This is a genomic window from Labrys sp. 22185 (assembly GCF_052045555.1).
GTDB lineage: Bacteria > Pseudomonadota > Alphaproteobacteria > Rhizobiales > Labraceae > Labrys > Labrys neptuniae.
Genome location: NZ_JBQEPH010000004.1, coordinates 1 through 54825, shown reverse-complemented (window position 1 = coordinate 54825; position 54825 = coordinate 1). Strand labels below are relative to the sequence as shown.

Genomic DNA, 54825 nt, shown 5'->3' with positions numbered 1-54825 from the left:
CGGGACGAAGCCGTTCGGACCCTCGATATAACCATCCAGACTCGTGAACATCGCCAGGACCAGCTTGGCCATCGTCATTCCTCCCATGCATACCAGTTGCAATAAGCAAGCAGTTGCCTTCTAGCTCAACTGATCCTATTTTGCAAGCGGTATAGCGTTTGTGATTTTGAGGCGGCGCAAGGATACTCCGGCCCATGCGTGGCATTGGCTTGGAAACCACGAGCCGGAGCGGACGAGCCTTGCTCCAGGCTGCCCATCTCGACGAGGGTCATTCGCGGGCCTCATCGAGATGGGTTGCCCCTGTTTGATATCTTGCAGGCCTTTCTCGATCGCGCCCCGCCGGCCGATCAAGAGGGATCTGCCTGGGAGTGCGACGATGAACATGGCCTATCGGTCGGGCTGTCCGATCAACCTGACCCTGGAAATGCTGGGCGACCGCTGGAGCCTGATCGTCATCCGTGACGTGATGTTCGGCAACCGCCGGCACTATCGCGAGCTCCTGACCCATTCGGAGGAGAAGATCGCTTCCAACATCCTGGCCGACCGGCTGAAGCGGCTGGTCGAGGTCGGCCTGCTCAGCCGGCGCGACGATCCCAGCCATAAGCAGAAGGCGATCTACAGCCTGACGGAGCCATCCATCCAGCTGGTGCCGCTGCTGGCGCATATGGGTGCCTGGGGCCGCCGATACACGCCGGTCTCGCGCCCCTTGTCCATCCGCGCGCAATTGCTGGAGGAGGGCGGCCCGCCGCTGTGGGAGGCTTTCATGGAAGAATTGCGGGCCTTGCATCTGGGCACGCCTGCGCCCGCCCGCTCGGTCCTGGCCGAATTGCAGGCAGCCTATCTGGCCGTGATGGCGCAGGAGGAAGGCGCAGCCGACACCCTCAAGGCTTGATCGGATCGACGTCCCGCTCGGGATCGGCAAAGCCGATCAGATCCTGCGGCTTCAGCCTGTACTGGCGGGAATACCGGGCGGGCGCGTCGAGGATTTCGGGCGCATGCCCCTCCTCGACCTCGGCGATCCAGGCGAGCAGGCGGGCCTTCAAATCGTCCGATATGGCGCGGAAAGCCGTCATGCCGACGAGGTTCACCATCTCGTAGGGGTCGTTCTCGATGTCGTAGAGATAGCTTTCGCGGTAGACATCCGAGCGGGGGGCTTCCTGGTCGTATTCGGAGGTCACCCCATATTTCCAGCGATGCGTGCGCAGCGCCCGCCCGGTCTCCGTCTCGCTGATCTGGATGAGGACGTCCTGCCGCCAGGGCTGCCGGGCGTCGCGGATGACCGGCATGATCGAGCGCCCCTCCATCGTGGCGGGTATGTCGAGGCCGGCGGCATCGAGCAGGGTGGGGGCGACGTCGATGGTGCTGAACAGGGCCCGTACCTGGCCGCCCGACATGAAACCCGGCCCGGTGATCATGCTCGGTACGCGGATCGCACTCTCATGGCAGGAGCGCTTATATTCGCTGTTGCGCGTCTTGAAATGGCAGGCATGGTCGGAGGTGAACATCACGATGGTATCATCGAGCAGGTCCAGGCTCTTCAGGGCATCGACGAGCCGGCCGAAGGCCTCGTCGAGACGTTTCACCATGCCGTAATAGCCGCTCAGGTGCCAGGCACTGCTCCCTTGCAGGCCGACGAGATCCGGCGGCGTCCACTGGCTGGCGGCCATGGCCTCCCGGTAGCCGTCGGGCGGGGGATAGTCGTCGACGTGGTTCTGGTGATGCGGCTCCAGGAAGGAAACGAACAGGAAGAAGGGCTTGTCCTGGTGCTCGTCGCAATAGCGGATGGCGGCATCGGTCAGCGCGTCAATCCGGTATCCCGGCAGTTTGCGGCGCTTGTCTTCGGTATCGAACAGCACCGCATCATAGGCGTCGGACACGAATTCCAGCAGGTTGGCCGCAAGCCAGTTCTGATAGCCGCCGCGCTCATGCTTGGGCACGGGATCGGTGTCGCCCAGATGCCATTTGCCGATATAGCCGGTGTCATAGCCGTTGCGGGCGAATTCCCTGGCGATGGTGACGGCGTCATCGGGCAAGGGAATTCCGTTCCGGAATACGCCGGTCTGCGTGGCAAAGCGCCCTGTCTGCATCGAGGAGCGCGCCGGCCCGCAAAGAGGCTGGCTGGTGAAGGAATTGTAGAGATGCGTCCCTGCCCGGGCGAGCCGGTCGAAATGGGGGGTCAGACCCATCGGATTGCCATGCACACCCGTGGTGTCGTGGCGCTGCTGGTCCGTGAAGAAGACCACGACATTCGGCTTTCTCATCAGGTCTCGCTCCCATCCGCCCACTTTTTGGCTCGCCGTCCTGGCAGGAGGCGAAGGCCGTAGGGATGGTTTAGCGGCTCGATTCAGGCCCGAAAAATGATATTAACTTACCCCCACCATAACTTGATGGAATATCGCAACGGCCCGAAAGCCGGGAGCGTCTGCGGTTTGGCGGAATCGCCAAGGATCGCAAAGACGCGCCGAACTCATGAGCCAGAGCAAAGCAGCGTTTCCGTTTAAGCGCGCTTTGGTCTGACTCATACCGGCGTTCCCTGCTCGTCCACCAACTGCGAAAGCAGGTCGAGCGAGCGGGCGAGGATCGGAAACTCGCTGGTCGAGCGGCGAAAGCAGGCACCTGAGGGAAAACGCCAGAACGGGTCTTCGAACAGGAGCTTCTTCAGGCCGGCGGCCTTGGCCATAGCCTCGACCTGCACCGGCGCCAGGGTGAAATAGGAGGTCCCGCTGATGATCCGGAAGCTTGCCGCCAGCGTCTCCACTTCCATGACGATCTCGGGCGAGCGCAGCCGCCTGTCGCGGAAATAGGTCTTCAGGCGTTCGACCACGGTGCCGTCGCGCTTGTAGACGATCCAGCGGTGATCGCTGAGGTCGCGGGCGGCGATGCTGTCCGATTGCGCCAGCGGATCGTCGCTGCAGCAATAGACGCACATCTCGACATTGAACAATTGTCGGGTCTCGATGCCCTCCGGCGGTTCGCCGCGCAGGATGCCGAGCAGCAGGTCCACCCGTCCCTCCAGCAGTTGCGGAAAGGTCGTATCGGCCAAGTTGTAGTCGAGGGTGAAGCGCGTCTGCGGGAATTCGAGACTCAGCCTTTTTACGAGGTCCGGGGCGATCGCCATCTGGTAGGACATGCCCGCCGCGATGGTGAACATCTCGACGCTGCCCTTGCCGAGCGCCCGGATCTCCTCGCGGGCGTGCCGATGATGGGTTTCGATCGCCCGCGCGCGTTCGAGCAATTTCCGGCCGGCAACCGTGAGCTCCATGCCGCGCGTGGTGCGATGGAAGATCTGGCTGCCGAATTCGAGTTCCAGCCGGCGAATGGTCTTGGTGAGCGCGGGCTGCGACAGGCCGATCTTTTCGGCTGCCGCCGTGAGATTGCCCTCCCTCGCCACCGCCAGGAAAGCCTTGAGATTGCGGTCCATGCCATTCCCGAAAGTTATGGATAGGTGCACTCAATATCATTTTCCAAGCTCAACGGCAGTACCTATCGTGCAGTCCGAAGCGGGGCCGGTTCCGATCACGGGCAGAGCCTTGCGGCAGGCTCCCGGCGGAGCGCTGACAAGGGAGAACTCCAATGAGCCATCGGCATGCCAAACACGCCATCCTCGCCGTGCTGTGCCTGTCGATGTCAGCCACAAGCGCGGCAAAGGCCGAGGCCCCCTTCGTGGACGTCGGCAAGCAGGCGCCGATCACGGTCCTGATCAATGCCTCGCCCTGGTACAAGGGCTTTGAAAAGGTCGTCGAGCTCTATGAGGACCAGACCGGCAACGTGGTCAATCTCGAGGTGACGCCCTTTGACGGCATGCTCGAAAAAGCCCGATCGGCTGTGCGCAATGGCGGCACCAGCCCGCTCGATCTGGTGAACATGAACGGCCTGTCGGCGGTAGAATTCTATGAAGGCGGCTTCCTGACGCCATTCACGGATATAGACCCCGATTTCAAATGGCCGAAGGAAGTCTATACCTATGGCGACAGCAATTGCTGGGACGCCGGGAAACGATATCCCGATTGCAGCACGGGCAAGGTGATGGGCTTTTCGCCCAACGGCAACGTCCAGCTCTATTATTATCGCAGCGACATCTTCAAGGAGAAGGGCCTCAAGCCGCCGGCGACCTTCGACGAGGTGCTCGCCGACTGCAAGCTGTTGCACAATCCACCGGCCACCTATGGCTATCTGCAGCGCGGCGAGAAGGGCAACGGCATCTTCTATGACTGGATGGCCTATATGCTCAGCTATGGCGCCAAGGCCGAGGCCGATCCTGCCCATGGCGACTACACCGTGACGATCAACAGCCCGCAGGCCAAGGCGGCGCTCGACAAGTTCATCGAGGTGAGCCGGAATTGCGGCCCCGCCAATTACGCGAGCCTGGGCCAGGGCGACGTCATCCAGCTCATGCAGACCGGCAAGGGCATGCAGGGGCATGCCGTGGTCGCGGCCTTCCCGAATTTCGACGATCCCCGAAAGTCCGCCGTGGTCGGTCAGATCGATGCGGCCATCCTGCCCAAGGCGAGCGCCGAGGCGGAACCCGGCATCGCCATCGGCAACCTGATCCTGGCGGTGCCCGCCAATGCCTCGGAAGCCGGCAAGAAAGGGGCGGTGGCCTTCGCCAAATGGTTCCTGACCTATGGCGCGCAATATGCCTATGCCGAGGCCGGCGGCATTCCGGTGCGCGGCGACGTGCTCTCCTCCGACCTCAGGAACCGGCCCGAGTTTCGCTGGATGGCAGCCTATCAGGACTCGCTGAAACATGGTCGCCAAGTCTTCTTCTATGCGGAAGGCACCACCATCAGCAACAATGTCGGCCTGCGCATCAACCAGGCCCTGGTCGGGGAGATGAGTTCGGCCGCCGCCCTCAACCAGATCGCCCGGGACATGAAGGCCCTCTTCGAGAAGAACGGCCGCAAGACCGGCATGCTGCCACCCTTGCCGGAATGAGCCTGGCAATCGCACAGGGGACGGGAGGAGGCGGCTTGCCGTGAGAAAGGCGCCGCCATTCTGGAAAGGGGAAAGCGTGCCCGATTTCGTCGACCGCCACCTCGCCTGGTTCATGCTGGGGCCGGCCATGCTGGTCCTGCTCGCCTTGACGATCTATCCCGTGCTCAACCTGATGGCGATGGCGTTCGCCGACATCCGCTTCGAACAGGCGCGGGAAATCTGGACCTTCCGGCCCCTGGATAATCTGCGCCAGCTCGCTGGAGACGAGGTCTTCCGGCGAGCCTTGCTCAACACCATCGTCTTCGCCGTGGCGGCCGTCTGCCTGGAAATGCTGATCGGGCTGGCATTGGCCATTCTGGTCTCTTCACTGAGCGGCCTGAAGGGACTGGTGCGGACCACCCTCATCCTGCCCGTCCTGATGCCCCCCGTGGCCATCGGCTCGATGTGGAAGCTGATGTACAATCTCGATTTCGGCGTGCTGAATCAAGCCGTGACCGCCCTTGGCCTGCAGCCGATCAACTGGCTCGGTTCGAGCTCCCTCGCCTTGATATCGGTGATCATCGTCGACGTCTGGCATTGGACGCCCTTCGTCTTCCTCATCCTGTTCGCCTCGGTCGAGGGCATCTCGAAGGAGATCGTCGATGCCGCCAGGCTGGATGGCGCAGGCAATTGGGGCATCGTCACCCGTATCATCGTGCCCTTGATCTGGCCGCCGCTGCTGGTGGCCGCGCTGTTTCGCATCATCATGGCCTTCAAGGTGTTCGACCAGGTGTTCCTGCTCACCTCCGGCGGCCCCGGCAATGCCACCGAGGTCGTCAGCCTTCATCTCTACAAGGTCTATTTCCAGGAGAACCAGCTCGGCTACGGCTCGATGCTGTCGCTGGCGATCATCCTGGCGCTGCTCTGCTTCATCTGGATCAGCCGGCGTGCCGGAAAAGCCATGGAGCCACGCTGATGCTGGAGCTTCGCGGCCACTCCCGCGCCATCGGCTACGGCCTGATCGCCCTCGGCGTTTTCATCACCATCGCCCCCTTCCTGTGGATCGCCCTGCAATCGCTGAAGAACGAGATCGATATCCTGCGCGGAAGCTGGCTGTTCGCGCCGAACGGCTTCAACTATGCCGACGTGCTCTATTCCAGGCGCTCGGACTTTCCCGTCAATATCCTCAACAGCCTCATCGTCGCCTCGAGCTCCACGATCTCGGTGCTGGTGATCGGCACGCTTGCCGCCTATGCGCTGACCCGGTTGCAGGTGAAGCCCTGGGTCTCCCGGCTGTTCCTGGGCTGGACGCTGATCTTCAACATGCTGCCGACCCTGACCCTGGTCGGCCCCTGGTACCTGATCTTCCGCCAGATCGGCCTGGCAAGCTCGCTGACGGCCCTGGTGCTGACCCATATCGCCCTCAACCTGCCGATGACGATCTGGATGATGATGGCCTATTTCCGCGAGCTGCCGCAGGAGCTCGAGGATGCGGCCCGCGTGGATGGCTGCCGCCAGATCGATGCCTTCTGGAGGATCCTGCTGCCCTTGACCACGCCCGGCCTGATTGCAGCGGGCGTGCTGGCCTTCGTGTTCTCGTGGAACGAATTCTCGGTCGCGCTGACATTGACGGACCGCGCGACCGCAACGGTGCCGGTGGCCGTCGCCCGCTTTGCCCAGCAGTTCGAGGTGCAATATGGCCAGATGGCTGCCGCCTCGGTGCTCTCCACCATCCCCGCTTTGGTGCTGATGTTCTTCGGCCAGCGCTTCGTGGTACAGGGGCTGACCATGGGCGCGGTGAAGTGACGGCACCTGCCGAAGACTGACAGGTGCTGGAGAGAAGACGGCCCGATCGCCGTCCGCTTCATGCAAAGGCTGGGCTCAGCCCTTGTTGTTGGCCTTGTAGCGCTCGATCGCCTCGAGGATCATCGCCTCGGCTTCCTTGGCGTCGCCCCACCCCTCGACCTTGACCCACTTGTTCTTCTCGAGGTCCTTGTAGTGCTCGAAGAAGTGCTCGATCTGCTTGAGGGTGATCTCGGGCAGATCGGTGTAGTTGTGCACCTTCTCGTAGCGGCGGGTCAGGCGCGGCACGGGCACGGCGATGATCTTCTCGTCGCCGCCGGACTCGTCACGCATCTTCAGGACACCGACCGGGCGCACGGCGATCACGGCACCGGGAATGATGCCGCGCTGATTGGCGATCAAGACGTCGATGGGATCGCCGTCATCCGACAGCGTGTGGGGTACGAAGCCGTAATTGCCGGGGTAGCGCATCGGCGTGTAGAGGAAGCGATCGACCACGAGCGCGCCGGAATCCTTGTCCATCTCATATTTGATGGGCTCGCCACCGACGGGAACTTCGACAATGACATTCACCTCGTGCGGCGGATTGCGTCCGGTCGAGATCGCTTCGATACGCATCGTAGATCACATCCTGGTTGGGCCGGCTCTGGCGCAGGATGCCTCCAGACCCCGATCAGACTGCAGCCTTAGGCGGAACACGCATGGGTTTCAACCCGAAGATCACAAGAATATGATGCTGGTTTCACGAGAAACACAGTAAACGGCTCATCCCGTCATGGCAGCGTCACAACGGAAGCCGGCGCGGCAACACCGATCTATGCTTCGAAGACATGGGCCGGTCCGGCCACGCTCAAACGTACGCGCGTGCCGGTCGGCGGCAGATCGAGGCCGGTTCCGCTGATGCGGAGCCGATTGCCATCGGCCAGCTGCACCGTCACGGCCCGCAGGGCACCACCGAATTCGACGTCCACCACGCTGGCAAAGCAGCCCTGCGCGGCCTCGTCCGCACTCGGGGTGAACTTGACCTGCTCGGGGCGCAGCATCAGTTCGATGTCTCCCCGCTGGCCATGCGTCCCAGCCGCGAGGCGCCCGAGCACGCAATCGACCCAGCCGACCCCGGCCTGCCCCTTGAGCAGGATGGCCTCGCCCAGGAAGAGCGCCGTCTCGCGGTCCCGCGGCCGGCGGTAGAGATCGTGCGGTGCGCCGGCCTGTACCAGCCGGCCCTCGCGCAGCACGGCGACTTGGTCGGCAAAGGACAGCGCTTCGGTCTGATCGTGGGTGACCAGGATGGTGGTGACGCCGGCTTCCTGCAGTAGCGCCGCCACCGCCTTGCGGGTTGCCTCGCGCAGGCCGGTATCGAGGGCCGAGAAAGGCTCGTCCAGCAGCATGAGCTTGGGCTGGCGTGCCAGCGCCCGCGCCAGCGCCACGCGTTGCTGCTGCCCGCCGGAAAGTTGGTGCGGCCGGCGCTCCAGCAAGCGCGGATCGAGATCGACGGTACGCATCAGTGCGCGAATGCGGTCGTCCCGGCCCGTCGCACCCCGCTCCAGGCCGAAGCCGATATTGTCGGCGATGGTGAGGTGGGGAAAGAGCGCCCCGTCCTGTGTGACGAAGCCGATGCCGCGCCGATGGGCGGGCACGATGGCGGGACCATCCGCCAGGACGGTACCGTTCAGGGCGATGCGGCCAGCATCCGGTCCCTCGAAACCGGCGATCAGCCGGAGCAGCGTTGTCTTGCCGGATCCGGAGGGGCCGACGATGGCGGTGCGGCTGCCCGAGGCGACCTCCAGGCTGACATCATCGAGCGCCACCATGGCGCCATAGCGCTTGCCGGCCTTGTCTATGCTCAGGAAACTCATTGGCCGATCGATCGCCTGGACTGGTAGTGGAGCAGGAGGGTGAGAGGCAGCGACAGCAGCACCATCAGGAGTGCGAAGGGCGCCGCCGCCACATAGTCGATGTCGTTGGTCAGTGACCAGAACCGCGTCGACAGGGTGACCGTGCCGTTGGGCGCCAGCATCAGGGTCGCGGTCAGCTCCGTGGTAATGCCGAGGGCGACCAGCGCCATGCTCGCCGCGACGCCGGGGGCCGACAGGCGCATGGTCACCTGCCAGATCGCCTTCAGCGGCGGGCGCCCCAGCGCCATCGCGGCCCGTTCGAGCTCGACCGGAGCCTGCGCCAGGCTGGCCCGCAGCCCGACCACTGCCCGCGGCAGGAACATCAGGCCGTAGGCCAGCAGCAAGGTCGTCATGGTCTGGTAGAGCGGCAGGGCGACGCGCACCGTGATCGTCACCAGCGCCAGCGCCACCACCACGCCCGGCAGCGAGCCGACATAATAATGGCAGGCTTCCAGCACCTTCTGCAGGCGGCCCGGCGCGCGCACCGACAGCCAGGCCATCGGCAGGGCGGCCAATGTGGTGGCGGCGCCGCCGAGCAAGGCCAGGCCGAGCGTCTGGCCGAGCGCGGAGCCGATGTCATCGGAGGACCAGGCGGCCGCGCCACCGAGATAAAGCCAGCGCGCCAGCGTCAGCAGCGGCACGCCGAGCGACAGGAGCGCGAGACCGAGCGGCAGTGCCAGCCAGACCAGGGTGCCACGGCCGAGCCGGGCGCGGGCCGCCGGACGCGCGGCGCCGGAACCGACGCGGGCATAGCGCTCCTGGCCGCGCAGCCGGTTCTCGAGCCCCAGCAGCACGAGGCAGGCGAGTACCAGCACGCCGGCCAACATGTTGGCGGCCGGGCCGTTATAGGCCGACTGGAACTGGTCGACGATCGCCGTCGAGAAAGTGTCGAACTCGATCATGGCATAGAGGCCGTATTCGGCGAGCAGGTGCAGGCCGACCAGCAGCGAGCCACCGCAGATCGCCAGCCGCAATTGCGGCAGGATCACCCGGAAGAACACGCGCGAGGGCGGCTGGCCCAGGCTTGCCGCCACGTCCTCGAGCGCCGGGTCGAGCCGCCGCATCTGGGCCGCCACCGGCAGATAGAGGAAGGGCAGATAGGCCATGATCGAGACGAGCACACCGCTCCACAGGCCGCGCATGCCCGGAACGAGGCTGATCCAGGCATAGGAATGTACGAAGGCCGGTACGCCGAGCGGCGCCACCGCCAGCCACGACCAGAGGCGTGCGCCCGGCAGGTCGCTGCGCTCGGTAAGCCAGGCCAGCGCCACCGCCAGCACGATGGCGATGGGAATGGTGACGGCCTCGAGCAGGACGGTATTGACCAGCAATTCGCCGACGCGCGGGCGCACCACCAGTTCATAGACGGTCTGCCATCCCGTCTGGGCGGTGATGAAGACCACGAAGCCGAGCGGCAGCAGGGCGACCAGGGACACCAGCACCGCAGCCAAGGCAACGGCGTCACGCCCGGTGAAGCCGGGGGATGATACGCGCAGACTGCCGATTTCGGGCTGGGATGACGACGATGACACGAGGTGTCCTGAAATGCGAAGGCCTCCGGCGCAGAGCCGGAGGCGCGATGATGTCAGGTTTGCGACGGCCGCGCCATATCGGGGCGGCGCGGTGTTCCGTCGCTCAAAGCAGGCCGGCCGCCGTCATCAGGTCGGAGACCTTCTTGGAGTTGAGCTGGGCCGGATCGAGCTTGGGCGCATTGAGGTCGGCCAGGGGCACCAGCTTGGGGTTGGAAGCGGCATCCTTGCCGACAGCATATTCGAAGGACGTACCGGTCTTGAGGATCTCCTGGCCCCCCTTGCCGGCGATCCACTTCACGAAGGCCTCGGCTTCCTTCTTGTGCTTGCTGGAAGCGAGCACGCCACCGCCCGAGATGCTGACGAAAGCGCCCGGATCCTGGTTGCGGAAATAATGCAGCGCGACGTTCTTGGAATTCTCGCCGGTCTTGGCCTGGTCGCCGAACCAGTAATACTGGTAGATGATCGCGCCCTCGACCTCGCCGTCATTCACGCCCTTCATGGCGATGCCATTCTTCTTGAACGGCTTGACGTTGGCCTTCATGCCCTTGAGCCAGGCCGTCGTGGCTTCTTCGCCCTTCAGGGCCAGCAAGGCGCTGACGATGGCCTGGAAATCGGCACCGGCCGGTGCTGCGCCCCAGCGCCCCTTCCAGGCCGGATCGGCCAGATCCAGCAGGGACTTCGGCAGCTTGTCCTCGGTCAGCTTGGTCTTGTTGTAGGCAAACACGGTGGTGCGGGCTGCGATGCCGATCCAGCGGCCATGCGAGGGCTTGTAGGCCTCCGGCACCTCGGCCAGCGTCTCGGCCGAGAGCGGTGCGAACAGCTTGGCATTGTCGACCAGCACCATGGCCGGCGAATTCTCGGTGAGGAAGACGTCGGCGGGCGACTTGTCGCCCTCCTGCACCAGCTGGTTGCCGAGTTCGGTGTCACCGCCATTGCGCAGCGTCACCTTGATACCGGTCTCCTTGGTGAAAGCCTCGGCCCAGGCCTTGGTCAGGCTTTCATGCTGCGCATTATAGACCGTGATGCCCGCATCCTCGGCCTGGGCGGCCAGGGGAGCAGCGATCAGGGCGGCGGCAAGGGCGACGGCCCCGGCCAGCGCTGCACGGCGATGCGGCAGGAAAACTTTCATCAGAACCTCTATCGGTTGGCTTCAGCCAAGGGATGATTGAACACCCGTTCTCTAGGCTCACCGAGAAGTTCCCGTCAAACACTTTAGATTAGAATTAGAATTATTAAAAACTATAAAGAGGATCTGTTTATTTCGGGAATGACATCAGGCTTCTCTGAAATGGCGAGAGAAAAACTTTCACCTTGCCGGCGGACATCGAATTAGACATCGGATTTTCTATTGGCCAGCACCGCCAGATCCAGGATTACAAATACGTAACAGGCGGCGACTGACCTGACGCTCCGCTCGCGCCAGGATTCGCCACCCGGCCTGCTTGCCAAAGGAGGGACAACCAAGGCGCCATTCATCGCTGGCCGCCGGGCTCGCATGACGGAAATTGAACGGATTGCGCCATGGCGAGGAAGCGAGGCAGAAAGTCCAGGCTTGGTTCAGGCGCCCCAGGCGAAAGCGATCTTCTGCAGCTTCACCTCGCCGAAGCGCTCCACCATGCTGTCGACGGATTGGCCGCCGAGGCGCCGGTAGAAATCGCAGGCCCGCACATTGTCGGCCAGCGCCCAAACCACCATGCCCTTGACGTCGTGGCCGCTGAGGTCGCGGCGAACCGCGTTGAACAGCCGCTTGCCCAGGCCGATGCCCTGATATTCGGGCCGCAGATAGAGCTCGAAGATTTCGCCTTGATAAGGCAAGCCGACGGCCCGGTTGCGGCCATAGGTGGCATAGCCGGCGATCACGCCGCCAAAGGACATCACCACGATGCGGGTCTTGCGGTCGATGGCATAGCGCCACCATTTGGCACCGCGCCGCTCAACCAGGCGTTCAAGCTCCCGGCCGGGAATCACGCCGCGATAGGCATAACGCCAAGCGGCGTCATGCACATCGGCGATGGCGTGGGCGTCGTCCGGGCGAGCCAAACGGATTTCGATGGCGTCGGTGCTCATGAGGGGAGGATAAGCGGGGCTGGCCGGTTCCTGCAAGTGAATTGCTCGTAGGAATGCGCTTCGCAAAGCAACGCGCGTCGCGACGGCCCTACTGTTTTCCTTCAGAACCCTGTTTACACACGCCTTTCGATTCTGGCGATCCCCCGATCGCAAAGCGCCATGGGGTCGCGCCGACCCGCCGCAGCGCACAAATCTGTTGCAAGCCGGACGCCCAGCCTGTTGAAAGGCCTGGAAAGGACCCGGCATGACTTCTCACCTCGCAAGCGCCCTTCCCGTTCCGGCGGATCATCCCGTGGCGGCCAGCGGAAGAATCGGCGTTCTCCTGGTCAATTTGGGCACACCGGACGCGCCGACCTACTGGCCGATGCGGCGCTATCTCAAGGAATTCCTGTCCGACCGGCGGGTCATCGAGGTCTCGCGCCTGCTGTGGTGGCCGCTGCTCAACGGCATCATCCTGACGACGCGGCCCGGCAAGAGCGGCGCCAAATATGCCTCGATCTGGGACAAGGCCGAGAATGCGTCGCCCCTCCTCGTCATCACCCGGCGCCAGACCGAAAAGCTGGCGCAGACCTTCGCCGCCGATTCTCGCGTCGTGGTGGATTTTGCCATGCGCTACGGCAATCCCTCCATCGCCTCGCGAATCGACGCCCTGCGCGCCAAGGGTTGCGACCGCATCCTGATCGTGCCGCTCTATCCCCAATATGCGGCAGCGACCAGCGCCACGGTCTGCGACAAGGCCTTCGAGCACCTGATGACCCTGCGCTGGCAGCCGGCCGTGCGCATCGCGCCGCAATGGCATGACGACCCCGTCTATATCGAAGCCCTTGCCGGCTCCGTGCGCCAATCCCTCGCCAAGCTCGACTTCGAGCCGGAGGTTCTGCTGGCCTCCTTCCACGGTGTGCCCAAGAACTACCTGATCCAGGGCGACCCCTATTACTGTTTTGCCATGAAGACGGGACGGCTCCTGCGCGAGGCGCTCGGCTTCAGCGAGGACCGCTTCAAGATCACCTTCCAGTCCCGTTTCGGCAAGGAGGAATGGCTCAAGCCCTATACGGACGAAACCGTAGAAGGGTTGGCCAAATCGGGCGTGAAGCGCCTCGCCATCGTGGCGCCCGGCTTCGTGGCCGACTGCCTGGAAACGCTGGAAGAACTCGGCGAGGAGAACAAGGAGATCTTCCAGCACAATGGCGGCGAGCATTTCGCCTATCTGCCCTGTCTGAACGACAGCCCCGCGGGCCAGCGCGTGCTCGAGCACGTGGTCGGGCGCGAATTGCAGGGCTGGGTCTGACGGGCGGCTCGCGACTTGGTGTCATACCAACGGTATTGACGCTGACCGCTCAAGTACCGTCATTGCGAGCGTAGCGAAGCAAGCCAGAGCTGGAAACCGTGGCGGTCATGCCTCCTGGATTGCTTCGCCATGCCAATCCTGCGGATTGGCAGAGCTCGCAATGACGCGGGGGTCAAACATCGCGGCCGTCGATATTATCTCACTTCAGGATGGCGGCCGCCCGGTCGAGGGCCGGGCCGAAGCCCTTGAGCGAGACCGTGAAAACGAGCGGCTTCACACTGTCGTCGACCGACTTGGCCGTGAGCTTGAGCTGCTTGCCGGCCTTAAGCGCCGTGATGGTGTTGGCATCGAGCGCCAGCGGCACCAGGCAGCCGGCCGGGATGCAGGTCTTGTAGTTCAGCGGCTTGCCACTGGTCCCGGCATCCAAGGCGAGGGACACGCCAGCATCGAATTGCAGGCCGAACGGCATCACGAGATTGCCACTGGTGCCGCCATCGGCCGTGGGGTTCAGCTCGACCGCCAGCACGCGCTGGCCGGTCTTGGTGTCGCTCTGCACCTGCTGGACCGCACATTGCTTGGCATTGTTGACGACATTGCAGAGCACCCGCCAGTCCTCATAGCTCTCCTGGATGGAGGAAGCCCCGCCGGGCAGCGGCGATTTGGCAGGCGCGGGGTCCTGGGCCTGAGTCTGGGCCTGGGCGGCGCTCACCAGAAGGGCAAAAGCGAGACTAAGGCTGGACTTCAGCATCGATTCCTCACGGCAGAAAGGCCTCATGCCCGATAGGGGCAACGGCCGCAGCCATGACACGAATATCGGCGTCTGGCGATAGGCTCCTGCTGAAAAACCCGACGCTTTCGACACTCGATATGCCGCTGCGGTAGCATGGCACGCCCCAGCCTCCCAAAGCCAGCCCTTTCTCCTTGACTTGCCACGCCTTCGCGATCCAACTGGCTAGGGGAAAGATCCGGCGCAGCTTGCACGAGGTGACGACCATGGACGTCGACAAGGCCATTGCACTGGTTTCCGCGGCCGGTATCGAACTCACCGATCGACGCCGCAACGGCAGCGATGACGGCTGGTCCCTCAGCTTCTCCAACGGCGCGGGACTGGAGGTCCGGGACAATGGCGAGGTTTCCGCCACCGGCAAGGGCGCCGAGGCCGTCGCGAGCCTGCTCGGGCTGCCGGCGAAGTCGGCCGGTAGCTGACGCAAACGAACCGGGAACCGGCCTGCCAGTTCGGCTCAAGCCTTCATTTTGCCGGCTCGTAGCCGTCGGTCAGCGTACCGAGAAAGACCACGACATCGTCGATCTCCGCCGGCGTCAGGGCGGGTTCGTCGCCGGCCTTGCGGTCGAAGGGCGGATCGGTGTTGATGTTCGCCTTCGTTGCCTCGGGCAGGTCGTCATATTTGTCGATGCTGCCATCGGCCTTGCGTGGATACCAGCGTTCGGGATGGGTCTCGCGCTCGACATAGAAGCGCACGGCATCGCGCAGGGAATGCATGGCGCCATTGTGGAAGAAGGTCTTGCGCAGGGCGACGTTGCGCAGGGTCGGCGTGCGGAACAGGCCGCAATAATCCTCGCGTTTCAGGTAGTCGGTGCGCAGCGGCCCGCACAGGCCGAGATCGTGATAGGCCGGATCCTTGTTGGCGGGAATGTCGGGGTTGCGCGGCACCGCGAGCGCGATCTGGCCGTAATCGGTGAATTGGGGCGGCGTGCCGTCATTGCCGCGCTGGCTGATGTGGCAGGAGGCGCAATTGCCCTTGTCGGCCGCGTTGAACAGATCGAAACCCCGTGCCTCCTGGGGCGTGAGCTCGGCCTTGCCGGCGAGCACCGCGTCATATTTGCTCGAATAGGGATAGAAGGTCCGATAGTCCTGCTGGAACACTTCGAGCGCCTTCAGGGCCGTCTTGTAGACGAGGTCCGGGTCGCCGGCCGCCTTCGGCCCGGCAATGGCGGCGATGGCCTTGCCATGACCGGCGGCGAGCACGCGGCGAGCCACTTCCGCCCCATCCCGATTGCCCATCTCGAAATCCGAAAGCAGCGGAATCCTGGCCTGATCCGCACCGCGATCGACCCGCCCATCCCAGGTCAAGCCGCCCGTGGGACCATTGTCGATACTTTCGTCGGCCTCGTCCTCGGAATCGTAGAAATGCTCGGTGAAGGGCGGCACCACCTGCAGATATTTCAGCGAAGGTACGGCGCGCATGCCCGGCTGATGCATGTCGCCGCCCCCGAGCTGTACCGCGTGGTCGTTCACCGGCCCGAAGGCATGGGCGGGATCGTGACAGGAGGAACAGGCCAACTTGCCCGAGCCCGACAGGGACTGGTCAAAGAAGAGGGTGCGGCCGAGGGCACCGAGCGCCTGCGCCTGCTGGCGCACCTGCGCACGTGACATCTCCTGCCCGGCCTGGACCGAGGTCATCGCCAGCACCGGCAGGGCGAGCCCCATGACGACGCCCCATTGCCTCACACGTCTGTTGCAAAGAAAGCTTATGGCTACATTCCTTCATTGCGATCGGGGGTGGCGTCTTCAGCCGGCCCGGCTAAGATGAGGGGCTGTGGGGGACGATAGCAACAAGCAAATCGAGGCAGGAGACCCAGATGCGCATGAAATCGGCGGCGGTCGTGTATGCGTTGAGCCTTTCCATCGGTGCCTTCGGATCGGCGCTGGCGGCCGAAAGCGCTTCGGGCCAGAAGGCCAAGCCTGCACCTGGAGCGTCCGAGGACCTGAAGCTGATCGACACCGTGGTGGTGATCTATGCCGAGAACCGCAGCTTCGACAATCTCTATGGCAGCTTCCCGGGTGCCAATGGCGTGGCGAAGGCACCGGCGACCGCGCGCATCCAGCGTGACCGCGACGGCAAGCCCTTCCGCGAATTGCCGCCGATCTGGGAGGGCCTGACCGCCAAGGGCGTGACGCCGCCGGTGACCCAGGCCGAGACCGAGCATTTGCCCAACCACCCCTTCCACGCCGACGATCCCAAGGGCTTCAACCTCGGCTACGGCACCATCACGCGTGACCTCTGGCATCGCTATTACCAGAACCAGATGCAGATCAATGGCGGGCGCAACGACAAATTCGTTGCCTATGCCGATTCAGGGGCGCTGTCGGTCAGCCTGTGGGACGGCTCGAAAACCGCCATGTGGAAGGTGGCCCAGAAATATGTCCTGGCCGACAATTTCTTCATGGGCGGCTTCGGCGGTTCCTTCTTCAACCATCAGTGGCTGGTGTGCGCCTGCGCCCCCTACTACCCCAATGCCGACACCAATCCGGCCAAGCCGTCGATCGCCGTGGTCGAGCCCGACGGGGTGACGCTCAAACCGGCCGCCAATTCACCGAAATCGGCGATGGACGGCATCCCGAAATTTGCCGGCGACGGCAACCTCACGCCTGATTTCTATGCCGTGAACACCATGCAGCCGCCCTATCAGCCGAGCGGCAACGAGCCGGCGAAGGACGGCGACAAGGCATTCGCCGATCCTTCCAAGCCGACGACGCTGCCGCCGCAGACCGAGCCGACCATCGGCGACCTGCTCAGCCTGAAGCATGTGACCTGGGCCTGGTATGGCGGTGCCTGGCAGGACGTGCTCGACCATGGCAACAAGACACCGATCCCGAACTTCCAATATCACCACCAGCCGCTGAACTATTATGCCAGCTTCGCACCGGGTACGCCGGCCCGGGCCGAGCATCTGCGCGACGGCGGCCTGGCGGGCGTGGAATTCATCAAGGCGATCGACGCCGGCAAGCTGCCGCAGGTCTCCTTCTACAAGCCGCAGGGCGACCTCAACGAGCATTCGGGCTATGCCGACATCCAGGCCGGCGATGCGCATATCGCTGATGTGATCAGCCATCTCGAGAAGAGCCCGCAATGGCCGCATATGCTCGTCGTCGTCACCTATGACGAGAATGGTGGCCTGTGGGACCACGTCGCCCCGCCCAAGGGCGACCGCTGGGGCCCCGGCTCGCGTATCCCGGCGATCATCGTCTCGCCCTATGCCCGCCGCGGCTTCGTCGACCATGCGCCGATGGACACCACCTCGATCCTGCGCTTCATCACGCGCCGCTTCGAGCTGCCGACCCTGCACGGCATCACCGTGCGCGACACCGCAATGGCCGCCCGCAAGCAGAAGCCCCTCGGCGACCTGACCAGCGCGCTGGTGTTGAAGGACAAGTGACGGCAGCGGCCTATCGCGGCTGTACCGAATGAGACGCGAGAATCCCTTCCCGGTTTCGGGAAGGACGCACACAGCTTGTACGTGCTGGCACGACTGGAGCGAGATCGGGTGGGAAGAGTAGCGCGAGTTCGCTTTTACCGGCCTGATCCGCGCCCCTCTTTCCCAAAGTCGGGGCGGCAATTGATCATGCGCCATAGAGCGGGATATTCGACGACGAGGCCGAACTCGCTCACGCTCAACTCCGCCCGATATTTGTGCAGTGGCGAGTTGTAGTCATAGGTATTGGCATGCAGCCGGCGATAGACCTGTGGCAATGCCTTTACGCTCCAGTCTTCCGTGTCCAGCCACACGGCTACGGATTCGGCCTGCAGACCCTTTTCCAAATTCATTCGGCGGATCGCATTGGTATTGCTTGCCGGGGTGAAGCCGAGGTCTATGTCCACCAGCCCGCGAAAACCCACGTTCTTTTCGCCATTGACATACCAGTCCCCATCCGCTGCCCGCTCGATCAGAATGTTAATGTCCCGCGACCCTATCCAGCCACCGATAGTTGCTTTCCGGCTCACCCATGATCGATCGCAATTCAGATGATAGGTCAGATTCGCAGCGTCTCCTTGATGGTCGAAGACCGCGTTGCCCTCGATATCCCAGCCATCGTCGCACTCGACAATTCGACAGGCGTCATGCCCTTCAAGGTCCAGGCGCTTCCAGAGGATTGAAGGCATAGGATCTCCTTCCTCGACCTCACCGCTTTTCTACCCCGCCGCCGCCAGGAAGCTCTTCACCTCCTCGTCCTTCGTCGCGAAGGAGGTGACCAGGCGCACCAGGTCCGCATCGTCGGCGGGCCGGCGGTCGGCGGCCAAGCCGTGTACGGGCCATTCATAGAAGCGGGCGCCGGCCTGCCTCAATTGGGCGATCACGGCTTTCGGCAGGATGGCGAAGACTTCGTTGGCCTGCGTCTCATAGCCGAGCCGATGACCTGCCGCGACGAGGCCCTGCGACAAAGCCGTCGCCATCGCATTGGCGTGGCGGGCAAGATCGAGCCAGTGGTCGTTCTCCAGCATGGCCAGGAACTGGGCGGCGATCGGCCAGGCCTTGGAAACGACGTGGCCGCTGCGCTTGCGCAGCCATTCGAGCTCGGCGGCCTTCTCCGGCTCGAACAGCAGGACGGCCTCGGCCATCAGGGCACCGTTCTTGGTGAGGCCGAAGGCGAGGGCATCGACGCCGGCCTTCCAGGTGATGTCGGCCGGGCTGATGCCATCGGCCTTTGCGAGGAAGGCGAAGGCATTGGCGAAGCGCGCGCCATCCATATGCACCTTGAGGCCGCGTGCCCGGGCGATCTCGGTCAGGGCCGTGATCTCGCCGCGGCGATAGACGGTGCCGCTTTCCGTCGCCTGGGTGATCGACAGCACGGCAGGCCTTGGAATGGCAGAGCCCGAACCGGAGCCACGCGCCAGCGTAGCCTCCAGCCCGGCCGGCGTCAGCTTGCCCCCGGCGCCGGCGATCGGCACCAGGCGCGCACCCTGGGTGAAGAACTCCGGCGCGCCGGCCTCATCGCCGACGATATGCGCCTCCTCATAGGCATAGACAGCGCCATAAGGCGGGCTGAGGGCGCTCAGAGCCAGGGAATTGGCGGCACTGCCGGTGGCGGCGAAGAGCACGCCGACCTCGCGGCCGAACAGATCGGCCAGGCGTGCCTTCAATTCACGGGTGAGATCATCCTGCCCATAGGCAGGGGCGATACCATCGGCGCCGCGGGCAAGCGCCTCGATGATCCTGGGGCTGGCTCCAGCCCAATTGTCGCTGGCAAAATTCATGCCTTGAAGTAGAGCGCTCCGACCCTGATGCGCAAGGGGGAAGAGGCAAGCGCTCCGGTGCGACGCGTCAGCGCTCCCAGCCCTTGCCGCGCGGCCAGGGCAGCAGGACGAAGCTGGCAATGCCGGCGGCCAACAGCACGATGATCACCGCAAACACGGGCAGGTAGGGATCGGCATCCCGGGCCGCAGCGAAGGATCCCACCAGCCCCGTCAGCCATTGCATCACGGCGACGCCGAGGAAAATGGCGGTGTTGAACACGGCGAAGGCCCGGCCGGCGACCGCCTCGGCATAGGCGGCGCGGACATCGGCATATTGCAGGATGAAATAGCCGGTCATGAAGCCGAGCATGACCACCGCGGCGATATCGACGAGGCTCGACGACTGTCCCGCCAGGGCCGCAAAGGCGGCCATGTAAAGGGCCGCGCTAGCGACGATCCAATAGCGCCGACCGCGATTGCGGGGCTTGAGCAGGCCGAAAACGGGCGGGCCAAGCAGGGCTGCGAGCGAGGTCGCCAGCATGATGTGGCCACTGACGACGAGGCCGAAGCCGTGCCGGTCCATCAGCATCGGCACGGCCCACAGGCCGCGCAAGGTGAGGAAGGCCGCATAGGAGACACCGCCGAGCAGCAGGATGCCAAGCGTATGCCTCTGCGCGAGAAGCGGCCCGATCTCAGCGAAGGCGACGGACAGGTTTGGGCGGCCACGTCCTGGCGCAGGCGCTTCGTCGCGGACGAGCAGGACATTGGCGGCCAGGGCGAGGATCGAAAGCGCGGCCAGCGCCAGGAAGCCGGCCCGCCACGACCAGGTTTCCACCACCAAGGCGAGCGGCGTGCCGGTCATCAACATGCCGATGCCGCTGAAGCTCAGCACCAGACCGGAGAGCCGCGCAAATTGCCTGGCCGGATAGCGGTTGGCGACGAAGACGATGGCACCAAGGAAGGCCGGCGCGCAACCGACGCCGATCAGAACCTGGCTGGCAATCAGTACTGGCAGATTGGGCGCGAGGGCGGAGACCAGCGCACCGAGGCAGGCGAGCAGGAAGGCGGCACAGACGGTACGGCGCGGTCCGAACAGGTCGAGGGCCACGCCGATGGGGATCTGCGCCAGCGCGAAGGACAAATGAAAGGCACCGGCGAACAGGCCAATCTCCTGGGTGGAGGCCCCAAATTCCAGCTTGAGTTCGCCGGCGAACAGAGTTGCGACGGTGCGGAACGCCTGGCTCATGGCCGCCACCGCCGAGAGAGCCGCCAGCATCGCCCAGAGCGGGACGCCAGCCCCGGCACTCGCGGTCTCCGCCTGCCGGGGAGGCGTCCCCCCCAAAGCGCGGCCGTTTCCTGTCAGTGCGGCGCTGGTGTCGCGGTCCATGGCGCCCTCCTCGCGGTGGGTTCGGTGTCTATATAACCATCATGATGGTTAGTATTGTCGAGCCGGCCGCGTTGACTGTCAACCCCCAAGGCGGTTAGAACTCCTTCAGGCTTGCCGTTCCCGTGTTCCGGCCAGCCGGAACCGACCTGGGCTCGCAGGGATGCCATGACGTTGATTTCACCGGTACGCGATGACCTGTGCATCGCCTTCGCGAATACCCGTTCCTGGCGAGGACGGGAGACGCCGGTCGAGCGGCTGCACGGCGTGGCGGATCTGCTCGCCTGGACGAAGCGGACCGGTGGAGAGGCGGGCGAACGCATCGAACAGGCCGGCCGCTGGGCCGGTGAACATCCTGATGATGCCGACCGCCTCTTCGACGAGGCGATCCGGCTGCGCGAAGCCCTTTATCGTGCACTGGCCGCAATCGCCGAGAAACAAGCCGTCGAGGAGCGCGACTTCGCCGCTCTCGCCCAGGCCATCGCCCAGGCTCCCACCCGCAGCCGCCTGGTGCGCACGAAGGACGGCTATGCCTGGCATGTCGGGCCTTTCGCAGCTTCGCCGGCACATCTGCTCGCCCCGGTGCTGTGGTCGGCCGGCGATCTCATTCCCGCCACCGCGCGTTACCGCATCCGGCGCTGTGCCAATCCCGAATGCCGTTTCCTCTTTCTCGACGAGAGCAAGAGCGGGACCCGGCGCTGGTGCGATATGGCCACCTGCGGCAATCGCGCCAAGGCCAGCCGGCACTATGCCAAGGTCAGGCAGGATGCAGGCTGATTCGGGTGTTTCCGACAGCTGACCGGTGATTGCTCATCCCCGCCCACGACGGTTGCGCAGCCCCTCACCGTACCTCTCCCCGCAAGAACGGGGCGAGGAGACCTCGGTCGGTCACGCCTTACCGAAAACGTGCTGTCTCGTCCAACCGTCGGGCGAGATGCATGGTCTGAGCATCGATCGCAACGCCTGCGTCCCCTCGCCCCGCTCTTGCGGGGAGAGGTACGGTGAGGGGGCAGCGCGGCACCAACGAGACCACGGTCCCCCGGCAGCCATCAGCAGGCCCCCGCCTCAGGCGAACGAGACTTTCCGGCCGGTCCAGCGGGCGATCAGGGCGTCCAGGGAAAGGAAGCCGCCGCCGAATTTGGCGAGATAGAGGGCGCAGACCATCCAGGGCAGATGCTCGTTGTAATGGTCGGGATAGACGAAGAGCTGGATCACTAGCGCCATGCCGAACAGGCCGAGGCCGCCGAGCCGCGTCGCCAACCCGAAGATGACCAGGATGGAGAACACGCTTTCGCCCAGCAGGGCCAGATGGGCGGCGAGCTCAGGCGGCAGCAGCGGCAGCTTGTATTCCTCCTGGAAGAGATAGACGGCGCTGTCCGACAGGGAAAACAGCGTGCCGTCGGCCACCTTGGTGCGCGCCGACCACCAGAACACCCGGAACAAGGCGATGCGGGCGATCAGGGCGATCAGCCAATGCGGGATCAGCGTGAAAAGATGGATCAGCCGATCCGCCAATCCCGGCGCTGCCGGGTCGGGAGATGCGAATGTCGTGCGGGTCATGGCAACACTCTCCGGCAGGTTCAGATCTCGAAGCGGCAGGCGATACCGGCCGCAACCAGCCCCGCAATGGCGGCGGCCAGATTGAAATCGGGGGTTTCGGCGAAAGCGGCCTCCGCCGCCGCCTCCAAGGGGTGCCCGGTGCGCAGGGCGGCCAGGAAGGCATAGCCCCCCGGCGGCAGGAGCTGCACCTCGACGTCGAGCCTGGGGCGGGTCACCAGCACGTCCTCGCCGGACCAATCCACGATCTCCCGTGCCTCGCCGCCGGCATTCATCTGCCAGATCGTCGCCACCGGAAAGGCCGAGCGCAGGAGGCGCACCGCCGGATGGATCTCGACCCGCACCTCGTGCAGACGAGCAGGATCGAGGCCCTTGAGCGCTGCCGGCGAGGCCGGCTCGGCATCGGCGGCGTGATAGGCCTGCGCCCTGGCAATCTCCAGGCGCATCACATCCGGCAGGTAGGCGACCTCCCGCGCCGGCTCGAAGGCTTCGGTGAAGGCCGGCAGTTGATCGCCATAATCGAGCAGCAGCGGCGAGCGCGGCGGATGCTCGCGCGCAAAGCGGATGGCCAGGGCCCGGAAGAAGTCGGCACCGACGATGGCGATCGAAGCCGGAAAGCGGCTCTCCAGCGCCGCAGCGAGGCCGAGCGCGACATTGTCGCGATAGATGGCGAAGCGCCGGTTGGGCGTCACGCCATTATGGGCGGCCAGCCCCTGCGGCAGCGCGGCGGCCGGGTCGAGCACCGCCTGCCGGAATGCGGATTGCGTGTTCGCGAGCATCAGGCGGCCCTCGCTCGCATGACCCGCGCCATCGCGGCCTCGGCAAGCGCCGCCTCGCGGGCCAGCACCGGCCAGTTCGGCACGTCATTGTCCCATTCGATCAGGGTCGGCAGCCGCCCGGCTTGGGCGATGACGCGTTCATAGAGGACCCAGACCGGATCGGCGACCGGCCGGTCATGGGCATCGATCAGCAGCGGCGCACCGGCATCGTCCACTGTCTCGGCATGGCCGGCGAGATGGATCTCGCCGACGAGGCCGAGAGGGAAGCGGTCGAGATAGGTCTCGGGCGAAGTCGCATGATTGGTGGCGGAGACGAAGACATTGTTGATGTCGAGTAGCAGGCCGCAGCCGGTACGCTGGGCGATCTCGGCGAGGAAATCGGTCTCCTCGATGGTGCTCTCCTCGAACAGGAGATAGGTCGAGGGGTTCTCCAGCAGCATGCGCTGGCCCAGCGTCTCCTGCACCTCGTCGATATGGTCGCAGACGCGCCGCAGGGTCTCGGGCGTATAGGGCACCGGCAGAAGATCGTTGAGGAAGACTTCCTCATGGCTCGACCAGGCCAGATGCTCGGAAAAGCTTGCCGGGCGATAGCGCTGTTCGAGCGCCTTCAGCCGGGCGAGATGCTCCTTGTCGAGGGGCCGGGCCGCGCCGATCGACAGGCCGACGCCATGCAGCGACAGCGCGTAGTTTTCGCAGATGGCCCCGAGCTGGGCATGCGGCGGGCCACCGGCGCCCATGTAATTCTCGGCGTGGACCTCGAAGAAGCCGATGTCGGGCCGGGTGGCGAGAATGGTCTCGACATGCTCCGGCTTGAGCCCGGCGCCGGCGCGCAATGGCAGGGTCGTGCTGGCGGGATGGGTCATGGCGTTCTCCGAAGGGGCAGAGGGAAGGCGGGAGCCGCCGCGCCGTAGCGGGCGGCCCTCGCATGTCTCGTGCGAGCTATCAGCTCTTGACGGGCGTCAGCGAGCCCATACCCGTCGGCGTCTTCATGGTGACGCAGCTTCCCTTGGGCACCAGCTTGAAGGACTGGCCGTCATAGTCGATCGTCGAGGTACCCGCACAGGAATGGGCACCGGCCGCACAGTCGTTCTGGCCCTTGAGGGCGACGCCGTAGCATTTCTCCTTGGAGTCGTCGGCCTTGGCGGGAGCCGACAGCAAAGCGGCGGCGCTGGCGACGGCGCCGGCAAGAGCGAAAGCAGTGCTGGCCTTGGTGAACACGGACATGGGAGTTTCCTTCTGTTGCAGGATATGGCGGAAACGGCCGGTTGCCGCTCCGCATGGCCTTGACTATGACCCGCTCCGGCATCGGAGCCAAATCAAGTGAGCGTGCCGAAAACCACACTTTTTGCGCTAAAACATGTGATTCCAGCCGCTGTAACGATATTCGTCACTACGGCGTAGGTTGTTACCCGCCGGATTTGAAAGTGATGGCAGCGCCGCGATTTCGGGACGCCCGTTCTTCCCTCCCGGGAAGCACGGCGATTCCAAGAGCGGGCGAGCCCCCCGCGCACCCGGAATGCGCTCCAGCATTGACAGTGACACCTCTTGCTCCGATATAGCCAGCGTTCCCGACAGACCGCCTCTCCTCAAGGAGGACCAGACATGGCCGCCCTCTCCGATCTCGCCGAAAAGCCGCACCAGGCCGGCGCCGTGCGTTCCGTCTTCATCGACGGCGAAGCCGGCACCACGGGCCTCGGCATCCGCGAGCGATTGGCGTCGGTGGCGGGCGTTGCCCTGCGCAGCATCGCGCCCGAACTGCGCAAGGACGTCGCGGCGAAGAAGGCGCTGCTGGCCGAGGTCGACCTCGTGGTGCTCTGCCTGCCCGACGCGGCCGCCAAGGAAACGGTGGCGCTGATCGGCGAGCTCGACGGCCGCAAGCCCAAGGTTCTGGACGCCTCGACCGCCCATCGGGTCGCCCCCGGCTGGGTCTATGGCTTTGCCGAACTGGCGCCGGGCCAGGCCGAGGCCATTGCCAAGGCGAGCCACGTCGCCAATCCCGGCTGCTATCCCACCGGCGCGATCGCCCTTCTGCGTCCCCTGGTCGATGCCGGCGTGATCCCCCAGGACTATCCCGTCACCGTCAATGCGGTCAGCGGCTATTCCGGCGGTGGCAAGTCGATGATCGAGGCCTACGAGGCCGGCACCGCCCCCTCCTTCGAACTTTACGGCCTGACGCTGGAGCACAAGCACGTGCCGGAACTGCAGGCCTATACCGGCCTGACTCGCCGGCCGATCTTCGTGCCGTCCGTCGGCAATTTCCGCCAGGGCATGCTGGTCTCCGTGCCGTTGCATCTCGACACGCTGCCGGCCAAGCCGAAGGCTGATGACCTCCACGCCATCCTCGCCGACTATTATGCCGGCGCCAGGCTGGTCAGCGTGGAGCCGCTGGACGGTGCTGCCAAGATCGAAGCGGAAGCGCTCAACGACACCGACCGGCTGGAGCTTCGCGTGTTCCCGCACGAGGCCCATCGCCAGGCCGTGCTGGTGGCAAGGCTGGACAATCTCGGCAAGGGCGCCTCCGGTGCCGCGGTGCAGAACATCCAGCTGATGCTGGGCGTCTGAGCCGGCGGTAGCGACTGCTCCTTCTCTACGCTCGGTGGGCGTGCATCGCGACGTGGCAGGAAACGGCAATCTCGTGCCCTGGGACGGCAACGAGCGCCTGACCCGGTCTCAGCTACTCAGAGAGCAGCCGGCAATAGGCGTCCAGCGCCTCCTCGTCAGTGGCATCGAGCACCGTGTCGGTCCAATAGTCGACCAGACAGAGCGGCTCAATGGCATTCAGCCGTGAGAGAGCCTCTCGGAAAAACCCGAGCCGTACCTCGTCCGGCGAAGACAGTTCGAAGAAGATTTCCCGAATGACGCCGGCATCATGGATACATATCAGATAGAAATCCGCATCGTGACCGAAACATAGGGCATCCGAATTGTAATAGCCCCATTCGTCATGTTTCTCGAAACCGGCCGATGCGGTGGCGTTGAACTGCATCACCCGGGGAAGAAAAGCCAGAGCTGCGCCGAAAGCCTCCGGCGTCAAGATGGCGAATTGCGCCTGCTCCTCGGGAGCATTGGCAATGACATGCACGTCCGTCCAGCCCGTGCCGCCAGGCGCAGCATGATCAACGGCGTGTTGGGCGGCCTTGTCCAGGTCGGTCCGGTAATGGGCAAGGGCCAGCAAGGGATGAAGGGAGCGCATCCCCCAATCGTCCTCGTGGATATGGATCTTGCCGGGGGTCAACTTCTCTCCCCAATGCAGCCCGCGAGCGTTGGGGCAATGCCTGTGCCGCTCTATTTCACATATTCCCGCGCGGCCTGCTCGAGTTGGCCATGCAGGTAATCGGTGAAGGAACGCCAGACCTCGACGTGGAAGTCGTTCGCGCCCTTGCGCCACAGCACGATTTCCGCCTTGGCGTAGAGCGTTCGGGTGGCAGTGCCGACGGGAAAGGCCTTGGGGTCGAGGTCCAGCATGACGCCGGCATTGAGCACGTCGGCAGCCAGCGAACCCGAGACCAGGATGCCGATATTGCGGTGGCTGACATCCACCAGCGAATGCGGCTCCTGCACGGCCGCCTCGATGGCGGCGTAGGCCTCGGCCTCGGTATTTTCCGGCGCTAGCAGCAGCCACTCGTCGGGGCCGAGCTTGAAGGCGGTGCGGGTGCCATCGGTAGTGGCCGTATTGAGAGCCGTCGGCAGCGCCAGCCCGAAGGCCTGGCCGGCCGCGACGGCAGCGCTGTCAGGCCCGCGCAACACCAGGCGGGCGCCCCGCGGCGCCGCCTCGATGGTGAGGCGGCTGCGGGCGGTGATCGGCGCGATGCCGTCGAGCGGATCGCGGCGGGTTGCGATATCAGCCATTGAGCCGCGCTCCTTCCTTGTCGATGAAGATAGGATCGACCACCTTTACGGCGATCGAGCCGCCGGGCATCGGCACATAGACCGTCTCGCCATAGCGCGAGCGGCCACGCTCCAGATTGCACAAAGCGATGGAACGGCCGAGATTGGCGCTCCAATAGGCCGAGGTGACGTGGCCGAGAGCATGCTCGCCGAGGGCGGGCTGCGCCACCTCGGTGATCTGCGCGCCCTCCTCCAGCACCACGCCGGGATCGATGGTGAGGAGCCCGACGAACTGCTTGCGGTTGGGATCCTGCAGGTCCGGCCGCATCAGGCCACGCTTGCCGACGAAATCGGCCTTGGCCTTGCCCACGGCCCAGCCGACGCCCGCCTCGTCCGGGGTCAGCGTACCGTCGGTGTCCTGGCCGACGATGATGTAGCCCTTCTCGGCGCGCAGCACATGCATCGCCTCGGTGCCATAGGCGCAGCCGTCATATTTGACGACCTCGGCATGGATGGCTTGCCAGACGGCCCGGCCATAGGCGGCCGGCACATTCACCTCGAAGCCGGCCTCACCGGTGAAGCTCATGCGGAAGAGGCGGGTGGGAACGCCGCAGATGCGGCCTTCCTTGACCGACATATGCGGCATGCCGTCCTTGGAGATGTCGATGCCTTCCACCAGGGGCGCCAGCACGTCGCGGGCATGGGGGCCCTGCACGGCGATGACGGCCCATTGCTCGGTGGTGGAGGTGAACCAGACCTTGAGGTCGGACCACTCGGTCTGGAGGTAGTCCTCCATATGCGAGAGCACGCGGGGCGCCCCGCCGGTGGTGGTGGTGACGTGGAAGCGGTCTGGCGCCATGCGGCCGACCACGCCGTCGTCATAGACGAAGCCGTCGTCGCGGGTCATGATACCGTAGCGCAGGCGGCCCGGCTCCAGCTTCATGAACGGGTTGACATAGATGCGGTGCATGAACTCCGCCGCATCCGGGCCGACCACCTCGATCTTGCCGAGGGTGGAGGCGTCGAACATGCCGACCTTGTCGCGCACCGTCTTGCATTCGCGGTTGACCGCGTCATGCATGCTCTCGCCGGCGCGCGGATAATACCAGGCGCGCTTCCACAGGCCGACATCCTCGAACACCGCGCCCATCTCGACCTCGGCCTCGTGCATCGCGGTCTTGCGCACGGGATCGAACAGGTCGCCGCGCGCGGTGCCGGCGAACAGGCCGAAGGTTGTCGGCGTATAGGGCGGGCGGAAGGTGGTCAGGCCGACCTGCGGCACCTTCTTGTCAACGGCCTGGGCAGCGATGGCCAGCGCATTGATGTTGGAAGTCTTGCCCTGGTCAGTCGCCATGCCGGTGGTGGTGTAGCGCTTGACATGCTCGATCGAGCGGAAGCCCTCGCGCGTCGCCAGCTTGATGTCCTTGGCGGTGACGTCATGCTGGAAATCGACGAAGGCCTTGACCCGGCTGGCATTGCGGTCATGCGGCAGCGCCCCGGTGTAGAACCCGTCCTGAGAGGTCTCGCCAGCGACGTCGAAGGTCTTGAGGGCGCCCTTATCGAAGCCGGCGTCACGGCCGGCCTCGTGGCCGGCGGCAAAGCCGTCATTGATCACCGCGCCGAAATCGAACACGCCGCGACAGGCGCCGGCGGAACGCTCCTCGTCGCGGGCAAAGCCCGGCACGAAGATCTGCTTGGCCTCGTCGTAGCGCAGCTTGCCGCGCGACTGCGAGAACAGATGCACGGTCGGCGTCCAGCCGCCCGACATCAGCACGAGGTCGCAGGAGACCGTCTCCCGGTCCCTGACGGTGCCATCGGTACCGACTCGGCCGAGCCTGACGGCATTGACGCGCAGCCGCCCGCTGGTGCCCATCATCGTCGCGCCGAGGCTGACGCGAATGCCGGCCTCCCTGGCAGCGCCGACCAGGGCGCCGCCATCGGGCCTGATGTCGGCGATCACGGCGATGTCGACGCCGGCGGCCTTGAGGTCGAGCGCGGCCTGATAGGCGCTGTCGCAGGCGGTGAACACCACCGCCCGGTTGCCCGGCTTGACGCCGTAGCGGTTGACATAGGTACGGGCCGAGTCGGCCAGCATGATGCCCGGCCGGTCGTTCTCCGGGAACACCAGCGGACGCTCGATCGCGCCGGCGGCGATGACGACCTGCTTGGCGCGCACCTGCCAGAGCCGCTCACGGGGCGTGCGGGCCTCGGGCTGGGCGACATGGTCGGTCAACCTTTCAGCCAAGGCGACGAAATTGTCGGAATACCAGCCGAAGGCGGTGGTGCGCGGCATCAGGCGGACGCGATCGTTGAGGGCCAGTGACATGATGATGTCGGTGGCCCAGTCGCGTGCCGCCCGCCCTTCGATGGTCGCCGTGGTCTCCGAGAGCAGGGAGCCGCCGAGCTCTGCCTGCTCGTCGACCAGGATCACCGAGGCGCCGGTCTCGGCCGCCGCGATGGTAGCCGCCAGGCCCGCGGGTCCGGAGCCGACCACCAGCACGTCGCAATGGGCGTAGCGGTTGAGGTAGCGATCGGGGTCGGCCACCTTGGGTGCCTCGCCGAAGCCGGCGGCAGCACGGATCCGGGGCTCGTAGACGTTCTTCCAGAAGCTCTGCGGCCACATGAAAGTCTTGTAGTAGAAACCCGAGGCTAGGAAGGGCGACATCGCGTCATTGACGGCACCGGCATCGAATTTCAGCGAAGGCCAGCGGTTCTGGCTGGTAGCGACGAGGCCCTCATAGAGCTCGACCTGCGTGGCGCGCAGATTGGGCGTGGTGCGGCCGGCGTCCCGGACCACCGTCACCATCGCGTTCGCCTCTTCCGAGCCCGCGGACATGATGCCGCGCGGCCGGTGATATTTGAACGAGCGCCCGATCAGGTGCACGCCGTTGGCAAGCAGGGCGGAAGCCAGCGTATCACCGCGCACGCCCTGATAGGCGATGCCGTCGAAGGTGAAGTTGATCGGCTTGGCGCGATCGATGCGGCCGCCGGCCGCTGTCCGGAGGGAGGCGGTCACGCGCGCGCCTCCGTGTTGGAGGGCGTAGCGGCGGCAAGTTCGGCGGCCAGGGCCGCCAGATCGGGCTTGGGTTCGCCCTGCTTATAGGTCTTCACGAACTTATCGGTCACGGTATGGCGCACGGCGTTGAAAAAGCGCGCGCAGCCATGCACATGGCGCCAGCGCTCGGCGATCAGCCCCTTGGGATTGGAGCGGGTGTAGAGGAAACCTTCCCAGACCTCGTCCGTCGGATTGTCGGCGAAGGCCGGGCGGGCAATATGGGCCTCGCCCATGTTGCGGAATTCCAGTTCCGGGCGATCCTGTTCGCAATAAGGGCAGCGGATGAGCAGCATGACGGTCCTCAGTGCGCGACGGCGGCAGCGGCCGCTTCGTCGATCAGGCGTCCGGTGCGGAAGCGATCGAGGGTGAAGGGAGCGGCGATCGGATGGGGTTCGCCCGTCGCCACCGTGTGGGCGAAGACGTGGCCCGAGCCCGGCGTCGCCTTGAAGCCGCCCGTGCCCCAGCCGCAATTGACGAACAGGCCTGATACCGGGGTCTTGGACAGGATGGGCGAGCGGTCGGGCGTGACGTCGACGATGCCGCCCCAGTTGCGCATCATGCGGGTGCGGCGCACCACCGGGAAGAGCTCGCAGATCGCATCCAGCGTGTGGGCCGCAATGTGCAGGCCGCCTGTCTGCGAATAGGAGACATACTGGTCGGTGCCGGCGCCGATGACGAGGTCGCCCTTGTCCGATTGCGACATATAGGCGTGCACGGTGTTGGACATCACCACGCAGGGCATGATCGGCTTGAGCGGTTCGGACACCAGCGCCTGCAGGGGATAGCTTTCCAGCGGCATACGCACGCCGGCCATGTCCATCACCACCGAGGTGTGGCCGGCGGCGACCACGCCGAGCTTCTTGGTGCGGATCGTACCCCTGGAGGTCTCCACCCCGGCGATGGCGCCGGAGGGATCGCGCAGGATGCCGGTGACCTCGCAGTTCTGGATGATGTCGACGCCCAGCGCGTCGGCAGCGCGGGCATAGCCCCAGGCCACCGCGTCGTGGCGGGCGACACCGCCGCGCCGCTGCAGAGCGGCGCCCATGATCGGGTAGCGGATGTCCTTGGAGATGTTGAGGATCGGGCAGAATTCCTTCGCCTCTTCCGGCGTCAGCCATTCATTGTCGATGCCCGCCAGGCGGTTGGCATGGATATGGCGCTTGAAGACCTGGATGTCGTGCACATTGTGCGCCAGCATCATCACGCCGCGGGCCGAATACATCACGTTGTAGTTCAGCACCTGGGACAGGTTCTGCCACAGCTTCATCGCGTGGTCGTAGAGCTTGCCGCTCTCCTCCCACAGATAGTTGGAGCGGATGATGGTGGTGTTGCGGCCGGTGTTGCCGCCACCCAGCCAGCCCTTTTCGAGCACGGCGATGTTGGTCATGCCGTGCTCGGCGGCCATGTAATAGGCAGTGGCGAGGCCATGCCCGCCGGCGCCGATGATGATGGCGTCGTAGCTGGCCTTCGGTTCGGGCGAGCGCCATTGCTCGGGCCAGTCCTGATGACCACGCAGCGCGTTGCGCGCCAGGGAAAAGACAGAAAACCGCACGTGTTGCCGCCCGTTGGATGGAGTCTTGAATGGCGCGACTATCATCATCCCGCCGATGACCAGTCTAGCACGGAAGCGACGCGCCTTTTGTCGCATTGGAAGAAATTGCACAAAAGGCCCTGTTCGCTAAGTCCTCAATAGGACGCATTTGGGATAGTATTTGACCATTGGGTCGCATCCCAATATCTCACATTTGTCAAATTACGACATTAAATGCGACATATGGTCGGGCCCACATCAGAATTCTTCAAAAAATGTCGCAATATCGTCCTGCCTCGTCGTTTCGGACAATGCGGTACAAACCGCCCCGCAACCGTCGCTTTTGACCATAATGGGCGCACAGATGCCCGATGCCATCACGAGGGCAAGCGCCCCATCCGGTGCGCTTTCCCGCCTCCGTCACGCTTCGTACCGCCGGCCCCCCGGCGGAGGTTCTAGGGAGAATCGCGTATGAATATCCGGCCGGATATCGGCGCCACGCATACCGTCGGCTTTCTGCTCACCCCGAATTTCTCGATGATCGCCTTCGCAGCGGCCGTGGAGGTTCTGCGCCTGACGAACTACGTCACCGGCGCAAAGGCCTTCGCCTGGCGGCTCTATTCACCGGACGGCCAGCCGATCGAGGCCTCGAACGGCGTGGCATTGGCGGTCGACGGTTCCTATGGCGATGTCGGGCCGATGCCGGAGATCATCGTGTGTTCCGGCATGGACGTGCAGAAATACGATCACGGCCCGCTGATCGCCAAGCTGCGCAAGCTCGCCTTCTACGGAGTCTCGATCGGTGCGGTGTGCACGGGCACCTATATCCTGGCCCGGGCCGGCCTGCTCGACGGCCATCGCTGCGCCATCCACTGGGAGAACTACGACAGCTTCCGCGAGGAATTCCCTGAGATCGACGCGACGCAGGAACTGTTCGAGATCGACCGCAACCGCTTCACCTGCGCAGGCGGCACCGCCTCGATCGACATGATGCTGGCGCTGATCACGGCCAAGAAGGGCGCCGTGATCGCTGCGCTCGTCACCGACGAGCTCATCCACCACCGCATGCGCGATTCCCATGAGCGCCAGCGCATGGAGCTGCGCGCACGTCTCGGCGTCTCCCATCCCAAGCTCCTCGCCGTGATCGGCGAGATGGACAAACGCCTCGAACGCCCGGTCTCCTGCGCCCAGCTCGCGCGCACGGTACGCCTGTCGCCGCGCCAGCTCGAGCGGCTGTTCCAGCGTTATCTCGACACTACGCCGACCCGCTATTATCTCGAAATGCGCCTCAACCGCGCCCGCCAGCTGCTGCGCCAGACCTCGATGCCGATCCTGTCGGTGGGCCTGGCCTGCGGCTTCGTCTCGGCCTCGCATTTCTCCAAATGCTATTCGGAGCATTTCGACCGCACGCCGTCCGAGGAACGCAAGGGCATGCGGGTCGAGCGCAACGTGGCGACAGCCATCGCCTGAGCCGCGGCTTCACAGCCAGATGGTCGGTCTCTCCGGCCGTGCGGCCACCGCTGCGATGCCGGTTGCTGTGTCGACTGCTGCCCACAGCATTGGCGGCAACCGACCGTTCCTGGCATGCGGCTGCCTGCCGATCCCGTCAATTCCCGCCCAGCAGCCCGGCGGCGATGTTGATCGCCAGGGCCAGGATGGTGGCGTTGAAGAAGAACGAGAACACCGCATGCGCGGCGACGATGCGGCGCATCAGCCGTGAGCGCAGATTGGTGTCGGATGTCGCCGAAGAAGCGCCGATCGCCACTGAGAAATAGACGAAGTCCCAATAATCCGGCGGCTCGGGATCACCACCGAAATCGAGGCTCGGCTTACCGGGCCGGCCACCGTCATTATAGTAGATATGGGCATAGTGGATGGCGAAGATGGTGTGGATGAAGAACCAGGAACAGACGATGGTCGCCACCATCAGCGGCAAGGACAGGCCGTCACCACCGGCGTGGTCCTTGGTCGCATGAAGCTCCATGATCACCCCGGCAAAGCTGAGAGCCGCGGCCAGCATCGACACGACCAGGATGATCACCGCCCCCTCGTCGAGGGAATCGGCCTTATGGGCGAAGCGCCCCGGCGGCAGGCGCGACAGCCTGTAGCTGACGATGACGACGAACAGCACGGTGGTCAGGCACCACCCGGCCAGCAGGCTTTCGAGCCAAGGCAGGCCCGGGATCGCCAGACCGAGCCCCATGCCGGCGACGAGACTCCAGAGCAGGACCGGCCTGGCGGTCAGCGGACGCAGGAAATGCCTCACCCCGGAAGCCTCGCTTGACGCCTCACTTGCGTCTGTCCGCGGTGAAGCGGGCGGCGGCACGCAGAACGTCCGCCTCCGCCCCGAAGCCGGCGAGCGCGGCGAGGGCGTCGCCAGTGAGACGCTCGAGTTCGGCCCGCGCCTTCTCCACGCCCCATAGGCCGACCAAGGTCGCCTTGCCGCGGCCGGCATCCTTGCCGGTGGCCTTGCCGAGTTCAGCCCTGGAGGCCTCGATGTCGAGAATGTCGTCGGCGATCTGGAAAGCCGCGCCCAGAGCGCGTCCATAGGACAGCAGGGTTTGATAGGTGGGCGCATCGGCGCGCCCGATTACGGCACCCATCTCCACCGCGCACGACAGGATCGCGCCCGTTTTCATCGCCTGGAGCTGGGCGATAGCCTGCGCCGAGAGCTCGGATGCTCCCTCGAAACGCCCTTCCGCTTCCAAGTCCAGCATCTGGCCGCCGGCCATGCCCGCGCCACCGGCGGCCTTGGCCAGCAGGCGGACCAATTCGGCCCGCATGGCTGCATCGGTGCCGGTGGCGGCATCCGCCAGGGTCTCGAAGGCCAGGGTCTGCAGGGCATCGCCCGCCAGGATGGCGGTGGCCTCGTCATAGGCCAGATGCAGCGTCGGCTTGCCGCGCCGCAATTCGTCGTCATCCATCGCCGGCAGATCGTCATGGGCGAGGCTGTAGACGTGCACCAGTTCGATCGCCGCACCGGCGCGCAGGGCCGTGGTTAGATCGCCCTTGAGGAGCCGCGCCGCCTCGACCACCAGGAAAGGGCGCAGCCGCTTGCCGCCGCCCAGCACCGCATAGCGCATCGCGCCCAGCAACCGCGCCGGCACCGGGGGCGTGGTGGCGACATCGAAGATCGTCACCAGCACATCTTCGATCTCACTGGCGACGGAAGCGAGGCGGTGATGGAAATCGACGGTCATGAACTGCTCATAAAAACTTTCCTCTCCCGGGGCCGGGAGAGGATGACGCAAGATTGTCGGGAAGCAGCCTATGCCGGCTGCGATGATGGAACGCGGAACGGGCCGCCGTGTTCCATCGATCGTCTCAACTGCCGCTGACGGGCTGGGCAGCGCGGCTCAGGCCAGATACTGCCCGCCATTGATGCTCAGCGTCGAGCCGGTGATATAGCCCGAATCGTCGGAACTCAGGAACACCACGGCGCGAGCGATTTCCTCGGGCTGGCCCAGGCGGCCGGTCGGGATCAGCGGCAGGATACGGGTTTCCAGCACCTTAGGGTCGATCGCCTGCACCATCTCCGTGCCGATATAGCCGGGAGCGATCACATTGGCCGTGATGCCCTTGGCCGCCCCTTCCAGGGCCAGAGCCTTGACGAAGCCGATATCGCCGGCCTTGGCGGCGGAATAATTGACCTGTCCGGCCTGTCCCTTCTGGCCGTTGATCGAGGAGATCACGATCACGCGGCCGAAACCGCGGTTGCGCATGCCCTCGATGACCGGGCGGGTCATGTTGAACAGGCTGTCGAGATTGGTACGGATGACGGCGGACCATTGGTCCTTGCTCATCTTGTGAAAGAAGCCGTCACGGGTGATGCCGGCATTGTTGACCAGGATGTCGACGGGGCCGAGATCCTTTTCCACCTGCGCCACCCCGGCGGCACAGGCATCGAAATCGCCGACGTCCCATTTATAGGTTGCAATGCCTGTTTCGGCCTTGAACTTGGCCGCTGCCTCGTCATTACCGGCATAGCTGGCGGCAACCGTGTGGCCGGCCGCCTTGAGCGCCTTGGAGATGGCTGCGCCGATGCCGCGCGTTCCGCCGGTGACGATTGCAACTCTGGTCATGGTGCCTCCTTGGTAACGATGGTGTTCTTCATTGGACTACAGCGTTTTGCGATTTGAGGGAGTGACCCGGAAGCGCAAAGACGCCCTGGCCAATCCGTTGGATCGGCCAGGAAACAAAGAGCTGGAGCAAATGAGCGTTCAGTCGTGAACGCGCTGTGCTCCAGGAAGTCACGAACCGGTATTCGCCCCTGAGGACCGGTCCGATACGTACCGCCCCTCCCCTGTGTGGAAAGGGGCCGAGACCGAGGACGTCCCCTGTTCCTCCGATGGAGGAACCGCCTTTCCACAAGCCTCCCGCGGTGCCTGGCATTCACCAGGCCGCGAGACGCTTGCGCATCGCCGTGAGCCGATCAGCGCTCGACGGTCAAAGCGATGCCCATGCCGCCGCCGATGCACAGCGTGGCAATGCCCTTCTTGCCGCCGCGGCGGGCGAGCTCATGCAGCAACGTCACCAGCACGCGGGCGCCGGAGGCACCGATCGGATGGCCGATGGCGATGGCGCCGCCATTGACGTTGACGATGGACGGATCCCAGCCCATGTCCTTGTTGACGGCGAGGGCCTGCGCCGCAAAGGCCTCGTTGGCCTCGACCAGATCGAGGTCCTTGACGCTCCAGCCCGCCTTTTCCAGCGCCTTGCGCGAAGCCGGGATCGGCCCCGTGCCCATGATGGCGGGATCGACGCCGGCGGTGGCCCAGGAGGCGATGCGGGCAAGCGGAGTGAGGCCGCGCTTCTCGGCATCCTTGGCGCTCATCAGCACCACGGCGGCCGCCCCGTCATTGATGCCGGAGGCATTGCCGGCGGTCACCGTGCCGTCCTTGCTGAACGCCGGGCGCAGCTTGGCCATGCCGTCGAGCGTAGCGCCATGGCGAGGATATTCGTCGGCATCCACGATGACGTCACCCTTGCGGCCGGGCACGGTGATCGCGACGATCTCGTCCTTGAAACGGCCTGCCTTCTGGGCGGCCTCTGCCTTGTTCTGCGAAGCGACGGCGAAGGCGTCCTGCTCCTCGCGGGTGAGCTGCCAGCGAGCCGCGATGTTCTCTGCGGTCGTGCCCATGTGATAGCCCTGGAAGGCATCGATAAGGCCGTCCTTGAGCATGGAATCCAGGAACTTCACATCACCCATCTTGGCGCCAGCGCGCAGATGCGCGACATGCGGGGCGAGCGACATCGATTCCTGGCCGCCGGCCACGATGACGGAGGCATCGCCATTGGCGATCTGCTGCAGGCCGAGGCCGACGGCGCGCAGGCCCGAGCCGCAGAGCTGGTTGAGGCCGAAGGCGGTCTTTTCCTGGGGCACACCGGCCGCCATCGCTGCCTGGCGGGCCGGATTCTGGCCGCCGCCGGCGCTCAGGACCTGGCCGAGGATGACCTCGTCGACCTCGCCGGCCTCTACCTTGGCGCGAGCCAGCGCTTCCTTGACGGCTGCCGCACCGAGCGTGTGGGCCGGCGTTGCTGCGAAGGCGCCGTTGAAGGAGCCGACCGGCGTGCGCGCGGCGCTGACGATGACGACATCACTCATGGCAATTTCACTCCTCTAGTGTTCCGTTCTGCGACGGCCCGGCGGACCAACTCTTTCAGAAGCAGACTTTCCCTGCTTCATCCTCGCAGGGATGAAGCAGGGAAAGTCTGCGAATCCTCCAAGTCCTTCAGATTGCGGTCGAGCCGACCACACGCCCGCTCAACCACCATCTGCCTGGGCATATGGGACGCTTGGCGCGCCGCCGTCAATGCGCCAGGTGAGTTTACCGCGCTTGCACAAAGATGTTTTCGCGACCGCGAAAAGAGCCTAGATTTGTCAGACCGTGGGGGTGATCATCCTTCCGGAAGAGCGATTCCGGAACGGGGTACCGTCGTCGGACGGGAAGCCGCCGCGGCGACCCGGGATGGTTCGGAATTTCCAGGCTTGTGCAGGCGAGCTCGTTCGGAAATTCTGCAGGGCAGGGACGAGCGTAAGGGGCAGTAGGATGGCGAAAGCTAAAGAGCCGACCACGATCAAGAAATACGCCAACCGGCGCCTCTACAACACGGGTACCTCGACCTATGTCACGCTCGAAGATCTCGGCGCCATGGTCAAAGCCGGCGAAGATTTCGTGGTCCACGATGCCAAGACCAACGAGGACATCACCCGCCAGGTGCTCACCCAGATCATCTTCGAGCAGGAGAACAAGGGCCAGAACCTGCTGCCGATCACTTTCCTGCGCCAGTTGATCCGCTTCTACGGCGACAGCATGCAGGCACTGGTGCCGAGCTTCCTCGAATTTTCCATCGACAATCTCACGCGGGACCAGCAGAAGCTGCGCGAGCAGATGACTCAGCATCTTACCAGCGGCTGGGGCCAGGCGCCCTGGGTCAATGGCGGTTTCGGTGCGCTCGAGGAGCAGGCCCGCAACAATATGGCCGCTTTCCAGCGCGCCTTCCGCCTGTTCTCGCCTTTCACCCAGCCCGACAGCGAGGATGTGAAGGAACCGGCCGCAACCGCAACTTCCAAGAGCAGCGACGACCTCGACACGCTCAAGAAGGAGCTGGCGGAGATGAAGTCGCGCCTCGATCGCATCAGCGACGATAAAAAATGAGCGCCGCTCGCCTTCTCCTGTAAGGGGAGAAGGCAGGTTGCCTCTCAAGTTCCGGTCAGTGCCATCGGGGCCTGGCGGCCGGCATCGCGCAGCCGCGGCAGTTCCAGCCGAAGCGAGCCCGCCGCCGTCCCCATCACACGGCTGCAGCCCCAGGTCACCAGCTGGCGGGCAACGATCTCGTCATCCACCCATTCGGCCGCCATGTCGAGACCTTGTCGTGCACCGGTCTCGATCAGGCTGCGCAGCGCGAAACGGCCCTGCGCAACCTGGCCGGCCATTTCGACCAGCACGCCGTTGAGCGTCACCTGGCGGACCTCGAGAGCCTGGAGTTCGGCGAAGTCGAGATGGCCTCCGCCGAAGCCACCAATGCCGAGCCGGGCGCCGGAGGCGCGGATTGCGCGGCAGTAGCGCCCATTATTGTCGAGATCGGCCTTGGCCAGCGCCTCGTCAAGCTCGATGGTCAAGCGCTCGAAACTGTCGCCCGGGCCCCGGCGCGGATCGACGACGACCGGCAGGGGCAGGATCAGCTCGACGCCGGGATGGCGGTCGAGCACCGCGCCGGCCAGGTCCACCAGCCGCAGGGCGAGCCGGCGGACGAGGGCGCGGTCGCAGGCCGGGGTCAGCCAGGCCGGTTGCAGGGACGCCGGTTGCAGGGACGCCGGCTGCAGCGTGGCAGAAGCCGATGTTGCGCCATTGCCGGGCATACGGATGAAGGCGCGGGCCCGGAAAGCCTGGCGGCCCGCCGCCTGAGCCGCCAGCACCGGCTCGAAACCGAGGAAGACGCGGTCTTCGTTGAGCGCCAGCGCCAGGCGCTGCGCCGCATTTGCCGATGCGGCCTGGTGATCGCCTTCCGCGAAGATCGCGATGCCGCCCGGCGTTTCGCGCTCGCAGCGGTCGAGGGCCTGCTGCGCCGCGTGCAGGGCCGTCCCCGCAGTCTCCGCAGAGGGCGCGATGTGAACGGCGCCGATCGAGATCGTGGGCCGGATCATGCCGGCCTCTGCCTCCACGATGACGCGGTCGATCGCGAGCTGGAAGCGTTCCGCCGCTGCCCTGATGTCCTCGGCCCGGCAGCCGGGCAGCATCACGGCGAACTTGCCGTCCGCAATGCTGGTGAGGCTGTCGCCGATGCGCAGCACGCCACGCAATCCGCGCATCACCTGGGCGCAGACGCGGTCCGCCACCACGGCGCCGAAGGCACCATGAAGGGCGCCGAGCTGGTCGATGGTGGCCAGGAACAGCCCGGCCTGCCGTCCCGCCGCACAGGCATCGGCCAGGGCGGCGGCGAAAACACGATCATGAATGCCGATCACCGTGTGGGCCGATGTCGCCGTCTCGTCTTCCGGGCATTCGGCCACGACACGCACCATGCCGCGCGCGACCACGGGGCGCCCGTCCGGCCCGGCGAACCAGCGTCCGCGATCCTCGATCCAGCGCTTCCGGCCAGCCGCATGCGGGCGGTAGCTATAGCGCAGGCAATAGGGCGCGCCCTCCGTCGTTCCCCCATGCGGGCTCTGCAGGATGGCCTCGTGCCGGCCGCCAGGCCGGTCGAGATCGATCAGGCGGGCAAAGGCCCTGCCATCGGCGATGTCGGCTGCGGCCCGCACGCCGAGCACGGTGGACGCTCCGGCTCCCCAGGCGAGACGGTCGGTCTCCAGGCACCATTCGTAGCTGGCCTGGCCAAGGGCACCGAGAAGGGTGCCGGGATCGAGGATCGGCTGGTCGACACAGGTGCCGGAGGCCGGCACGGCACTATCATACATGCTTCGCGTCCTGCGCCCGCTGCATTGGGCGTAAAAGGGGAAGCAAGAACAATGCCGTGGAATGATTAATAGCTCGGAAAGACGGCCCCAGAATTACACGCTGCCGGCCACCATGGCGCGGATCACCACGCGCAGCAGGCGGGCAAGGCGCTGGTCGAGTTCGAGGCGGTTGGCATCCCGATCCGCTGCGATGGCCGCCGGGTCGATGAAGCGGTGCAGGGCATCGCCAAGAAAGGCGATCAGCCTCTCGTTCGAGCGCGCCCGGAAGAGTTCGATGGATCGCCCTTCGTCGACGACGCGTTCGATCAGGCTGCGGATGCGGCGGCGATGCTTGCGCACCACGGCACGGTTCTCGCCGATCGCCGACAGCCAGGCGGCATAGAGATTGGGCTCCTGGTCGAGGCGCTCGCGATAGAGGCGCGCCAGCAGCAGCATCATGCGCTCGAGCTTGTCGTCGGCCGGGTCGGGCGCGTCGGCGACCACGGCGAGCTGGGTCTCCACCGCCTTGTGCCAGTCGGCGGTGACGGCGTCGATCAGCGCGTCCTTGGAGGCGAAATAGCGATAGACCGCGGCATGGCTGACCTGGGCCTCGCGGGCGACCGCCACCACGGACGTGCGCTCCAGCCCGTGCTTGCGCACGTGATCGGTGGCAATGTCCAAAAGCCGCGCGCCGGTCGGTTCGCTCTTGCCGCCCATCTCCTACCTCCCCGCGGGCTCAGCCATCCACCAGGGACGTCTTGGGCGGCGCCCGATGCGGCTGGGCGAGATAAGCCTCCGAACGCATTTCGATCAGGCGCGAAATGGTGCGCTGGAATTCGAAGCCCTCGCGTCCCTCCTGATAGGGATAGATCCCGGTTGGCTCCGTCGCCGCGGAGGCGACCAGCTTGGCACCGCGATCATAGAGGCAGTCGATGACCAGGATGAAACGCTTGGCTTCGTTGCGCTGCTCCTGCTTGAGCACCGGGATGTCGTCGATCAGCAACGTGTGGAAATGCTCGGCAAGGGCGAGATAGTCGGCCGAGCCCAGGGGCTGGCCGCAGAGTTCGGCGAAGGAGAAACGGGCGACGCCCATGGCGGCCTGCGGCACCTTCAGGGCACGGCCCTTGACGGTCAGCACCAGCGGCAGGCCCTCTTTCCTACCCGTAAGGCGCTCGAAGGCTGCATCCATCCCGGCGCGGACCTGCGGCCCGCTGCCGACCAGATAGGTCTCCCCGCCCGAAAGCTTCTCGAGGCGATAATCCGTGCGCGCCTCCAGCTTCACCACCTCCATATGCTGCTGCAGCAGGCCGATGAAGGGCAGGAAGAGGGCGCGGTTCAGGCCGTCCTCATAGAGCCGGTCGGGCACCACATTGGAGGTAGCGACCACCACCACGCCATGCGCGAACAGCTGCGTGAAGAGGCGCCCGAGGATCATGGCATCGGCAATGTCGGTGACGGAAAATTCGTCGAAGCACAGAAGCCTGGCTTCCCTGGCCAGCACCTCGGCCACCGGGCCGATCGGATCGTCGCCCTTGACCCGCCCGGCGCGGATCTCGCTGCGATAGTGGAAGATGCGCTCATGCACGTCGTTCATGAAGGCGTTGAAATGCACGCGGCGATGGCTGATCCCGGCCGGCACCGCTTCGTGAAACAGGTCCATCAGCATGGTCTTGCCACGCCCGACCTCGCCCCAGATATAGAGGCCTTTCGGCACCGGCTTGGGTTTGGCCCGCCCGAACAGCCAGCCGAAGGCGCCGGACTTGCCTGTCGCCGACATCTCACCCAATCCATCCAGGACGGTCTGCAGGCGGGCGAGGACAACCTCCTGGGCTGCGTCGCGTTCAAGTCCGCCGGCGGCGACGAGGGCAAGGTAGCGGTCGAGCAGGGAAGTCGGGGCGGGTGCGTGCAAGGAAATGTCCCGTATCGTCGGTTTCTATTTGGGCGCTCGGTGGCCTTAACTATCTGACTTATGGCGAAAGAGACACCGGCCTTTGTCAGGCCCGGCTCGATCCGGGCATCCAGTTGACCTGGTTTCATTGTCAAGCCCGGCGATGACAGGGACAGGAAGCTTCGATCAAACCCGCGCCGGCGGGGCATGCGGCACCATCTCATAGGGCGGCTTCCAGCCCGGCATGGCCGCGATGCGGGCGCGCCAGGCCAGGATGTTGGGATAGGCCGAAAGCGCCAGGCCCGTCTCCTCCTCGAAGAAGACATAGCCGGCCAGGGACAGGTCGGCGATGGTCAGGCGATCCGCCACCAGGAAATCCCGGCCAGCCAGATGCTTGTCGACGATGGCAAAGGCAGACTTGGCTCGCCCGCGCAGGAATTCGGTAACCGGACTCTCGCCGCTCTTCTGTAGGCCGACGATGAAGCGCAGGGTGGCGTAGTAGCTGGTGAATTTGTGGTTGTCGAACAGCATCCAGCGCAGGATCTCGCGCCGTTCGTCGGCATTGTCTGCGCCGAAGCGGCCGGTTTGCTCCGCGAGGTAGTCGAGAATCACGCCCGACTGGCTCAGCACCTTGCCGTCATGCAGCAGCACCGGCGCTTCGCCCATCTCGTTGACCGCGCGGAAATCGTCGGTGCGGGTCTCGCCATTGAAGAAATCGACCGGCAGGCGCTGCCACGGCGTGCCGGTCAGGGCCAGCATCAGCGCCACCTTGTAGCAATTGCCCGATTCACCAAAGGCGTAGAGCTTGTAGTCGGCCATGCGGATCTCCTCGTCGCGGCCAGTCGTCGCGGCCAGTCATAGACAATAGAGCTGCAATGGCATAGGCCCGGCACGCAGGTGTGCCGCGCCGCCACGATAATGGCGGCGCCGACCGTGTTGACATCCGGCCCCCTCGTCGCTAGAACCCCGCATCTTTCGAATTTGGGAGCTCTTGCGTCTTCTCGCGTGCTCCAACCTGAGGCACGAGTACCATGAAGATCCGCAATTCGCTCAAGTCGCTGCGCACGCGCCATCGCGACAATCAGCTGGTCCGCCGCAAGGGCCGCGTCTACATCATCAACAAGACCCAGAAGCGCTACAAGGCCCGCCAGGGCTGATTTTGCGCCGATTTATCGGGTCTGCCGCGTTTGAACCCGGCCGCAGCGATGCGGCCGGGTTTTTGTCTTTGAATCCGCCACAATCTCGCGCCACTATCCCGGCATGAGGATCGCGATTCTGGCCCTGATCGGCATGCTTGCCGCCCCTGCCATCGCCCTGGCCGAGACCCGGCCGGCCGGCGATCCCGAGCTCGACCGCCTCTATGAGCGCCTTGCCAAGGCCCAGTCGGAAAAGGAAGCCGACAACATCGCGCTCGCCATCGAGCGCGTGGAGCTGCGCTCGGGCAGCGACACCACCGACCTCCTGATGGACCGGGCGCTGACGGCGATCAAGGCCTCGAATACCGACAAGGCCATCAAGATCCTCAATGCCGTGATCCATCTCAGGCCCGATTACGCCGAGGCCTGGAACAAGCGGGCCACCGCCTATTTCCTGAAAAAGGACTATGCCCGCTCGATCGCCGACGTCGCCGAGACGCTGCGGCGCAATCCGCGCGAATATGGCGCCTGGAACGGCCTGGCCATGATGCTGGTCGACCTGGGCGACAAGAAGAATGCCTATGAAGCGCTCAAACATGCCCTGGCGATCAATCCTCACATTGCCGGCGCCCGCAAGATGATGGACGAACTCAAGCCCGAGGTCGAAGGGCGCGATATCTAAGTCCGGGCCGGCGGGCTGGAGATCGCCCTTCCCTGTTCCTGCGCCATCACCGCAAGGCCCGTGGCCCGAAGCCTGCCATCCCGGGGGACTTTCGACCCGATTGCAAAACGGCTAGAAGCATATTTCCTACCGGTATCAGCACGCCAAAGGCCGCGATTGACCCTCTTTCTGCTCTTCATCGGCATTCTCCTCCTTGCCCATGTGCTCGGAGCCATCCAGGCCACCGCTGTCATCGCCGCCCGCATCGCTGCAGAAAATCCGCCCGAAGGCGTATTCGCGCCCGTGCCCGGCGGACGGCTGCATCTGATCGATCTCGGTGCCGGTCATGGCAGCGAGAAGCTGCCGGTGCTGCTGCTGCATGGCGCCACCTCCAATGCCCGCGACATCGTCTTCGGCATCGGCGAGGACCTGGCACGCCAGCGTCGCGTGATCGCGGTGGACCGGCCGGGGCATGGCTGGAGCGACCGGCCGAACGGCCGCGGCGATGCCGCCACCGCGGCACAGGCCAAGCTGGTGATGGCAGCCCTGGATGCGCACGGCGTGGACCGCTTCATCGTAGTCGGCCATTCCCTGGCCGGCTCCCTCGCCACGCTGCTGGCCGTCGAATACAAGGATCGGGTTGCCGGCCTGGTGGTGCTGGCCGGAGCCACCCATCCCTGGCCGGGTGGCATCAACTGGTATTACCGCCTCGCCGCCCTGCCGGTGCTCGGGCGGCTCTTCGTGCACACCGTGATGACCCCGGTTGGCAGCTGGGGCCTGAAGAAGTCGGTCGACGACTCCTTCAGGCCGGGCGAGGCGCCGACCGATTATGTCCGCAAGGCCAGCGCCGCGCTGGTACTGCGGCCAAACGAGTTCCGCTGGAACGGGCAGGATGTCGCCGTCCTCAAGGCCTGCCTGACGGCCCAGTCTTCCCGCTATCATGAGATCACCGTCCCCACCGCCATCGTCGCCGATCCGGCCGATCATGTGGTGTCGACCAGCATCCATGCCGAGGCGCTGCATCGGCAGGTGCAGGGGTCCCGCCTGGTCCTGGTTCCCGGTGGCGGCCATCAGATCCACTACACGGCCAAGAAAATGGTGCTGGAGGCGATCGGTAGCGTCGCCCAGGCAGCCGACGAGCGCGACTCGATGCGGCAAGCCGCACAATAGTTAGCTGACTATTTAAAAACAGCTCGAAAGTGCGACTTCACAAAGATGCCGACATGGCCCAGCGGGGTCGGGCGAACGATCACCCGTCTTTGGCGGCTTTCGGCAGGACATTGAGATTTGGAGCCATTGAATCAAAAAGTTAGCCGGCAATATTATTGCCGGCTAACTTGTCTATGAAACTATCGCGACGCAGCCATCAGGCCCCTTCGCCACCATCCGCGCCGATCACGGCGATACGCACCATATTGGTCGCGCCCGGCGTGCCGAAGGGAATGCCCGCCATGATCAGCACGCGCTGGCCGGTCTGCGCGAAACCGTCTTGCGAGGCATGGCGGCAGGCGCGATCGACCATGTCGCCGATGTCGCGGGCATCGTCGGTCAGCACGGCATGGACACCCCAGACCAAAGCGAGGCGGCGCGCCGTGCCGACATTGGGCGTCAGCGCCAGCAGGGGCTTCTCGGCACGTTCGCGAGCGATGCGGATGCCGGTCGAACCCGAGGCCGTCCAGGCGATCAGGGCGGCGAGATCGAGCGTTTCGGAGATGGTGCGCGCGGCCGCTGCAATGGCGTCGGCGCCGGTCTGCTCGGGTTCGCTGCGCTGGGCGTTGATGATGGTACGGTGCAGGACGTCGCGCTCCACCTCCTCGGCGATGCGGTTCATGGTCGCGACCGCCTCGCGCGGGAATTCGCCGGCAGCGCTCTCGGCCGAAAGCATCACGGCATCGGCGCCCTCATAGACGGCCGTCGCCACGTCCGACACTTCGGCGCGCGTCGGCACGGGCGAGGTGATCATCGATTCCAGCATCTGGGTCGCCACCACGACCGGCTTGCCGAGCTTGCGCGCACCGCGCACGATGCGCTTCTGCAGGCCGGGCACCTTTTCGAGCGGCAGTTCGACACCGAGGTCGCCGCGCGCCACCATCAGGGCGTCGGAGGCCTCGAAGATCTCGTCGAGACGCAGGATCGCCTGGGGCTTTTCAATCTTCGACATCACCAGGGCGCGGCCCTGGATGATCTCGCGCGCCTCCAGGATGTCCTCGGGACGCTGCACGAAGGAGAGAGCCACGATGTCGACGCCGGCGCCGAGCCCGGCCTCCAGATCGGCATGGTCCTTGGGCGTCATCGCCGAGACGGCGATCTCGGTATCGGGCAGCGAAACGCCCTTGCGGTTCGACATCTTGCCGCCGACGATGACCTCGGTGACGGCGCGGTCGCCGGTCGCCTCGGTGGTCTTCAGCCGCACCTTGCCGTCATCGAGCAGCAGGGTATGGCCGGGCCGCAGGGCGGACAGGATTTCCGGATGGGGCAGGTAGACACGGCTGGCATCGCCGGGCGTCGGGTCCGAATCGAGGGTAAAGCTGGTCCCATTGGCCAGTTGCACAGCGCCACCGGCGAATTCGCCGATCCGCAGCTTGGGGCCCTGAAGGTCGAGCAGGATGCCGATCGGCCGGCCGCATTCCTTCTCGACGTCACGAATCAGGCCCACCATTTCGCGCATGCGGTCATGCGAGGTGTGGCTCATATTGATGCGGAACAGGTCTGCACCGGCGCGAAACAAATGGGCGATCATCTCCCGCGACGACGAGGCAGGACCCAAGGTGGCGAGAATTTTTACTTTTCGCTGGCGTCGCATACGACTGTTTCTTTCTTATCTTGGTTTTTTGCGCGGATCTCGTGGCGCTGACACAGCGCATCCGCAAGGATGAGATGGCACTCTAGTCCGATTTTCACGCCAGTTAAGTGACATAAATGCCACGCTGGCCCGCTAATTCGCCCCCTAGCGTTTTGCGATCGAGCGGAATCACCTCGAATCGCAAAGACGCGTCCCCTGAACGAATGCGGTTCACTTAAGCGCTATGTTTTTGTTCGATCTTCGTCATTGCCGGGCTTGACCCGGCAATCCAGCCTGGATCTCCGCGTTGCGCGTGTGGCTTCTGGATAGCCCGGTCAAGCCCGGCTATGACAATTGGGAGCGGCTCCTCCTTCAATGGACTGCATTGGTGCCCTGAACGGGCTTGGCTCTAGGGTGCCGAGGGTGGTCGCTCGGGCGGCAGAGGGGGCGCGGGCGTGGTTGGTGTCCCTTCCGCAGGGGGAGGACCGTCGGCACCGGGCTGCGGCGGCGCCGCGTCCTGAGGCGGATTGGCCGGGGCGGGCGGGCTCACTGCTGGCGGGTTCGGCGACTCCCCGGCGGGCTGCGCAGGTGCGGCAGGAGCCGGCACATCCTGCGGCGTCATCGGCGACGGCGCCGCGGGCGAGACCACCGGCGGCGTGGTCACGGCCGGCGGATTGGCCGGGGCGGGCGCCGCGCCGGAGGCGGGTGGGACAGCCGGTGCCGGGGCGGCCGGAGCCGAAGGCCCTTGCGCAGGAGGCGTGTCGGCCGGAGCGTTCGATTTGGGCTTCGCCCCGTTCTGGGCCTGCTCGGAAAGCTGGACCGTCCAGGCCTTCTGTTCGCTGGTGTCGATCTCGAAAAAGCCGGTACGGTTATAGCCACGCGCCAGGCAGTTCTCGAAACCGCGAATGGTGAATTCCTTGTCGCGCGAGCACATGAAGGCGTTGCCGCTCCATTCCCCGCCCTGGTCGTAATCGACCGCATAGACATAGTAGAACCGTGCCGCCAGCGGGCCCTTCAGGATGGACTCGCAACTGCGCGCCGCGACATTCCACCAGCCCTCGGTGAGCCAGCCCTGCTTGTCGCGATAGCCGACGGCAACCCCCACCCGGCTGGAGGTGTTGTTGCACAGGCGGAAATCAGCCATGGCCGGGCCGGCGGCGAACAAGGATGCCAGGCAGGTCACGGCCGCGGCGAGCGGGAGGCGAAGAGAGGAAGAGATCATCCGGAGCGATTCGGCCTTGGGAGCCCTCTTGATACCGTTTCGTTCGGACGCAAGAAAGGCGGCAAGAAGGCGTAGACCGCGGTTGCCACCATTGATTTCTGCCTCGGCTCCATTCTCAGGCCGGCCGTGGGCGCGAAACCCAGATGCCGGCGATGATGACCAGGCCGCCGAGCGCCTGCAGCAGGGAGACCGGTTCGTCCAGGACCAGCCAGCCGAGCGCTGCCGCCGCCACAGCCTCCAGGAAGATCACCAGCGAGGAAAACACCACCGGCAGCGAGCCGAGCGCGACCGACAGCAGCCCCTGCCCGCCGGCATGGCTGACCCAGGCCAGCGCGATCAGCACGAGCCAGCCGGCCGCCCCTGCCGGCAGGAAGCGCTGCCCCAGGCTCTGGGTCGCCCATAGCGCCGCCACGGCCAGGATCACCACGGTCACCACCGACATATAGAAGGTGAGCCGCGCAGCGCGGTGGCGCAGCCTCGCCTTCTCCACGGCCAGGAAATAGGCGCCGAAGAAGAGTCCCGTCACCCCGGCAAAACCGTCGCCGATGAGATGGTCCGGGGCAAAACCAAGAGACTGGACGACGAGGGCCAGTCCGCCCAGCAGACACAGGCCGAGGCCGATCATCGCGGCGCGGCTCGCCCTGCGCCGATAGACCAGCCAGCCGAGGATCACCACCCACAAGGGCGCCATGGTGGCAAAGAAAGTCGCATTGGCCACCGTGGTATTGGTGATGGCGAGGTGCCAGAAGAAGAGGTCGGCGGCGAAGAACACACCGGTGGCAATCACAGGCAGGGAGAAGGCCGGGCCGGTATCGGGCGTATCGGCCTTGCTTTCCTCGATCCGCATCCAGGCATAGAGCACCGGCAGGGCCAGCAGCACGCGGTAGAAGGCGCTGGCGAAAGGCCCGACATCCGTCAGCCGCACCAGGATCGGCGAAATGCCCATCGCCATGGCCCCGGCGATCAGCGCGGCGAAAGCAGGCCAGAAGGCGCTTCGCGCCGGGGCCGCGGATTGGACTGCAGAGCTCATCGGAAGAAGTTCCTGGCAGGTCACGCATGCGAACCGGCTTATCCGCATCCGCTCGAATTCGCGGATGAGGAAGGTGCATTGGCGGTGGCGCCGGCTCAGGCTCGTCTTTATGCTGCCTCATCCGATCCCACAATATCCGTGCCTTTGGTCAGTACCCCCTTGCAGTCCGATTTTTCGCCTATCGAAAGGCTGGATGGCCAGCCCGACTCGGGTCTCATCCTGCTCTGCGACCACGCCTCCAACGTCCTGCCCGCCGACTATGGCACGCTGGGCCTGCCGCCGGCACAGCTCGAACGCCATATCGGCTATGACATCGGGGCGCGGGCGGTTACGCACGCTTTGTCGGCACGGCTGCGGGCCCCCGCCTTGCTCACCCGCTTCTCGCGCCTGCTGATCGATCCCAATCGCGGCGCCGACGACCCCACTTTGGTGATGCGCCTGTCCGACGGCGCCCTGGTGCCCGGCAATGCCCGCGCCGACCATGCCGAGATCGCCCGGCGGATCGAGCGTTTCCACCGGCCCTATCACCGGGCGATCGGCGAGTTGGTGAACGAGAAGCTCGCCCGCGGCATCGTGCCGGTGCTGTTTTCGGTGCATTCCTTCACGCCGGTCTGGCGCGGGGTGCCGCGCCCCTGGCACGTCACCCTGCTCTGGGACAAGGATCCGCGCATCGCCAGGCCGTTGATCGAGGCCTTCAAGCGCGACCCTGCCCTGGTGGTGGGCGACAACGAGCCCTATGACGGTGCCCTGGAAGGCGACACCCTCTACCAGCACGCCACGCTGCGCGGCCTGCCCCACGCCCTGATCGAATTGCGCCAGGACCTCATCGGCACCCAGGAGGGTGCGGAGGACTGGGCAGATCGCATCGCACACGCCCTCTCGCCCCTGATCATCGATCCCGCCATCCGGCGCATCGAACATTGGGGATCGCGCACCGGGCCTCAGCTCCAGCCCTCGGATCGATGACGGTGGCTGTGGCAAGAGGTACCCGGCGATCCCTGTCGCGGCCTTCCGCAAGGCAGGTGAGGAAATCCCTAACCTTTATCGGAAACCTTCAAGGCGGTTTTCGAGGCGCCTTTGCGATTCTCGGCGGTTCCGCCAAATCGCAGAACGCTCTGGGACTTGACCCGACTCGGCTTTATCAGCCACATCCGCCCCCAAATTTGTCTCAGGAGTAAGCAATGACGGACGCAACCTCGGTCGCCGCAGACCAGCTCAAGTCGATCATCGAGCGCATCGAGCGCCTCGAAGAGGACAAGAAGGCGATCGCCGACGACATCAAGGAAGTCTATGGCGAGGCCAAGGCCAACGGCTTCGATGTCACCATCCTGCGCAAGATCGTGTCCCTGCGCAAAAAGCCGGCCGCCGAACGCGCCGAGGAAGATGCCATCCTGGAGCTGTATCTCCAGGCCCTCGGCATGGAGTAAGGCTTCGTCCGTCCATAAGCGGATCGAGTCGGCTCGACCTTTGTCATTGCCGGGCTTGCCCCGGCAATGCAGCTCCTTTCCATGCAGCGAAGACGGGCCGCTCGATGCCCGCTGGCCTGCAGCCTCAATTGTTGCGCGTCGTCACCCAATAACGGGGCCCGGGACCGAGACGGCCGGCGCGGTCGTCCGGATTGGCGAGCTGGCAGAATTCCAGCGACAGGCATCCGCAGCTGATGCAGCGCGTGAGGCCATTCTTCAGCCGCTGAAGCTCGGCGATCCTGGCATCGATCCGCTCGGTCCAGGGCTGGGACAGTTGCGCCCAATCCTCGCCACCCGGCACGTGATCGCTGGGTAACCGGGCGAGCTCCTCCCCGATCTCCTCCAAGGTCATGCCCAGGCGCTGGGCGAAGACGATGAAGGCGATGCGCCTGAGCGTCGAACGCGCAAAGCGCCGATGTCCCGAACCGGCCCGTTCGGCCCGGATCAGACCGCGCTCCTCGTAATAACGCAGGGCTGACGCCGCCACGCCCGATCGGCGCGAAATCTGATTGATGGTGAGGGTGGGATCCATGCCGGCATGAAAGCATATTTATTGCTTGATCTCAAGTTCACTTGAACTTGTAGAAAGACTCCTGCCTTGCATGGAGACTGGCTTCGATGACGATTCGAGCGATCGACCGACACGCCAAGCGATTGGAAATCACGGAGCGTTCCTGCCTTCGGCGCCTTGAGCCGAAAGACCATGGGAGGCCGGCATGAACAGGCAGCCGCTCCGCCTGGGCCTGATCTATGGCAGCAGCCGCCACGGCCGCTTCTGCGACACCATCGGCCAATGGGCCCATTCGCGGATTGCCCACACCCGGCAGTTCGACATCGACATCGTCGATCCCCAGCAGATCGATCTTGCAGCCTTGCTGCATCAGGAGGATTGCCCGGCGAGGCAGGCACTGCGCCGCCGGCTGGCCGACGCCGATTGCTTCGTCCTGGTGACGCCGGAATACAATCACGGCTATACGGCCGCCGCCAAGCTGATCATCGACGCGGCCGGCCGCGAATGGGCGGAAAAGCCGATCGCATTCGTCTCCTATGGCGGCATTTCGGGCGGGTTGCGGGCCATCGAGCAATTGAGGCTGGTCTTCGGCGAGCTGCATGCGATCGCCCTGCGCGACAGCGTGAGCCTCGCCAATGCCTGGCGGGCGATCGACGCCGAGGGCCGCCTCATGCCCGGCCCGGAAACTTGCCAGGCCATGGAGGTCATGATCGGGCAGTTGCAGCGCTGGGCAGGCGCGCTCAGGCAGATCCGGCAGGTGGATGCCACCATGGCCTCGGCCCAAACCCGATAGGCTTCAGCCGTGCTGGAACGGTCCGGCACCCGCCTGCCGCAATTGCAGCCCGTTCAGGGCGAGCCAGCGCTCGACCTCGAGGGCCGTGACCTGCCCGATGCCACGTTCGGCCAGCAGTTCATCCCACGAATAGGCCGTTGCGATCGCCGTCAGGTTGCGGGCGCGCTGCGCCAGCGTGCGCCCGCCCTTATGGGCATGGCGCCCCTGCAGGAGCTGATCCAGAGCCCGCCGTCTCAAGCGCATGGCTTTACTCCGTCGGTGGTTGAAGGCTGGTTTCAGGCGTGCAGGCGCGGAAAGCCGTGCCGCTCGGCCAGAAGGTCCAGAATGCGCTGGGTCGGCTTGACGAAGGCGACCTCTCCGAAGCGCTCCGCATCGTCGGGAACCGGTCCCTCCGCCAGGATCAAAGCCGGCAGGGACTGGTTGGCCTCGCCCAGTTCGGCGATCACCGCCCGGCGCGGCCGGGCGAAGGGTACGCGCTCGATGTCGAGCTGGCCGGCGAGTTCCGGAAAGCTCGCCAGAACGCCCTCGATCTGGTTGCTGTGCGGGCAGACGAAGCGCTGGCCCGGATGGTTGGGATCCTCAAATCCCGGTTCGAGCAGAAAGAGCTTGTCTCGGCTGCGGGCCATGTCCTGCCTCCCGTCAATTGGTATCGGCGCGCACCGGCGTCGCGCGCTTCTCGACGCGATCGTAGAACACGTCGCCTTGGGGATTCTGGAAATAGCCGGTGACGCCCTTTGCGAGCACGACCTCGTCGCTGTCCTGCAGGACCACGACATAGGGTGAGCTCTTCTGGATCTTGCGCTGCAGTTCCTCGTAGAGCGCGATGCGCCTGGCCGGATCGCGTTCCCTGACGGCTGCGGCCGTCTCGTCGCTCAGCTCGGGGATCACCCAGCCCGCCTGCTTGGCGATGGTGTTACGCTTGTTGTCCCTGTTGACGGCGAACGCGCTGGCATTGGAGTGCGGGTCGAAATAGTCGGGGCCCCAATAGCGCAGGGTCACCTCATACTGGCCGGAGCGCGCCTTGGCGAAGATCTCGCTGCTCACACCCGGCTGGATGTCGAGCGTGAGGCCAGCCTGGCCGAAGGTCTGCTGCAGGGATTGGGCGATGGTGAGGAAGAGCGGCTCGTTGAAGACGGGGAAACTGATCCTGGTCGGGCCGATGCCGGCGTCAGCCAGGATCTTCCTGGCCTTGGCGACATCGAGCTTGTAGGGGGTATCGCCCAAGGCGCCCGGGAATCCCGCGGGCAGGAAGGCCTGGTGCACGCGATACTGCCCGCGCAGCAAATTCCTGGCGATGCCCTCATAGTCGACGAGATAGCGCGCCGCTTCCCAGAAAGCCGGATTGCCGAGGGTCGGATTGGCCTTGGTATTGATCAGGAGATATTCGAGCCGCGCCGACGGCGTCGCATAGATGCTGACCTGGCTCTTGTCCCTGAGCGTCTCGACCTGGTCGGTGCCAAGCCCGCGGGCGATGTCGGCATCGCCCTGCTCCACCAGCAGGCGGCGGGCCGCCGGATCGGGGACATTGCGGAAGACGAGCCCCTGCAGCTTGGGGCCGCCGCCGGGCGAAGTGGGGTTCGCGTCCAGCACCAACGCTTCATGCGCAGTGTAACTGTTGATCTTGAAGGCGCCGCTGCCGGCCGAATGTGACTTCAGCCAGCCATTGCCGAAATCGCCATTGCTGGCCTGCGGCGCCAGCACGGCCTCGTCGAGCACCGAGGCGACGTTGGCCGTCAAAATGGCCAGCACGAAGGACGGACCGACATCGGCCTGCCAGCTCAGCCTGACCTTGCCGTCATCGACCTTGCTGATGGCGGCATCGACATTGTCGGCGGTCCAGCCAAGTTCGTTCAGGATGAAGGCCGGCGCCTTGTTGAGCTTCACGGCCCGGGTCAGGGAGAAGATCACGTCTTCCGGCCGCACCGGATTGCCGGAGGCGAATTTGGCGTCCTTGTCCAGCGTGAAGGTCAGGCTCTTGCCGTCGGCACCCGCTTCCCAGCTCGAGGCCAGCGCCGGCTTGATCGCGGCGCTCTCGTCGCGATCGGCCTGCACCAGGCGCTGATAGAGCGCGTTGGCCACCTGCCCCGTCGTCGATTCGAAAGCCTCGGCCGGATCGAAGCTGGTGACGTCGTCGATGGATTGCGCCACTATCGCGATGCCCGGCGGTGTTTCCGCGAAGGCTGCGGGTGCCTGCAGCGTGAGGGCGAGGGCCGTAAAGCCGAGAAGTCCGATCCTGCTTCGCATGCCGCCTGCTCCGAATTCAGAGAAATGGGCCGTGTTTCAATCGGTATGGCGGAATAATGACAGGGAATGGAGCTTGGTCAAGATTATTATATAAAAATTATGGACTAAGTGTATTTATGAATTAAGTTCGCCTTCCGGATACTCCTGCAACGAGGCAAGCGATGACGACACCGGCTTCCCCATCCCTGGTTACGGCGGAATGGCTTCTCGAAAACCTGGACAACCCCAAGGTGCGGATCTTCGAGGTCAGCGTCGATCCCACCGTCTATGAGCGCGGCCATATCCCCGGGGCCGTCAATCTCGACTGGCATCGCGACCTGGTCGATACCGTCAACCGCGACATCGCCTCGCGCGAGAAGCTGCAGGACACCCTGCGCAAGGCGGGCGTCGAGGACGACACCACCGTGATCGTCTATGGCGACAACAACAATTGGTTCGCCGCCTGGGGCGTATGGGTGCTCGACGTCTACGGCTTCGGCGAGCGCGCCAAGCTGGTGGATGGCGGCCGCAAGCTCTGGGAGGCCCGCGGCCTCGCCCTCACCGCCGACGTGCCTGATTTTGCCACCTCGGCGCTGACGCTGCCCGATCGCAACGAGGCCCTGCGCGCCCGGCTTCCCGACGTGCTCGGCTTTGCCCAGGGCCAGGTCGACGGCCAGCTGGTCGACATCCGCTCGCCCGACGAATATGCCGGCAAGATCTTCGCCCCCGAGGGCGTGAAGGAACTCGCGATCCGGGCCGGCCACGTACCGGGCGCCGAGAACGTGCCCTGGGCCACCATCGTCAACGAGGATGGCACCTACAAACCCGTCGAGGAGATCCGCGGCATCTATGCCGCCAAGGGCATCGACGGAACCAGGCCGATCATCACCTATTGCCGCATCGGCGAGCGTTCGAGCCATAGCTGGTTCGCCCTTAAGCGCCTGCTCGGCTACGACGCCCGCAACTATGACGGCTCCTGGACCGAATATGGCAATGCCGTCGGCGTCCCCGTCGACAATCCGTCGGGCACGATCTGGCTGGGCAAGTAGGCTTTCGGAGCGCGGACTTCCAGTCCGCTCTTCCTTTCCACAAACGCCGCAACCGCGG

Annotated in this window: 54 protein-coding genes and 1 pseudogene (1 of these 55 only partly in view); 18 read left to right on the top strand and 37 right to left on the bottom strand. The window is 65.0% G+C overall.

The window, feature by feature from the left end; translation table 11 throughout:
* Positions 1-72 carry the 5' end (the start) of a dihydrofolate reductase family protein gene (locus ACTJKX_RS10205; RefSeq protein WP_367623449.1) on the bottom strand. It extends 501 nt beyond the left edge of the window, so the window shows 72 of its 573 coding nt (coding positions 1-72); the start codon lies at positions 70-72; its stop codon lies beyond the left edge, outside the window.
* Between the two features lie 304 nt (positions 73-376).
* Between ACTJKX_RS10205 and ACTJKX_RS10200 the strand changes: the two genes are divergently transcribed.
* Positions 377-892 (top strand): winged helix-turn-helix transcriptional regulator, encoded by a 516-nt coding sequence (locus ACTJKX_RS10200; RefSeq protein ID WP_440725196.1) that lies wholly within the window; start codon positions 377-379, stop codon positions 890-892.
* Here ACTJKX_RS10200 and ACTJKX_RS10195 read toward each other — a convergent pair.
* Both ACTJKX_RS10195 and ACTJKX_RS10190 read right to left on the bottom strand, forming a co-directional pair.
* A complete protein-coding gene (locus tag ACTJKX_RS10195; RefSeq protein WP_440725195.1) occupies positions 882-2261 on the bottom strand; it encodes a sulfatase-like hydrolase/transferase in 1380 nt (459 codons plus the stop codon). The genes ACTJKX_RS10200 and ACTJKX_RS10195 overlap by 11 nt on opposite strands.
* Before the next feature lie 257 nt (positions 2262-2518).
* Entirely contained in the window at positions 2519-3421 is a 903-nt protein-coding gene (locus ACTJKX_RS10190; RefSeq protein WP_440725194.1) for a LysR family transcriptional regulator, read from the bottom strand.
* A 152-nt stretch (positions 3422-3573) separates the two neighbouring features.
* Here ACTJKX_RS10190 and ACTJKX_RS10185 point away from each other — a divergent pair, with 152 nt between their 5' ends.
* Genes ACTJKX_RS10185 through ACTJKX_RS10175 form a run of 3 tightly spaced genes read left to right on the top strand, consistent with a single transcriptional unit; the run spans position 3574 to position 6720 of the window.
* The gene (locus tag ACTJKX_RS10185) at positions 3574-4935 is read left to right on the top strand and encodes an ABC transporter substrate-binding protein (RefSeq protein WP_367623451.1); all 1362 of its coding nucleotides are present in this window, start codon (positions 3574-3576) and stop codon (positions 4933-4935) included.
* 40 nt (positions 4936-4975) lie between these two features.
* On the top strand, positions 4976-5890 hold the full coding sequence (locus ACTJKX_RS10180) for a carbohydrate ABC transporter permease (RefSeq protein WP_440725193.1): 915 nt from the start codon (positions 4976-4978) through the stop codon (positions 5888-5890).
* Positions 5890-6720: a carbohydrate ABC transporter permease gene (locus tag ACTJKX_RS10175; RefSeq protein WP_440725192.1), complete on the top strand. Its 831-nt coding sequence runs from the start codon at positions 5890-5892 to the stop codon at positions 6718-6720. The genes ACTJKX_RS10180 and ACTJKX_RS10175 overlap by 1 nt, the downstream gene beginning before the upstream one ends.
* 75 nt (positions 6721-6795) lie before the next feature.
* Here ACTJKX_RS10175 and ppa read toward each other — a convergent pair whose 3' ends face one another.
* The 5 genes from ppa to ACTJKX_RS10150 form a co-directional block, all read right to left on the bottom strand.
* On the bottom strand, positions 6796-7335 hold the full coding sequence (gene ppa, locus ACTJKX_RS10170; protein ID WP_311933968.1) for an inorganic diphosphatase: 540 nt from the start codon (positions 7333-7335) through the stop codon (positions 6796-6798).
* A gap of 197 nt (positions 7336-7532) precedes the next feature.
* Positions 7533-8573, bottom strand: a complete 1041-nt coding sequence (locus ACTJKX_RS10165; protein ID WP_311933969.1) for an ABC transporter ATP-binding protein — start codon at positions 8571-8573, stop codon at positions 7533-7535.
* Complete coding sequence (locus tag ACTJKX_RS10160) at positions 8570-10117, bottom strand: ABC transporter permease (RefSeq protein WP_440725367.1); 1548 nt, start codon at positions 10115-10117, stop codon at positions 8570-8572. The genes ACTJKX_RS10165 and ACTJKX_RS10160 overlap by 4 nt, the downstream gene beginning before the upstream one ends.
* Before the next feature lie 130 nt (positions 10118-10247).
* Positions 10248-11273: an iron ABC transporter substrate-binding protein gene (locus ACTJKX_RS10155; protein WP_440725191.1), complete on the bottom strand. Its 1026-nt coding sequence runs from the start codon at positions 11271-11273 to the stop codon at positions 10248-10250.
* A gap of 428 nt (positions 11274-11701) precedes the next feature.
* Complete coding sequence (locus ACTJKX_RS10150) at positions 11702-12211, bottom strand: GNAT family N-acetyltransferase (RefSeq protein ID WP_394310869.1); 510 nt, start codon at positions 12209-12211, stop codon at positions 11702-11704.
* 244 nt (positions 12212-12455) lie between these two features.
* On the opposite strand from ACTJKX_RS10150, the gene hemH reads away from it, so the two are divergent.
* Positions 12456-13499, top strand: a complete 1044-nt coding sequence (hemH, locus tag ACTJKX_RS10145) for a ferrochelatase (RefSeq protein ID WP_440725190.1) — start codon at positions 12456-12458, stop codon at positions 13497-13499.
* 199 nt (positions 13500-13698) lie between these two features.
* Here hemH and ACTJKX_RS10140 read toward each other — a convergent pair whose 3' ends face one another.
* Positions 13699-14247 carry an invasion associated locus B family protein gene (locus tag ACTJKX_RS10140; RefSeq protein WP_440725189.1) on the bottom strand — a complete coding sequence of 183 codons (549 nt, stop codon included), beginning with the start codon at positions 14245-14247 and terminating at the stop codon, positions 13699-13701.
* A 245-nt stretch (positions 14248-14492) separates the two neighbouring features.
* Here ACTJKX_RS10140 and ACTJKX_RS10135 point away from each other — a divergent pair, with 245 nt between their 5' ends.
* Positions 14493-14705 carry a hypothetical protein gene (locus tag ACTJKX_RS10135; RefSeq protein WP_311933973.1) on the top strand — a complete coding sequence of 71 codons (213 nt, stop codon included), beginning with the start codon at positions 14493-14495 and terminating at the stop codon, positions 14703-14705.
* 43 nt (positions 14706-14748) lie between these two features.
* Here ACTJKX_RS10135 and ACTJKX_RS10130 read toward each other — a convergent pair whose 3' ends face one another.
* Positions 14749-15948, bottom strand: a complete 1200-nt coding sequence (locus tag ACTJKX_RS10130) for a cytochrome-c peroxidase (protein WP_440725188.1) — start codon at positions 15946-15948, stop codon at positions 14749-14751.
* A gap of 158 nt (positions 15949-16106) precedes the next feature.
* Here ACTJKX_RS10130 and ACTJKX_RS10125 point away from each other — a divergent pair, with 158 nt between their 5' ends.
* Positions 16107-17678 carry an acid phosphatase gene (locus ACTJKX_RS10125; protein ID WP_440725366.1) on the top strand — a complete coding sequence of 524 codons (1572 nt, stop codon included), beginning with the start codon at positions 16107-16109 and terminating at the stop codon, positions 17676-17678.
* Between the two features lie 134 nt (positions 17679-17812).
* On the opposite strand, the gene ACTJKX_RS10120 is transcribed toward ACTJKX_RS10125, so the two are convergent.
* The 3 genes from ACTJKX_RS10120 to ACTJKX_RS10110 all read right to left on the bottom strand — a co-directional run bounded on the left by ACTJKX_RS10120 (position 17813) and on the right by ACTJKX_RS10110 (position 20861).
* On the bottom strand, positions 17813-18403 hold the full coding sequence (locus ACTJKX_RS10120; protein WP_394310863.1) for a putative glycolipid-binding domain-containing protein: 591 nt from the start codon (positions 18401-18403) through the stop codon (positions 17813-17815).
* A 30-nt stretch (positions 18404-18433) separates the two neighbouring features.
* Positions 18434-19495, bottom strand: coding sequence for a threonine aldolase family protein (locus ACTJKX_RS10115; RefSeq protein ID WP_440725187.1), 1062 nt, complete (start codon positions 19493-19495; stop codon positions 18434-18436).
* Positions 19496-19562: 67 nt separating this feature from the next.
* Positions 19563-20861, bottom strand: coding sequence for an MFS transporter (locus ACTJKX_RS10110; RefSeq protein ID WP_440725186.1), 1299 nt, complete (start codon positions 20859-20861; stop codon positions 19563-19565).
* 165 nt (positions 20862-21026) lie between these two features.
* Between ACTJKX_RS10110 and ACTJKX_RS10105 the strand changes: the two genes are divergently transcribed.
* Complete coding sequence (locus tag ACTJKX_RS10105) at positions 21027-21635, top strand: CGNR zinc finger domain-containing protein (protein ID WP_440725185.1); 609 nt, start codon at positions 21027-21029, stop codon at positions 21633-21635.
* A gap of 288 nt (positions 21636-21923) precedes the next feature.
* Here the strand turns inward: ACTJKX_RS10105 and ACTJKX_RS10100 are convergent, their stop codons facing one another.
* From ACTJKX_RS10100 to ACTJKX_RS10085, 4 genes are all read right to left on the bottom strand, one after another.
* Positions 21924-22418, bottom strand: a complete 495-nt coding sequence (locus tag ACTJKX_RS10100) for a DoxX family protein (protein ID WP_440725184.1) — start codon at positions 22416-22418, stop codon at positions 21924-21926.
* A gap of 20 nt (positions 22419-22438) precedes the next feature.
* Complete coding sequence (locus ACTJKX_RS10095; protein ID WP_440725183.1) at positions 22439-23194, bottom strand: HvfC/BufC family peptide modification chaperone; 756 nt, start codon at positions 23192-23194, stop codon at positions 22439-22441.
* Positions 23194-24057 (bottom strand): MNIO family bufferin maturase, encoded by an 864-nt coding sequence (bufB, locus tag ACTJKX_RS10090; protein WP_440725182.1) that lies wholly within the window; start codon positions 24055-24057, stop codon positions 23194-23196. The genes ACTJKX_RS10095 and bufB overlap by 1 nt, the downstream gene beginning before the upstream one ends.
* Positions 24058-24136: 79 nt before the next feature.
* Positions 24137-24418 (bottom strand): BufA1 family periplasmic bufferin-type metallophore, encoded by a 282-nt coding sequence (locus ACTJKX_RS10085; protein ID WP_068283219.1) that lies wholly within the window; start codon positions 24416-24418, stop codon positions 24137-24139.
* A 378-nt stretch (positions 24419-24796) separates the two neighbouring features.
* Here ACTJKX_RS10085 and argC point away from each other — a divergent pair, with 378 nt between their 5' ends.
* A complete protein-coding gene (gene argC / locus ACTJKX_RS10080) occupies positions 24797-25756 on the top strand; it encodes an N-acetyl-gamma-glutamyl-phosphate reductase (RefSeq protein ID WP_394310854.1) in 960 nt (319 codons plus the stop codon).
* Between the two features lie 112 nt (positions 25757-25868).
* Here argC and ACTJKX_RS10075 read toward each other — a convergent pair whose 3' ends face one another.
* Genes ACTJKX_RS10075 through ACTJKX_RS10055 form a run of 5 tightly spaced genes read right to left on the bottom strand, consistent with a single transcriptional unit; the run spans position 25869 to position 31629 of the window.
* Positions 25869-26429 carry a hypothetical protein gene (locus ACTJKX_RS10075; RefSeq protein WP_440725181.1) on the bottom strand — a complete coding sequence of 187 codons (561 nt, stop codon included), beginning with the start codon at positions 26427-26429 and terminating at the stop codon, positions 25869-25871.
* A 50-nt stretch (positions 26430-26479) separates the two neighbouring features.
* Positions 26480-27043 (bottom strand): sarcosine oxidase subunit gamma, encoded by a 564-nt coding sequence (locus ACTJKX_RS10070; RefSeq protein WP_394310851.1) that lies wholly within the window; start codon positions 27041-27043, stop codon positions 26480-26482.
* Positions 27036-30038, bottom strand: a complete 3003-nt coding sequence (locus ACTJKX_RS10065) for a sarcosine oxidase subunit alpha family protein (protein WP_440725180.1) — start codon at positions 30036-30038, stop codon at positions 27036-27038. The genes ACTJKX_RS10070 and ACTJKX_RS10065 overlap by 8 nt, the downstream gene beginning before the upstream one ends.
* Positions 30035-30370: a sarcosine oxidase subunit delta gene (locus tag ACTJKX_RS10060; RefSeq protein ID WP_311933986.1), complete on the bottom strand. Its 336-nt coding sequence runs from the start codon at positions 30368-30370 to the stop codon at positions 30035-30037. Before ACTJKX_RS10060 ends, ACTJKX_RS10065 begins: the two co-directional genes overlap by 4 nt.
* A gap of 8 nt (positions 30371-30378) precedes the next feature.
* On the bottom strand, positions 30379-31629 hold the full coding sequence (locus ACTJKX_RS10055) for a sarcosine oxidase subunit beta family protein (protein WP_367623467.1): 1251 nt from the start codon (positions 31627-31629) through the stop codon (positions 30379-30381).
* 450 nt (positions 31630-32079) lie between these two features.
* Between ACTJKX_RS10055 and ACTJKX_RS10050 the strand changes: the two genes are divergently transcribed.
* On the top strand, positions 32080-33078 hold the full coding sequence (locus ACTJKX_RS10050; RefSeq protein WP_082979449.1) for a GlxA family transcriptional regulator: 999 nt from the start codon (positions 32080-32082) through the stop codon (positions 33076-33078).
* A 136-nt stretch (positions 33079-33214) separates the two neighbouring features.
* Here ACTJKX_RS10050 and ACTJKX_RS10045 read toward each other — a convergent pair whose 3' ends face one another.
* The 4 genes from ACTJKX_RS10045 to ACTJKX_RS10030 form a co-directional block, all read right to left on the bottom strand.
* Positions 33215-33874, bottom strand: coding sequence for a DUF1345 domain-containing protein (locus ACTJKX_RS10045; RefSeq protein WP_440725179.1), 660 nt, complete (start codon positions 33872-33874; stop codon positions 33215-33217).
* A 22-nt stretch (positions 33875-33896) separates the two neighbouring features.
* The gene (locus tag ACTJKX_RS10040) at positions 33897-34808 is read right to left on the bottom strand and encodes a polyprenyl synthetase family protein (RefSeq protein ID WP_440725178.1); all 912 of its coding nucleotides are present in this window, start codon (positions 34806-34808) and stop codon (positions 33897-33899) included.
* 156 nt (positions 34809-34964) lie between these two features.
* On the bottom strand, positions 34965-35690 hold the full coding sequence (phbB, locus tag ACTJKX_RS10035; RefSeq protein ID WP_311933990.1) for an acetoacetyl-CoA reductase: 726 nt from the start codon (positions 35688-35690) through the stop codon (positions 34965-34967).
* Positions 35691-36040: 350 nt separating this feature from the next.
* A complete protein-coding gene (locus ACTJKX_RS10030; protein ID WP_068283243.1) occupies positions 36041-37213 on the bottom strand; it encodes an acetyl-CoA C-acetyltransferase in 1173 nt (390 codons plus the stop codon).
* Positions 37214-37658: 445 nt separating this feature from the next.
* Between ACTJKX_RS10030 and phaR the strand changes: the two genes are divergently transcribed.
* Positions 37659-38267, top strand: a complete 609-nt coding sequence (gene phaR / locus ACTJKX_RS10025; protein WP_394310840.1) for a polyhydroxyalkanoate synthesis repressor PhaR — start codon at positions 37659-37661, stop codon at positions 38265-38267.
* 44 nt (positions 38268-38311) lie between these two features.
* On the opposite strand, the gene ACTJKX_RS10020 is transcribed toward phaR, so the two are convergent.
* The 4 genes from ACTJKX_RS10020 to ACTJKX_RS10005 form a co-directional block, all read right to left on the bottom strand.
* On the bottom strand, positions 38312-40027 hold the full coding sequence (locus ACTJKX_RS10020; RefSeq protein WP_440725177.1) for a bifunctional diguanylate cyclase/phosphodiesterase: 1716 nt from the start codon (positions 40025-40027) through the stop codon (positions 38312-38314).
* A gap of 93 nt (positions 40028-40120) precedes the next feature.
* Positions 40121-40723 carry a TetR/AcrR family transcriptional regulator gene (locus ACTJKX_RS10015; RefSeq protein ID WP_311933993.1) on the bottom strand — a complete coding sequence of 201 codons (603 nt, stop codon included), beginning with the start codon at positions 40721-40723 and terminating at the stop codon, positions 40121-40123.
* A gap of 19 nt (positions 40724-40742) precedes the next feature.
* Positions 40743-41921, bottom strand: a complete 1179-nt coding sequence (zapE, locus tag ACTJKX_RS10010) for a cell division protein ZapE (protein WP_440725365.1) — start codon at positions 41919-41921, stop codon at positions 40743-40745.
* 159 nt (positions 41922-42080) lie between these two features.
* The gene (locus tag ACTJKX_RS10005) at positions 42081-42713 is read right to left on the bottom strand and encodes a glutathione S-transferase family protein (RefSeq protein ID WP_311933994.1); all 633 of its coding nucleotides are present in this window, start codon (positions 42711-42713) and stop codon (positions 42081-42083) included.
* A gap of 212 nt (positions 42714-42925) precedes the next feature.
* Here ACTJKX_RS10005 and ykgO point away from each other — a divergent pair, with 212 nt between their 5' ends.
* From ykgO to ACTJKX_RS09990, 3 genes are all read left to right on the top strand, one after another.
* A complete protein-coding gene (gene ykgO / locus ACTJKX_RS10000; RefSeq protein ID WP_068283257.1) occupies positions 42926-43051 on the top strand; it encodes a type B 50S ribosomal protein L36 in 126 nt (41 codons plus the stop codon).
* A gap of 103 nt (positions 43052-43154) precedes the next feature.
* Positions 43155-43712 (top strand): tetratricopeptide repeat protein, encoded by a 558-nt coding sequence (locus ACTJKX_RS09995; protein WP_440725176.1) that lies wholly within the window; start codon positions 43155-43157, stop codon positions 43710-43712.
* A gap of 156 nt (positions 43713-43868) precedes the next feature.
* Positions 43869-44861 carry an alpha/beta fold hydrolase gene (locus ACTJKX_RS09990; protein ID WP_440725175.1) on the top strand — a complete coding sequence of 331 codons (993 nt, stop codon included), beginning with the start codon at positions 43869-43871 and terminating at the stop codon, positions 44859-44861.
* Between the two features lie 196 nt (positions 44862-45057).
* Here ACTJKX_RS09990 and pyk read toward each other — a convergent pair whose 3' ends face one another.
* The 3 genes and pseudogenes from pyk to ACTJKX_RS09975 all read right to left on the bottom strand — a co-directional run bounded on the left by pyk (position 45058) and on the right by ACTJKX_RS09975 (position 48725).
* Positions 45058-46494, bottom strand: coding sequence for a pyruvate kinase (pyk, locus tag ACTJKX_RS09985; RefSeq protein WP_311933998.1), 1437 nt, complete (start codon positions 46492-46494; stop codon positions 45058-45060).
* 631 nt (positions 46495-47125) lie between these two features.
* A pseudogene (locus ACTJKX_RS09980) lies at positions 47126-47695 on the bottom strand (DUF1036 domain-containing protein); the annotation flags it as partial.
* Between the two features lie 115 nt (positions 47696-47810).
* The gene (locus ACTJKX_RS09975; protein ID WP_440725174.1) at positions 47811-48725 is read right to left on the bottom strand and encodes a DMT family transporter; all 915 of its coding nucleotides are present in this window, start codon (positions 48723-48725) and stop codon (positions 47811-47813) included.
* Positions 48726-48863: 138 nt separating this feature from the next.
* Between ACTJKX_RS09975 and ACTJKX_RS09970 the strand changes: the two genes are divergently transcribed.
* Both ACTJKX_RS09970 and ACTJKX_RS09965 read left to right on the top strand, forming a co-directional pair.
* Complete coding sequence (locus tag ACTJKX_RS09970; RefSeq protein WP_394310832.1) at positions 48864-49691, top strand: N-formylglutamate amidohydrolase; 828 nt, start codon at positions 48864-48866, stop codon at positions 49689-49691.
* Between the two features lie 215 nt (positions 49692-49906).
* On the top strand, positions 49907-50152 hold the full coding sequence (locus ACTJKX_RS09965; protein ID WP_068283279.1) for a DUF2312 domain-containing protein: 246 nt from the start codon (positions 49907-49909) through the stop codon (positions 50150-50152).
* A 124-nt stretch (positions 50153-50276) separates the two neighbouring features.
* Here the strand turns inward: ACTJKX_RS09965 and soxR are convergent, their stop codons facing one another.
* The gene (gene soxR / locus ACTJKX_RS09960; RefSeq protein ID WP_440725173.1) at positions 50277-50723 is read right to left on the bottom strand and encodes a redox-sensitive transcriptional activator SoxR; all 447 of its coding nucleotides are present in this window, start codon (positions 50721-50723) and stop codon (positions 50277-50279) included.
* 184 nt (positions 50724-50907) lie between these two features.
* Here soxR and ACTJKX_RS09955 point away from each other — a divergent pair, with 184 nt between their 5' ends.
* Complete coding sequence (locus tag ACTJKX_RS09955; RefSeq protein ID WP_440725172.1) at positions 50908-51495, top strand: NADPH-dependent FMN reductase; 588 nt, start codon at positions 50908-50910, stop codon at positions 51493-51495.
* 3 nt (positions 51496-51498) lie between these two features.
* Here the strand turns inward: ACTJKX_RS09955 and ACTJKX_RS09950 are convergent, their stop codons facing one another.
* From ACTJKX_RS09950 to ACTJKX_RS09940, 3 genes are read right to left on the bottom strand one after another with little or no spacing between them, the layout of a single operon-like run.
* On the bottom strand, positions 51499-51738 hold the full coding sequence (locus ACTJKX_RS09950; RefSeq protein ID WP_440725171.1) for a hypothetical protein: 240 nt from the start codon (positions 51736-51738) through the stop codon (positions 51499-51501).
* Positions 51739-51770: 32 nt separating this feature from the next.
* A complete protein-coding gene (locus ACTJKX_RS09945) occupies positions 51771-52121 on the bottom strand; it encodes a DUF3088 domain-containing protein (RefSeq protein WP_311934003.1) in 351 nt (116 codons plus the stop codon).
* Positions 52122-52134: 13 nt separating this feature from the next.
* A complete protein-coding gene (locus ACTJKX_RS09940; protein WP_440725170.1) occupies positions 52135-53739 on the bottom strand; it encodes an ABC transporter substrate-binding protein in 1605 nt (534 codons plus the stop codon).
* A gap of 161 nt (positions 53740-53900) precedes the next feature.
* Between ACTJKX_RS09940 and ACTJKX_RS09935 the strand changes: the two genes are divergently transcribed.
* The gene (locus tag ACTJKX_RS09935) at positions 53901-54767 is read left to right on the top strand and encodes a sulfurtransferase (protein ID WP_311934005.1); all 867 of its coding nucleotides are present in this window, start codon (positions 53901-53903) and stop codon (positions 54765-54767) included.
* The last annotated feature ends 58 nt before the right edge of the window (positions 54768-54825 follow it).

Coding starts and splice junctions, on each gene's coding strand:
- ACTJKX_RS10125 (WP_440725366.1), top strand. CDS start 16,107: ATGAAATCGGCGGCGGTCGTGTATGCGTTGAGCCTTTCCATCGGTGCC.
- ACTJKX_RS10140 (WP_440725189.1), bottom strand. CDS start 14,247: ATGCTGAAGTCCAGCCTTAGTCTCGCTTTTGCCCTTCTGGTGAGCGCC.
- ACTJKX_RS10185 (WP_367623451.1), top strand. CDS start 3,574: ATGAGCCATCGGCATGCCAAACACGCCATCCTCGCCGTGCTGTGCCTG.
- ACTJKX_RS10150 (WP_394310869.1), bottom strand. CDS start 12,211: ATGAGCACCGACGCCATCGAAATCCGTTTGGCTCGCCCGGACGACGCC.
- ACTJKX_RS10155 (WP_440725191.1), bottom strand. CDS start 11,273: ATGAAAGTTTTCCTGCCGCATCGCCGTGCAGCGCTGGCCGGGGCCGTC.
- ACTJKX_RS09955 (WP_440725172.1), top strand. CDS start 50,908: ATGAACAGGCAGCCGCTCCGCCTGGGCCTGATCTATGGCAGCAGCCGC.
- ACTJKX_RS10085 (WP_068283219.1), bottom strand. CDS start 24,418: ATGTCCGTGTTCACCAAGGCCAGCACTGCTTTCGCTCTTGCCGGCGCC.
- ACTJKX_RS10135 (WP_311933973.1), top strand. CDS start 14,493: ATGGACGTCGACAAGGCCATTGCACTGGTTTCCGCGGCCGGTATCGAA.
- ACTJKX_RS10110 (WP_440725186.1), bottom strand. CDS start 20,861: ATGGACCGCGACACCAGCGCCGCACTGACAGGAAACGGCCGCGCTTTG.
- ACTJKX_RS09950 (WP_440725171.1), bottom strand. CDS start 51,738: ATGCGCTTGAGACGGCGGGCTCTGGATCAGCTCCTGCAGGGGCGCCAT.
- ACTJKX_RS09995 (WP_440725176.1), top strand. CDS start 43,155: ATGAGGATCGCGATTCTGGCCCTGATCGGCATGCTTGCCGCCCCTGCC.
- phbB (WP_311933990.1), bottom strand. CDS start 35,690: ATGACCAGAGTTGCAATCGTCACCGGCGGAACGCGCGGCATCGGCGCA.
- ACTJKX_RS09935 (WP_311934005.1), top strand. CDS start 53,901: ATGACGACACCGGCTTCCCCATCCCTGGTTACGGCGGAATGGCTTCTC.
- argC (WP_394310854.1), top strand. CDS start 24,797: ATGGCCGCCCTCTCCGATCTCGCCGAAAAGCCGCACCAGGCCGGCGCC.
- ACTJKX_RS10115 (WP_440725187.1), bottom strand. CDS start 19,495: ATGAATTTTGCCAGCGACAATTGGGCTGGAGCCAGCCCCAGGATCATC.
- bufB (WP_440725182.1), bottom strand. CDS start 24,057: ATGACCCATCCCGCCAGCACGACCCTGCCATTGCGCGCCGGCGCCGGG.
- ACTJKX_RS10015 (WP_311933993.1), bottom strand. CDS start 40,723: ATGGGCGGCAAGAGCGAACCGACCGGCGCGCGGCTTTTGGACATTGCC.
- soxR (WP_440725173.1), bottom strand. CDS start 50,723: ATGGATCCCACCCTCACCATCAATCAGATTTCGCGCCGATCGGGCGTG.
- ACTJKX_RS10165 (WP_311933969.1), bottom strand. CDS start 8,573: ATGAGTTTCCTGAGCATAGACAAGGCCGGCAAGCGCTATGGCGCCATG.
- ACTJKX_RS10130 (WP_440725188.1), bottom strand. CDS start 15,948: ATGGGGCTCGCCCTGCCGGTGCTGGCGATGACCTCGGTCCAGGCCGGG.
- ACTJKX_RS09975 (WP_440725174.1), bottom strand. CDS start 48,725: ATGAGCTCTGCAGTCCAATCCGCGGCCCCGGCGCGAAGCGCCTTCTGG.
- ACTJKX_RS10095 (WP_440725183.1), bottom strand. CDS start 23,194: ATGCTCGCGAACACGCAATCCGCATTCCGGCAGGCGGTGCTCGACCCG.
- ACTJKX_RS10020 (WP_440725177.1), bottom strand. CDS start 40,027: ATGTATGATAGTGCCGTGCCGGCCTCCGGCACCTGTGTCGACCAGCCG.
- ACTJKX_RS09965 (WP_068283279.1), top strand. CDS start 49,907: ATGACGGACGCAACCTCGGTCGCCGCAGACCAGCTCAAGTCGATCATC.
- ACTJKX_RS10190 (WP_440725194.1), bottom strand. CDS start 3,421: ATGGACCGCAATCTCAAGGCTTTCCTGGCGGTGGCGAGGGAGGGCAAT.
- ACTJKX_RS09940 (WP_440725170.1), bottom strand. CDS start 53,739: ATGCGAAGCAGGATCGGACTTCTCGGCTTTACGGCCCTCGCCCTCACG.
- ACTJKX_RS10200 (WP_440725196.1), top strand. CDS start 377: ATGAACATGGCCTATCGGTCGGGCTGTCCGATCAACCTGACCCTGGAA.
- ACTJKX_RS10040 (WP_440725178.1), bottom strand. CDS start 34,808: ATGACCGTCGATTTCCATCACCGCCTCGCTTCCGTCGCCAGTGAGATC.
- ACTJKX_RS10120 (WP_394310863.1), bottom strand. CDS start 18,403: ATGCCTTCAATCCTCTGGAAGCGCCTGGACCTTGAAGGGCATGACGCC.
- ACTJKX_RS10030 (WP_068283243.1), bottom strand. CDS start 37,213: ATGAGTGATGTCGTCATCGTCAGCGCCGCGCGCACGCCGGTCGGCTCC.
- ACTJKX_RS10060 (WP_311933986.1), bottom strand. CDS start 30,370: ATGCTGCTCATCCGCTGCCCTTATTGCGAACAGGATCGCCCGGAACTG.
- ykgO (WP_068283257.1), top strand. CDS start 42,926: ATGAAGATCCGCAATTCGCTCAAGTCGCTGCGCACGCGCCATCGCGAC.
- ACTJKX_RS10100 (WP_440725184.1), bottom strand. CDS start 22,418: ATGACCCGCACGACATTCGCATCTCCCGACCCGGCAGCGCCGGGATTG.
- ACTJKX_RS10050 (WP_082979449.1), top strand. CDS start 32,080: ATGAATATCCGGCCGGATATCGGCGCCACGCATACCGTCGGCTTTCTG.
- ACTJKX_RS10175 (WP_440725192.1), top strand. CDS start 5,890: ATGCTGGAGCTTCGCGGCCACTCCCGCGCCATCGGCTACGGCCTGATC.
- ACTJKX_RS09945 (WP_311934003.1), bottom strand. CDS start 52,121: ATGGCCCGCAGCCGAGACAAGCTCTTTCTGCTCGAACCGGGATTTGAG.
- phaR (WP_394310840.1), top strand. CDS start 37,659: ATGGCGAAAGCTAAAGAGCCGACCACGATCAAGAAATACGCCAACCGG.
- ppa (WP_311933968.1), bottom strand. CDS start 7,335: ATGCGTATCGAAGCGATCTCGACCGGACGCAATCCGCCGCACGAGGTG.
- ACTJKX_RS10105 (WP_440725185.1), top strand. CDS start 21,027: ATGACGTTGATTTCACCGGTACGCGATGACCTGTGCATCGCCTTCGCG.
- pyk (WP_311933998.1), bottom strand. CDS start 46,494: ATGCGACGCCAGCGAAAAGTAAAAATTCTCGCCACCTTGGGTCCTGCC.
- ACTJKX_RS10195 (WP_440725195.1), bottom strand. CDS start 2,261: ATGAGAAAGCCGAATGTCGTGGTCTTCTTCACGGACCAGCAGCGCCAC.
- hemH (WP_440725190.1), top strand. CDS start 12,456: ATGACTTCTCACCTCGCAAGCGCCCTTCCCGTTCCGGCGGATCATCCC.
- ACTJKX_RS10070 (WP_394310851.1), bottom strand. CDS start 27,043: ATGGCTGATATCGCAACCCGCCGCGATCCGCTCGACGGCATCGCGCCG.
- ACTJKX_RS10005 (WP_311933994.1), bottom strand. CDS start 42,713: ATGGCCGACTACAAGCTCTACGCCTTTGGTGAATCGGGCAATTGCTAC.